Source organism: Pseudomonas atacamensis, assembly GCF_017167965.1.
In the GTDB taxonomy this organism is placed as follows: Bacteria; Pseudomonadota; Gammaproteobacteria; order Pseudomonadales; family Pseudomonadaceae; genus Aquipseudomonas; species Aquipseudomonas atacamensis.
In genome coordinates this window covers 1-54,892 of record NZ_CP070503.1, presented here as the reverse complement: position 1 = coordinate 54,892, position 54,892 = coordinate 1, and the positions used below count along the sequence as shown (strand labels likewise).

Genomic DNA, 54,892 nt, shown 5'->3' with positions numbered 1-54,892 from the left:
AGCTCGGCGAGTTTCACCGGCAAACCGGCCACCAGCGTTTCCGCCAGGCGCGGACGCAATGGCGGCTCGCTGAACACACAGGTCTTGCCTACTTCTTGCAAACGCTTGCGCATCGCCGCGACATGCTGGGCGCCGGGCTGTACTTCGGCGGCCACTGCGAACACGCCCGCGTGCTTCAGGCCGTAAGCGTCTTCGAAATAATCAAAGGCCTCGTGAAAGACGAAGTACGGCTTGCCTTCGACATTGGCCAAGCGCTTCTTCAAACGCTGATCCAGCGCATCCAGACGTGCATCGAAGGCTTTGGCATTGCTCTGATAACGCTGGGCATTGGCCGGGTCGGCGGCGCTGAGGTCGGCAGCCATTTTGTCGGCGATCACCCGCGCATTGACCGGTGACAGCCACAAATGTGCATCCAGCGAGCCGGGGCGATGATCGTGATCATGCTCGTCGGCTTCTTCGGCATGGGAATGGTTGTCCGCGCCGAAATGCCTCAGCTTCAGGCCTGGCAGATCCTGCACCGCGACGCTCGGCAGGCTGCGACCGCCGAGTACGCGCGGCAGGAAACCTTCCATGTCCGGGCCGATCCAGTAGAGCAGATCGACCGACTGCACCTTCCGTACGTCGGATGGGCGCAGGGCGTAATTGTGCGGCGAGGCACCCGGCGGCAGCAGGACCTCGGGAATCGCCACGCCGTCCTGCACGGCAGCGGCAATCAACTGCAACGGTTTGATGCTGGTGAGCACTTTGACCTCGGCCTGAGCCGTACCGATCAGCAGAAAACTGGCAACAAAAGCCACAAAAACAGAAAAAAGTCGGGACACGATGACCACTCAAGGAAGCGAGAACGGGTAACATAATAACGTCTCCAGCAAATCTCGTCGCCGCTCATGCCTATTACCCCGATTGCCAGCCGTCCCCACGACCACTCCCATTGCGTGCACAGCGCTCTGTCCGAGGCCGATACCTTGTGCGCGCAGAAAGGGTTGCGTCTGACCGCCCTGCGCCGCCGTGTGCTGGAACTGGTCTGGCAGAGCCACAAGCCACTGGGTGCCTACGACATCCTTGCGGTGCTCAGCGAGCAGGATGGCCGCCGCGCCGCGCCGCCTACGGTGTACCGCGCACTGGATTTCCTGCTGGAAAACGGCCTGGTCCATCGCATCTCGTCGCTCAACGCCTTCGTTGGCTGCGTGCATCCTGAACACGCGCATCAGGGCCAGTTCCTGATCTGCCGCGAGTGCCACGCCGCGATCGAACTTGAACAAAAAGTAATCAGCGACGCGATCATCAACAGCGCCAAGGACGTCGGTTTCATCGTCGAAGCGCAGACCGTCGAAGTGGTTGGTCTGTGCGCCGGTTGCCAGGGGGCCTGATGAGCAATGCGCTGATCCGTCTGGAACAGGTCGCCGTCACGTTTGCCGGGCAGACCGTGCTGGACAACATCGAGCTGAGCGTCGAGCCGGGGCAGATCGTCACCCTGATCGGCCCCAACGGTGCCGGCAAGACCACGCTGGTACGCGCCGTGCTCGGGCTGTTGAAGCCAAACAGCGGCAGCGTCTGGCGCAAACCGAAACTGCGCGTCGGCTACATGCCGCAGAAGCTGCATGTCGACCCGACCCTGCCGCTGTCAGTGCTGCGCTTCCTGCGCCTGGTGCCTGGCGTCGATCGTTCGCGTGCCTTGGCCGCGTTGAAGGAAGTCGGCGCTGAACACGTAATCGACAGCCCGGTGCAGAGCGTTTCCGGCGGCGAAATGCAGCGCGTGCTGCTGGCTCGGGCACTGCTGCGCGAGCCTGAGCTGCTGGTGCTCGATGAGCCGGTGCAGGGCGTTGACGTGGCCGGGCAGGCCGAGCTGTACAGCCTGATCACCCGGCTGCGCGACCGCCACGGTTGCGGCGTGCTGATGGTGTCCCACGATTTGCATCTGGTGATGAGCACCACCGATCAGGTGGTCTGCCTCAACCGTCACGTCTGCTGCTCCGGGCACCCCGAGCAGGTCAGCGGCGATCCGGCATTCGTCGAGCTGTTCGGCAAGAACGCGCCGAGTCTGGCGATCTATCACCACCATCACGACCACGCCCACGACCTGCACGGTTCGGTGGTCAAAGGCCCGCTCGGCGGGCAACCTCATGTTCATGGAGACGGCTGCAAGCATGGCTGATTTTCTTTTGTATGCCCTGCTTGCAGGTCTGGCCCTGGCGCTGGTGGCCGGGCCGCTCGGCTCGTTTGTGGTGTGGCGGCGCATGGCCTATTTCGGCGATACGCTGTCCCACGCTGCGTTGCTTGGCGTGGCGCTGGGCTTTCTGCTGGACGTCAGCCCGACGGTGGCGGTGACGGTCGGTTGCCTGCTGCTGGCGGTGCTCTTGGTGACGCTGCAACAGCGTCAGCCGCTGGCGTCCGACACGCTGTTGGGAATTCTTGCGCCAAGCACGCTCTCTCTCGGCCTGGTGGTACTAAGCTTCATGCATGAAGTGCGGATCGACCTGATGGCCTATCTGTTCGGCGACTTGCTGGCAATCAGTCCGAGCGACCTGGCGTGGATTCTCGGCGGCACTGCGGCGGTGCTGGTGTTGCTGGTGACGCTGTGGCGGCCGCTGCTGGCGGTCACCGTGCACGAAGAATTGGCGCGGGTCGAAGGCCTGCCGGTTGCGGGTTTGCGCTTGGCGCTGATGCTGTTGATCGCGGTGGTGATCGCCGTGGCGATGAAAATCGTCGGGGTGCTGCTGATCACTTCGCTGCTGATCATCCCTGCGGCTGCGGCACAGCGTCACGCCCGTTCGCCGGAGCAGATGGCGCTGGGCGCGAGCCTGCTGGGCATGCTCGCGGTGTGCGGCGGGCTGGCGTTGTCTTGGTTCAAGGACACCCCGGCGGGGCCGTCGATCGTGGTGACGGCAGCCGCGCTGTTTCTGTTGAGTTTTGTTCTGCCCCGTCGTGGGGTGTAGACTTGGCCGCTTTTTGCGCAATTAGAGAGTCGCAGGAATGAAGCCGTTCGCCTCCCGTTATCTGCTCCTTGTCGCATTTTCAGTGCTGCTGGGCGCCTGCCAAAGCACGCCGCCGGTGGCTGAAGTCCCGGATGCGCGGGCTACGGCCATCGCACAGCTGGAGCAAAGCCTGGCCAGCAGCGAACTGGCCACCGCCGAAGACCAGTTGGCCGCGTTGCAGGCCGCAACCCCCAATGATCAATCCCTTGAGCAATACCAGCGGCAGCTGGCCGAGGCGTACCTGCGCCGCAGCCAGATCGTCCTGCAAAAAGGCGATGTCAACGCTGCAGCCACTGCATTGAGCCGTGCTCGCGCCCTGATGCCCAAGGCGCCGGCGCTGACCGGCGGCGTCAACGGCGCGATCACCGAAGCGCGCAAGGCCGAGCTGGAAAAGGCTGAGGCCGCGCTGCTGGCTGCCGAAGCCAGGCCGAAAGCCAAGGTCATCGACCCGACCGCCGAGAGCACCACAGTTGCGTTGAACATCGGTGATATTCACAAGCTGCAACGACAACTCGATGCGATCGCCGCCGATGTGGTGAATTACGAATGCGCCGTCAGCATTCAGGCGCCGCGCACCGCGGATTATCCGTGGCTGGCGACGTTGCTGAGCAAGCGAGTCAAGAAGCTCGATCCTGATTTTGATTTGCAGATCGACAAGCAGATCTTGCGCACAGTGCCGGCGCAGATGGTTTTAAGCCCGCGCAAGCCATAAAAAGATCGCAGCCTCCGGCAGCTCCTACATGGGATTGAGTACATCCTGTAGGAGCTGCCGAAGGCTGCGATCTTTTGCTTTTACGCTGGAATCGCCTTGGCCTTAGGCTCCCGCGCCCAGACCCGATGCTCGCCGATCGCGGCGAAGAACGGCTTGGTCAACGCACCCACATCCGCCCCCTGCAACAGCCCCGCATCCGCATCGAGCTTCAGCAAGTCCTGCAACTGCTTGGCCTCGCCTTGCAGCGCGATCGCCTTCAGGTGCTTGTAGGCCTCCAGCAGATAATGCAGCGCCACGCCGTCACCGCTCAACGCGGTAATCGACGCCGCGCCACCCGGTACGAACACCGCATCGAACGCGATTGAAGGCATACCTTCCATCGACGCATCCACTGGCAACGCCTTGCCGTCAGCGGTCTTGACTGGCGCCGAGGTCGGGCCAAGCAGTTTCGCGTGGGCGCCTTCGGCTTCCAGCGCTTTCTTCATCGCATCGATGGCCGCAGCATCAACGCCGTTGGCAGCAAGGATTGCCACTTTGCGCGTTTTGATATTACCTGGCAGCAGGTTGGCCTGGCTCAGCGCTGGCGATTGCTCCAGCGAGGTCTTGCGCACTTCGACCGTGCCTTTGGCTGGCGCCGGCAAGCCGAGGTTTTCCGCCACGCGTTTGGCCAGGGTCAGGTCGATATTGGCAAGGATCTCGTTCACTTCACGGGCACGGATGAACTCACGCTCGACCTTGCCCAGCTCGAAGCTGTAGGCAGCGATGATGTGCTCTTTCTCGTGGTCGCTCATGCTGTTGAAGAACAAGCGGGCCTGGGAGAAGTGATCGCTGAACGACTCGCTGCGTTGACGGATCTTCGCTGCGTCGATGCGCTCCGGGTAGCTCTCGAAACCACCGTCCTGTGCCGCCGGCGGGGTTTCTTTCGGCCAGCCGCCGTCGATCGAGTTTGGCTCGTAAGAAGCGCGGCCCTTGTCGATGGTGGTGCGGTGCTGTGCGTCACGCTGGCCGTTGTGGAACGGCGCCACCGGACGGTTGATCGGCAGCTCATGGAAGTTCGGCCCACCGAGTCGGCTGATCTGCGTGTCGGTGTAGGAGAACAGACGACCTTGCAGCAGCGGGTCGTTGGAGAAGTCGATGCCTGGCACGATGTGGCCAGGGCAGAAAGCGACCTGCTCGGTTTCGGCGAAGAAGTTGTCCGGGTTGCGGTTCAGGGTCATTTTGCCCAGCGGCGTAATCGGGACGATTTCTTCGGGGATGATCTTGGTCGGGTCGAGAATGTCGAAATCAAAGTCGTGTTCGTTCTCTTCTTCGACGATCTGCACGCCCAGTTCCCATTCCGGGTAATCGCCCATTTCGATCGCTTCCCACAGGTCGCGACGATGGTAGTCGGTGTCTTTACCGGCGAGCTTCTGCGCCTCGTCCCACACCAGCGAGCAGGTGCCGGCGGTAGGGCGCCAGTGGAATTTGACGAAGCGTGATTTGCCCTCGGCGTTGATCAGGCGGAAGGTGTGTACGCCAAAGCCCTGCATGCTGCGCAGGCTTTTCGGGATCGCCCGGTCGGACATCGCCCAGATGACCATGTGCGCCGATTCCGGCACCAGCGAGACGAAGTCCCAGAACGTGTCGTGAGCCGAGCCGCCGGTCGGGATTTCGTTGTGCGGCTCGGGTTTCACCGCGTGGACGAAGTCCGGGAACTTGATCGCGTCCTGAATGAAGAACACCGGCATGTTGTTGCCGACCAGGTCGAAGTTGCCTTCGTCGGTGAAGAATTTCACCGCAAAGCCACGCACGTCACGCACGGTATCGCCGGAACCCCGTGGCCCCTGCACCGTGGAAAAACGCACGAACACTGGGGTCTTCTTGCCCGGATCCTGTAGGAAACCGGCCTTGGTCAGCGCTGCATGGTTCTCGTAGGTCTGAAAGAAACCGTGCGCGCCGGTACCACGCGCATGGACGATGCGCTCCGGAATCCGCTCATGGTCAAAGTGCGTGATTTTTTCACGCATGATGAAATCTTCCAGCAGCGAAGGCCCGCGCGGCCCGGCTTTGAGGGTGTTCTGGTTGTCGGCGATCTTCACGCCCTGATTGGTGCGCAGTGCCTGACCGGTGGCGTCGGAACGGAATTCTTCCAGGCTGTCGAGCTTGGCGTTGGTGTTGGCGCGATCCGGGGTATCGGTCCCGGCCATTTCGCTTTTATCAGGTGCAGGCTTTTTGATGCTCATCAGACGTAAACTCCTCGTTTGGCCCCGGATGCCTTCCGCAGACCCTTGAGTGATTCCCGGGCACGGCACCCAGGGGTTTCAAGTCGCTTAACTAGTGACTGATGAAGCGCTCGGAGCGTTCCTTTTTTATGACCTTTGATCTTGTTATTGCCAAATTGAAGGTTAATTGCGAAATAAATGCTAAGAACCTCTATACGGACAGGCTAAAATGCGCGCCCGGCTAACCGCTGATCCTTTTCCAACGCGCCCCACAAGGTTCGCTACGTGATCGAGTTTCAAAACGTCCACAAGACTTACCGCGTCGCCGGTAAGGATATTCCCGCGCTGCACCCGACCAGTCTCGCCATCGAGAACGGCCAGGTGTTCGGCCTGATTGGCCATTCCGGTGCGGGCAAAAGTACCCTGCTGCGTCTGATCAATCGCCTGGAAGATTCCAGTGGCGGCAAGATCATCGTCGACGGCGAAGAAGTCACCGCACTGGACGCCAACGGCCTGCGCCGTTTCCGCCAGCAGGTCGGGATGATCTTCCAGCACTTCAACCTGCTCGCCTCCAAGACCGTCGCCGACAACGTGGCCCTGCCGCTGACCCTGGCCGGTGAGCTGTCGAGCAGTGAAATCAATCAACGCGTGGCCGAGCTGCTGGCGCGGGTCGGTCTGTCCGACCACGCGAAAAAGTACCCGGCGCAACTGTCCGGCGGTCAGAAGCAGCGCGTCGGCATTGCCCGTGCGCTGGCGACCAAGCCGAAAATTCTGCTGTGCGACGAGGCCACCAGCGCCCTCGACCCGCAGACCACGGCATCGGTCCTGCAACTGCTGGCCGAAATCAACCGCGAACTGAAACTGACCATCGTCCTGATCACCCACGAGATGGACGTGATCCGGCGCGTCTGCGATCAGGTCGCGGTGATGGACGCTGGCGTGATCGTCGAGCAGGGTCCGGTGGCCGATGTGTTCCTGCATCCGCAGCACCCGACCACCAAGCGTTTCGTCCAGGAAAGCGAGCAGATCGACGAGAGCGAGCAGCGTGACGATTTCGCCCACGTGCCGGGGCGTATCGTGCGTCTGACCTTCCAGGGCGAGGCGACCTACGCGCCGTTGCTCGGCACCGTCGCGCGGGAAACCGGCGTTGACTACAGCATCCTCGCCGGTCGCATCGACCGCATCAAAGACATTCCGTACGGGCAACTGACCCTCGCTGTCACCGGTGGCGACATGGAGGCGGCGTTTGCCCGCTTCACCGCCGCTGACGTTCACATGGAGGTGTTGCGCTAATGGCCGACCTGATGAGTTTCTTCGCCAATATCGACTGGTACGAAATCTGGCTGGCCACCGGCGACACCATGCTGATGCTCGGCGGTTCGCTGCTGTTCACCGTGCTGCTCGGCCTGCCGCTGGGCGTGCTGCTGTTTCTCTGCAGCCCGCGTCAGTTGCTGGAGAACCGTGGCCTCTACGCCGTGCTGTCGCTGGTGGTGAACATTTTGCGTTCGCTGCCGTTTATTATTCTGCTGATTGTGATGATCCCGTTCACCGTACTGATCACCGGCACCTCGCTGGGTGTGGCCGGGGCGATCCCGCCGCTGGTGGTTGGTGCTACGCCGTTCTTCGCGCGTCTGGTGGAAACCGCGCTGCGCGAAGTCGATCGCGGCATCATCGAAGCGACCCAGTCGATGGGCGCGACCACGCGGCAGATCATCATGAACGCCTTGCTGCCGGAAGCCCGTCCGGGCATCTTCGCAGCGATTACGGTGACAGCGATTACACTGGTGTCCTACACGGCGATGGCCGGTGTGGTCGGCGCCGGTGGTCTGGGCGACCTGGCGATCCGTTTCGGCTACCAGCGTTTCCAGACTGACGTGATGATCGTCACCGTGGTGCTGCTGTTGATTCTGGTGCAAGTGCTGCAAATGGTTGGCGACCGCCTGGTCGTGCATTTCTCGCGCAAATAAGCGGTTTTTTAATCAAGAGGCGCGGGCCATTCGCTGGCGGGCGCCCTCACAAGGAGTTAGCTGAATGAAAAAACTGATCGCTGCTTTCGCCGCTGTTGCGGCGTTTTCGGCCCACGCCGAGACCCTGACCGTTGCCGCCACCCCGGTGCCGCACGCGGAAATCCTCGAGTTCGTCAAACCGGCCCTGGCCAAGGAAGGCGTGGATCTGAAGGTCAAGGTCTTCACCGACTACATTCAGCCGAACGTACAGGTCGCTGAAAAGCGTCTGGACGCCAACTTCTTCCAGCACCAGCCGTACCTCGATGAGTTCAACAAGGCCAAGGGCACCAGCCTCGTCGCCGTGACCGGCGTGCACCTGGAGCCGCTGGGTGCTTATTCGAGCAAGCTCAAGGATCTGAAGGACCTGCCCGGTGGTGCCAACGTGGTGATCCCGAACGACGCCACCAACGGCGGCCGTGCGCTGTTGCTGCTGGACAAGGCTGGCGTGATCAAGCTCAAGGATTCGAAAAACATCCTGTCGACCGTCAAAGACATCGCCGAGAATCCGAAAGACCTGAAGATCCGTGAACTGGAAGCCGCGACCATCCCGCGCGTGCTGACTCAGGTTGATCTGGCGCTGATCAACACCAACTACGCGCTGGAAGCCAAGCTTGATCCGTCCAAGGATGCGCTGGTGATCGAAGGCAACGACTCGCCGTACGTGAACATCCTCGTGTCCCGCGCGGACAACAAGGACAGCGACGCGATGAAGAAACTGGCTGCTGCGCTGCACAGCCCGGAAGTGAAGCAGTTCATTACCGAGAAGTACAAAGGCGCGGTGTTGCCGGCGTTCTGATTCAGGTTGCTGCAATGAAAAAGGGGACGCCAATCGCGTCCCCTTTTTTGTGTCTGGTGCCTGGCTTGCGACCTGCCTTGAAGCTTCCCCTCACCCCAGCCCTCTCCCGAGGGAGAGGGGGCCGACCTTCAAGCTTTTCGAGCCTGAGATCGACTCACAATTGCAGGTCGGCGCAATTCGAATAAACACCTCGGTCAGTCCCCTCTCCCTCTGGGAGAGGGTTAGGGTGAGGGGCTTTTCAGCTTTTGAACTGTCACTTGCGCTCAAGCATCGCCGGCAACTGCGCCACCAGCTTGGCATTGTTCAACGGCGCGCGAATAAACCCGCGCTGCGTGCCGTCCGGGCCGATCACCGCAAGGTTGCCGCTGTGGTCCACGGTGTAATTCGGCTTGCTGGTATCGGCGGGAATGAACGGAATGCTCACCGCGTTCGCCACCTTCTGCAGCTCCTCGATAGATGAAGGCGTCAGGCCAATGAACTGCGGATCGAAGTAGCCCAGGTACTGTTTCAACTGCTTCGGCGTATCGCGGTTGGGGTCAACGCTGACCAGCACGATCTGCAATTTATCCACAGCCTCTTTCGGCAATTCACTCTTGATCTGCCGCAGTTGCGCCAGGGTGGTCGGGCAGATGTCCGGGCAGAAGGTATAGCCGAAGAACAACAGACTCCACTTGCCTTTCAACTCGTCGATGGCAACTGGTTTGCCGTCCTGATCGGTCATGGTCACGTCCGGCAGGTTGCGGCTCTGCGGCAGCAGGATAATGCCGGCGTCGATCAGCGCAGTCGGATCGCCCTGGCCTTTGCCGTTCAGCACTTTATTCACGGTAAGCCCGAGGATCAGCGCGATCACGGCGACGAGGATGAAGACGGTTTTCTGGGTTCGGGTCATAGGTTCAACAGTAAGTAGTGGTCTACGAGCAGGGCGATGAACAACAGGAACAAGTAATAAATAGAGTACTTGAAGGTGTTGATCGCCGCGTGCGGCCGAGTGCCACGGTACAGCACCACGGCCCATTGCAGAAACCTTGCGCCCAACACCAGCGCACAGACCAGATACAGCGCGCCGCTCATGTGAATCACGTACGGCAGCAGACTCACTGCCAGCAGCGCGAAGGTGTAGAGGAGAATGTGCACTTTGGTGTAGTGCTCGCCATGGGTCACCGGCAGCATCGGAATGTCGGCCTTGGCGTATTCCTCTTTGCGATGAATCGCCAGCGCCCAGAAGTGCGGCGGGGTCCAGGCGAAGATGATCAGCACCAGCAACAGCGGTTCGGCGCTGACATGGCCGGTGGCGGCGGTCCAGCCCAGCAGCGGCGGCGCGGCACCGGCGAGGCCGCCGATGACGATGTTCTGCGGCGTCGCACGCTTGAGAAAACCGGTGTAGACCACCGCATAACCGAGCAGCGAGGCGAGGGTCAGCCAAGCGGTCAGCTGATTGGTGAACGTCAGCAGCAGCGCCTGGCCGAGCAATGCCAGCACCAGGGCGAAGGTCAGCGCCGCCGCAGGTGAAACCCGGCCTTCGGCCAGTGGCCTTTTGTGCGTGCGCGCCATTACCGCATCGATGCGCCGATCGACCACATGATTGACCGCCGCCGCGCCGCCGGCGCACAAGGCAATGCCCAGATTGCCAAACACCAGCACTGTCCACGGCACGCCGGCGCGGGTAGCGAGGAACATGCCGACCAGCGAGGTGATCAGCATCAGCACCACGACTTTCGGCTTGGTCAGCTCCAGATAATCGCGCCACAGCGCTTGCGCTGCACGCTGGCCGATCAGACTCGCCATGGCGTTTCTCCTTTCAATGCGATGGGCGCGACGACAGGTTTGTGCGCACTCAGGCGCCAGCGCGCCAGCACCGGTTGACTCACCCGCAGCAGGCTGGTGCGGGCGTGGTAATTGACCAGTACCAGCGTCAGCAACAGCGCCGCACCGCCAGCATTATGGGCGACGGCCACCGGCAGCGGCAGATGAAACAGCACGTTGCTGATGCCGAGGGTGATCTGCGCCGCAAGGGCGATCAGCAGCAATCCGGCCAATCGGGTCATGCCTACCGCTTTCAACTGCCACGCCAGACCGAGCAGTACGACCGTCACCAGCAAAGCGCCGATGCGGTGTGTCAGATGAATGGCCGTGCGCGCGTCGCTATCGAGTTGTCCGCCGAGATAATTCGGGCCGATGTGCTGGGTCAGGTGAAAGCCATTGGCGAAGTCCGCCTGCGGCAGCCATTGGCCGTGGCAGGTGGGGAAGTCGATGCAGGCCACCGCTGCGTAGTTGGAACTTACCCAGCCGCCCAAGGCGATCTGGCCTATCACCAGCAGCAGCCCCGCCGTCGCCCAGTATTGCAGGCGCTTGGGTACGGTCAGCGCCGGCAGCACGCCGGACAACCTCAGCGTCAGCAGGAACAGCAGACTCAACGTGGCAAAGCCGCCGAGCAAATGCCCGGTGACCACTTGCGGCCAGAGCTTGAGCGTCACCGTCCACATACCGAACGCCGCTTGGGCGATGACCACCGCCAGCAGAAACAGCGGCAGTTTCACCGGCTGGCCCGGATGGCGCCGGTTGGCCCAGGCGCGCCCGGCCAAAACTGAAATCAGCAAGCCGAGGGTGCCGGCGAAGTAGCGGTGGATCATCTCGTTCCAGCCCTTGTGCGCCTCCACTGGCGCGTCAGGGAAATGCAGTTCGGCATGGGCCAGTTGCGCCTCGCTTTTTGGCACGCTGATAAAGCCGTAGCAGCCTGGCCAGTCCGGGCAGCCGAGGCCGGCGTGGGTCAGGCGCGTATAGGCGCCGAGCAGCACGACAATCAGTGCCAGCAGGGTGGCAAACAGCGCGAGGCGAAATCCAGGTTTGGCCATGACGATGCCCTCATCCGATGTTCGACAGTTTCAGCAGATGCCGCAGGTCGTTAAGCAGATCCTTGCCCTTCACATTCGGCTCGTAACGCAGCACCAGATTGCCGTGCGGGTCGACGATCCACAGCTGCGGCACGGCTTTGTCGCCGGTGGTCCTGGCGAACACCCCGGCATCCAGCGGATAGCGCTGCAACTGCGGATATTCACGGTCGAGTTTTGCGGCGTAATCAGCGCTCAGTGGTTGCGCGGCGGCGAGGGCGTGGCTGGCGCGCCCGGCTTCGCGGCCGAGGCTGATCTGGATCTGCCGCGCCAGATAAACCAGTTGCTGGCAATCGACGGCACAATCCTTCGGCGCTGTGACCAGAATCTGCCAGCGCTGCTCATCGGCCTGCACGCCGAGGTCGGCGCGGGTCTGGCCGTTGCCGATCAGCTCGCCGTGGTAGCTGCGTCCTTCCGGCACCCAGAACTGCAATTTGTACATGCCGGTGGCGAGCAGCATCGGCCCGACCACGCCAAGCACGATCAGCAACAATTGAATGCGCCCGCGCCGGCGGCTGGGAACGGGTTTGGCCTCAGACATGCTGGGTGGATTCATGACGCTTCCCATGGCGTTTCTCCTTTGCGTGGTGCCAGCCGAAATAGAGGTAAAGACCGAGCAGGGCCGTGGCCATGGCGAACCATTGCACGGCGTAGCCGAGGTGTTTTTCCGGGCCCATCGCGACTACCGGCCAATCGGTCTGGTAGCTGGCCGGGCCGGGTTCGGCGCGTAATTCGTAGGCGAAGCCGTCGCGCTCCAGGGTTTGCCACAATTTGCCCGGCTCGACGGCGGTAATGGTTTGCGGCCAGACATGGCTGACCGGATCGGCGTGCAACTGGAACGTTGCGCCGGGGGCGACATAGACCCAGGCGTCGAGCGTCAGCGCCTCGGCCGGTGTCGTGAATTGCGGCGGCACGCGCCGATCGGGCCATGGCAGCCAGCCGCGATTGACCAGCAGCCAGAGGCCGCTGCGTTGGTCCTGAAACGGTTGCAGCAATTCGACGCCGACCTTGCCGCCACGCTGGCGGTTGTCCAGCAACAGGGTGTGGGCCGGATCGAACTGGCCGTGCAGGCGCACGCGGCGGTAAGCCGGGTCGGCGCTGCCAAGCAGTTCACTGCTGGACAGCGGTTCGGCCACGCGACGTTCGGCATAACTGGCCAGCAGCGCGGTTTTCTCCGCGCCCCGGCCCAGTTGCCAGAAGCCCAGCGCAACCATCAGCGGCAGCAACAGCGCCACCACGACAGTGGGAATCACGCCCGGGCGAAAGCGCTTCATGGGCGCGCCATAAAGTCAGTCATCGCGATCGCTATACTCAAGTGCATCGCCTGTCCCCCGGAGTCTTGCCATGTTCAAAGCAGCGATCGTCCTGATGCTGATTGCCACGGTCGTCAGCCTGTTCAGCGGCCTGTTTTTCCTGGTCAAGGACGACAGCAGCTCCAATCGCCTGGTCATCGCCTTGAGTGTTCGGGTGGCACTGGCCGTGGTCACTGTCGGCCTGATGGCCTGGGGTTTCTACAGCGGCCAGTTGGTGTCCCACGTGCCGTGGTAGACGCGAGCGGCAAGCTTCAAGCGGCAAGCTACAAGTTAGAGGCCATCCCGCTTTGACTTGAAGCTTGCCGCTTGAAGCTTGCAGCTGCCGTCAAAGCACATAGACGAAGAAGAACAAGCCGATCCACACCACGTCGACGAAATGCCAATACCAGCTCGCCGCTTCGAAACCGAACTGGTGCTCGTTGTCGAAGTGGCCTTTCATGATGCGCATCAGCATCACGAACAGAATGATGGTGCCGATGGTCACGTGGGCGCCGTGGAACCCGGTAAGCATGAAGAACGTCGCGCCGTAGATGCCCGAGCCGAGGGTCAGGCCCAGCTCTTGGTAGGCGTGGATGTATTCCTCGGCCTGGAAACCGAGGAACGCGACGCCCAGCAGTACGGTGATCGCCAGCCACAGTTTCAGCGCGCCGCGATGGCCTTTCTTCAGCGCATGGTGGGCGATGGTGATGGTCACGCTGGAGCTGACCAGCAGGATCGTGTTGAGCAGCGGCAGGCCCCAAGGGCTGATGACATCCTTGGGCGGTGGGAACAGTTTCGGGTCGGGGTTGTTCAGCAACGGCCAGACATATTCGAAGTTCGGCCAGAGCATTTCCGACAGGCCCTTGCTGCCTTCGCCGGCCAGCCCGGGCGCGGAAACGACGCGGATATAGAAGAGCGCGCCGAAGAAGGCGACGAAAAACATCACCTCGGAAAAGATGAACCAGCTCATGCCCCAGCGGAACGAACGGTCCAGTTGTGGGCTGTACAACCCCGCGCGACTTTCCTTGATCACCGCACCGAACCAGCCGAACAGCATGTACGCCAGCAGCAGGCCGCCGACGAAAAAGATCAGCGGGCCGTGGGAATCCGGGCGTGCGGCCTTGAGATCGTTGAACCAGGTGGCGAGGCCGTAGACGGTGACGAACATCCCGAGCGTGGCGATGATCGGCCATTTGCTCTGGGCCGGGACGTAATAATGCTCATGAGTTGCCATTTATTGTTCTCCTTATCGGCCACGCTCAACCGCCAGTGTTAACAGCCACCGGCGGATGTCGGGCGGTGATATCGAACAGCGTGTAGGACAGCGTCAGGTGCTTCACTTCCTTGGGCATGTCGCGGTCAACGATGAAACGCACCGGCATCTCGATCTGTTCACCGGGTTGCAGCACCTGCTGGGTAAAGCAAAAGCATTCGGTCTTGTGGAAAAACGCCGCCGCGTTGCTCGGCGCGATGCTCGGCACCGCTTGCGCGCTCATCGGTTTGTCGGTGGGATTGCGCGCGATGAAGACCATCTCGTTCACCGCGCCGGGATTGGCGGTCAGCTCGTCGTGTTTCGGGTAAAAGTCCCACGGCATGTCGGCGGTGTTGGTCGAGAGAAACTGCACGCGCACCTGGCGCGAGGTGTCGACCACTTGCTCGCCCGCGTACTGGCCGCCGGTCTTGCCGTTGATGCCGAAGGCTTTGCACATCACGTCATAGATCGGCACCAGGGCGAAACCGAAGACGAACATCGCCACTACCACCAGCAGCAGGCGGGTGACGAGTTTCTTCAGCGAGATCGAGTCAGCCATGATTCATGCCTCCCTCGTGTTCCCTGGTGGCCGGTGAAGCTTTTGTGGTGAGGGGATTCATCCCCGTTGGGCTGCGAAGCGGCCCTGAATCCAGCGCACACGGTCTACCTGATGAATTTCGATTGCAGGTTTTGGGGCTGCTGCGCAGCCCAACGGGGATAAATCCCCTCCCCACAAGGGATCTGTGTACATCCACAGGAGATCTGTGAGCATCCACTGGGGATCTGTGCCTCTGCACACATTGCAAAAAACAGGAGGTGTTCATTTCACTTCCGGCGGCGTGGTGAAGGTGTGATACGGCGCCGGTGACGGCACGCTCCACTCCAGCCCTTCGGCACCGTCCCATGGTTTGGCCGGGGCCGGTTCGCCGCCACGGATGGTTTTGATGACGATGAACAGGAAGAAAATCTGCGTGGCGCCGAACATGAATGCGCCGATCGACGAGACCATGTTGAAGTCGGCGAACTGCAAGTTGTAATCCGGAATCCGTCGCGGCATCCCCGCAAGACCGACGAAGTGCATCGGGAAGAAGGTCAGGTTCATGCCCACGAACGACAGCCAGAAATGCAGCTTGCCGAGGGTTTCGTCGTACATGTGCCCGGTCCACTTCGGCAGCCAGTAATAGGCCGAGGCGAAGATGCCGAAGATCGCCCCGGGCACCAGCACATAGTGGAAGTGCGCGACGACGAAATAGGTGTCCTGGTACTGGAAGTCCGCCGGGGCGATCGCCAGCATCAGCCCGGAAAAACCACCGATCGAGAACAGAATGACGAACGCCACGGCAAACAGCATCGGCGTCTCGAAGGTCATCGAGCCCTGCCACATGGTGCTGGCCCAGTTGAACACTTTCACACCCGTAGGTACGGCGATCAGCATGGTCGCGTACATGAAGAACAACTCGCCCACCAGCGGAATGCCGACCACGAACATGTGGTGCGCCCAGACGATGAACGACAGGAACGCGATACTCGCCGTGGCGTAGACCATCGAGGTGTAGCCGAACAGCGGCTTGCGCGCGAAGGTCGGGATGATCTGGCTGACCGCGCCGAACGCCGGCAGGATCATGATGTACACCTCGGGGTGGCCGAAGAACCAGAACACATGCTGGAACAGCACCGGGTCACCGCCGCCGGCAGCACTGAAGAAACTGGTGCCGAAGTGGATGTCCATGAGCATCATCGTCACGCAGCCGGCGAGCACCGGCATCACTGCGATCAGCAGAAACGCGGTGATCAGCCAGGTCCAGACGAACAGTGGCATTTTCATCAGGGTCATGCCGGGCGCGCGCAGGTTGAGGATGGTCGCGACCACGTTGATCGCGCCCATGATCGAACTGATGCCCATCAAGTGGATGGCGAAGATGAAGAACGTCACGCTCTCCGGTGCGTAGGTGGTGGACAGCGGCGCGTAGAAGGTCCAGCCGAAATTCGGTCCGCCGCCCGGGGTGAACAACGTCGACACCAGCAGCAGAAACGCCGCCGGCAACAGCCAGAAGCTGAAGTTGTTCATCCGTGGCAGGGCCATGTCCGGCGCGCCGACCATCAGCGGAATCATCCAGTTGGCGAGGCCGACGAAGGCCGGCATCACTGCACCGAACACCATGACCAGACCGTGCATGGTGGTCATCTGGTTGAAGAATTCCGGCTGCACGATCTGCAGGCCGGGCTGGAACAGCTCAGCGCGAATGACCATGGCGAACGAGCCGCCGAGCAGGAACATGCAGAAGGCAAACCACAGGTACAGCGTGCCGATGTCCTTGTGGTTGGTGGTCAGCACCCAGCGCATCAGGCCTTTGGCGGGGCCGTGGGCGTGGTCGGCGTGACCGTGGTCATCGATGACAGCGCTCATGGCCGGTCTCCTTCACGAAAGTGGACGGGGCAGGCCGGGGCGCGCTGCCCCGACCGGTTCACTGAATACGCAATTGACCGGCTCATTTGCTTTCCGCCTGTTTCAGCTCCAGCACTTCTTTTGGCGTGACCATGTCGCCCTTGTTGTTGCCCCAGGCGTTACGTTCGTAAGTCACGACCGCTGCGATATCGACTTCCGACAGCTGTTTGCCGAACGCCGCCATGGCGGTGCCGGGTTTGCCGTGGTAGACGATGCTCAGGTGATCCTTGATCGGCCCGGTGGCGATTTTCGAGCCCTTGAGCGCCGGGAACATCGGCGGCAGGCCTTGGCCTTCGGCCTGGTGACAGGCCACGCAAGTGGTGTGGTAAACCTTGTCGCCGCGCTCCTTGAGCTCGTCGAGGGTCCATTCCTTGCTGGTCAGTTCTTTGAGTTGCGCGGCCTCGGCCTTGCGCTCGGCGAGCCATTTTTCGTAGTCGGCCTGTTCCTTGACCTCGACCACGATCGGCATGAAGCCGTGGTCCTTGCCGCACAATTCGGCGCACTGGCCACGGTAGAGGCCAGGCTTGTCGATGCGCGTCCAGGCCTCATTGACGAACCCGGGAATCGCATCGCGCTTGACCGCAAACGCCGGCACCCACCATGAGTGAATGACGTCAGCCGAGGTCACCAGAAAGCGCACCTTGGCGCCGATCGGCAGCACCAGCGGCTTGTCGACTTCGAGCAGGTAGTGCTCGCCCTTGGCTTCTTTGTTGTGAATCTGTTCGGCGGGGGTGGCCAGGTTGCTGAAGAACTCGACGTCCTGGCCCAGGTATTTGTAGTGCCACTTCCACTGATAACCGGTGATCTGGATATCGATGTCCGGCTCGCTGGTGTCGTACATCTTGATCAGCGTCGCGGTGGCGGGGACGGCCATGGCCACCAGGATCAGCAGCGGCACGATGGTCCACATGATCTCAACGCCGGTGCTTTCGTGGAATTTGGCCGCGACCTGGCCGGTAGAGCGGCGGTGCACCATCATCGACCAGAACATGGCGCCGAAGACGATGATCCCGATCACCACACAGATCCAGAAAATGGTCATGTGCAGGTCGAATACTGCGTGACTGATTTCAGTCGCTCCAGGCGCCATATTCACAGTCCATGCCGCGTTGGCCGGGCTGAAAATCGACCACAACAGGAGGCTCATCCAGACATGTGGATGTCGCATCATTGCGGGTTCCCCTTATCGTTCTTGTTATCCCGCCGGCGTATCGCCTGCGGCAAGGGAGCGGCTGCATCAGACTACGAACTTGAATCGCCGGGCCTTGCTGCGGGTGCAGTCGGGCGTCATCAGCTAACTCCATTCATTGGCGAGTATAGACAGCGCCCGGGAATTGCAACCTGAGCGCGTAAATGAGCTGAGACACCCGGCGCTTGCGTTCAAGTGCCCGAATGGAGAAGGATGCAGACGAGTGGTGGCGAATGGATATAACGCAGCTGCATCAAGGATGAAATAATTATGACAAATGCGTCTTAGCGTTTTTCGTAAGCCAGCTAAGTTATGTCTTCCCTATTTCATTGCCTTGTTTCCTGGAGTTTTCATGAACACCGCCGCATTGCGCGAGCAGATCCAAAAAGCCCAACAGCACGAAAAAGACACCGGCCTGCTGACCCGTCAGCTGGAAAGCAAGCTGCCTCACCTGCACCCGGCGATCCAGTTGCCGGAAGCCGACGCCCAGGGCGTGCTGACGCGTTTTGTCGCCGCCTACATCGATGAAGTACCGGACCTGCTGGATGCAGCCAATGAAGTCGCCAGGGAAGCAGGCATCGAATCGCAGATCAAACCGGTGCTGAAAATCGCCGAGCAGTATTTCCTCCAGCCGCCGGCGATCATGGCTGGGCACGTCGGCCTGGACAGCCTGCTCGACGAGGCCTATCTGGCACACCGCTTTGTCGAAGAGGTCAACGACCTGTACATCAAGCACTTCGGCCAGCCATTGATCCCCTTGGACATGACGGTCGCCAACCTGATTGCTCACCAATTGATCGGTGAGGAATTTGCCAACCAACTGGACGAAGCGGTGCATCACGCGATCGACGAGATGCTCAACGAGGAAAGTTTTGCCCTGGAATCGGTAGAAGCCTACCGCGAAAAACTCAGCAGCCCGGACACTGGCGCGGCGTGGAAGCGCTGGCCGTGCATGAGCCGCCGGTTGGGTGTGGGGCTTGAGCTGGATCAGCCTGCTGCCTGAGTCATACACAATCCAATGTAGGAGCTGCCGCAGGCTGCGATCTTTTGATGTTGTTTTTAAAAATCACGATCAAAAGATCGCAGCCTGCGGCAGCTCCTACAGGGGTCGAGTCAACCCGGAGATTTAAGCGGCTGAGCCAATCCCGGTATTGGTCCGAACCCGCCCCTCAAGCCGTCGCTTCAACCCACGCGATTCGATCAACAGCTTCGACCCCTTCGCCGCATTCGCCCGGCCCCATTCCTCAAGCAACTCGAGACACGAATGGTCGATGTAGCTCAGGTTGTTCAGCGGCACATGCACCGTCGTACCGTGGGGAATGCTGCCCAGCACTTGAGTCAGCGCCGGCACTTTGAGGAACGTCGCTGCACCGACCAGACGCAATTCCATCTCGCCGTCCTGCGGCAAATCGATCAGGCTGATCTTCAGGCGCGAAGCCTTGAATGCCAGCTTCAACATGGTCAGGCCGAAGCCGATCAGCACACCGGTGAGCAGGTCAGTGAAGATGATCGCCAACGCTGTAGCGGCGTAGGTGAACATCGGCATCCGCCCGTACCGACCCAGACCACGGAAGGCTTTCAGGTCGACCAGTTTGAAGCCGGTATACACCAGCACGCCCGCCAGGCTCGCCACCGGAATGCTTTGCAGCACGCTCGACAGTAACAGCACGAATGCCAGCAGCCACAGGCCATGGAAAATCGTCGAGTAGCGCGTGGTCGCACCGGCCTGGACGTTGGCCGAACTGCGCACGATCACCCCGGTCATCGGCAGCGCGCCGACCAGACCGCAGAGCATGTTGCCGACACCTTGCGCCGACAGTTCACGGTCGAAGTCCGAACGCACGCCGCTGTGCATGCGGTCCACCGCCGCGGCGGACAACAGGGTTTCGGCACTGGCGATAAACGCCACGGCGAACGCGGCTATCAGCAGCGTCGGGTCGGCCAGATTCATCAGGTCGGCCGGCTTGAGCCAATCGATCGCCTCGGCCAGGTTCGCCGGTACCTCGACGCGCTTGACCTGCAACGCCAGCATCAGGCTCGCCACCGTCGCCAGACCTACACCGAGCAATGCGCCGGGAATGAAGCGCAGCGAATGCGGGCGGAATTTTTCCCACAGCCACATCACCGCAATCGTCGACAAGCCGAGCAGACCCGCCTGCCAGCCGAACGACGGCAAGGCTTGCGCTACGGCCGCCGGGAACGCCGTGAGGTTGTCGAGCCCGGAAGGCTGCGGCTTGGCATCGAGCATCACATGGATTTGCGAGAGCACAATCAACACGCCAATGCCCGCGAGCATGCCGTAGACCACCGCTGGCGCCGTGACCCGAAACCAGCAGCCAAGCTTCAGTCGCCCGGCGACCAGTTGCAGAAATCCGGCGAGCAGCAGGATCGGCCCGAGCATCTCGACGCCATGCTGGCGCACCAGCTCGAAAACCAGCACCGCCAGACCCGCCGCCGGACCGCTGACCTGCAACGGCGAGCCCGCCAGCCAACCGACCACCAGACCGCCGATGATGCCGGTGATCAGGCCCTTGGCCGGCGGCAGCCCTGAGGCAATCGCGATACCCATGCACAGCGGCAGGGCGACCAGAAACACAACCACGGAGGCGAGCAGCTCCCGTGGCAACACAGCTTTCAATTGAGCCGCACGCATGGCGATTCTCCCGAAGTTTTCTTCAGGCGTGGCGAGGCCGGACCGCTGAATCAGCGGCCGGCGTCATACCACACAGATTGTTGGGAAGATTTAGAAGCGCGCTTTGGGCGTCGCCACAGGAATCGGATGGCTGCCGTCGAGAGGCAGGAAACGACCCTGGTCCGCGTCGTAAGCTTTGATTTCGCTGGTTTCGATGTTGTAGACCCAGCCATGGATGAACAGATGACCGTTCGCCATGCGCGAGGCTACCGAAGGATGGGTACGCAAGTGCTGCAGTTGGGCGATGACGTTTTCCTCGGTGAGGATCGGCATGCTGTCTTTTTCGTCGGTGCAGTTGCAGTTGTCGTGCACCATGGTTTTCGCGACTTCAGCGTGGCGCAGCCAGGCTTTGACCGTCGGCATTTTTTCCAGGCTGTCGGGGTTGAGTACCGCGCGCATGGCGCCGCAATCGGAGTGGCCGCAAATGATGATGTGTTGCACGCCCAGCGCCAGTACCGCGTATTCGATCGCGGTGGAGACGCCGCCGTTCATCTGACCGTAGGGCGGCACCACGTTGCCGACGTTACGGGTAACGAACAGATCGCCCGGCGAGCTCTGGGTGATCAGCTCGGGAACGATGCGCGAGTCGGCGCAGGTGATGAACATCGCCTTGGGCGCCTGAGCGGTGGCGAGCTTCTTGAACAATTCTTCCTGCTGCGGAAAAACGTCATGGTGAAAGCGTAAAAAGCCATCAACGATCTGTCGCAGTGCTGCATCGGCGGATTGTGCTTCAGGGCTTTGCGCCGAGGCAGCCAACGACTGTTTATCCTTGTCACTCATGATTCATCCTCTTGTGCGGATTCAGGGAGTCTTCCCCGGTATTCCGGTATGAAGCCAGTGGCTGTTTAAACCATCCGGGTCATCCCGACCCGTCAGTCACTCGATGAACAAGGTAGCCGCCGAAACTTAACTGAAACTGAATCAAACGCTCTAGAACGTGTGTTCCAGGTCACAAAAAACGTGACCGGCGTGTTTCGGCGGAAGGATTCCAACCCGTCAACCCAAAGCCAATTGTCGCTAAATCAACGACATCTGGCGACCCGGCGGACAGAAGGCCGAGCAGTCGAGGTTATAGCCCTCGCGTTTGTTCAGGCCAAGCTTTTTGATGGCCTTGGCAAATCTTTGTGCGAGCAGGTCGGCAAACGGTCCTTCGCCGCGCATCCGCGCACCGAAACGGCTGTCGTAGAGTTCGCCGCCGCGACTCTGGCGGATCAGGCTCAGCACATGGGCGGCACGTTGCGGATAGTGCGCCTGCAACCACTCCTCGAACAGCGGAGCGACTTCCAGCGGCAGGCGCAGCATCATGTAGGCAGCGCTTTGCGCACCGGCAGCGTGGGCCTCGGTGAGCAGGCTTTCGATTTCGCTGTCATTGATCATCGGAATCATCGGCGAACACAGCACGCCGACCGGAATGCCTGCTTCGCGCATCACCCGGATCGCGCGCAGGCGTGCCTTGGGCGCGGCGGCGCGCGGTTCGAGGGTGCGTTTGAGTTCATCGTCCAGTGTGGTCAGGCTGATCATCACCGACACCAGCCGTTGCTGCGCCAACTCCGTGAGCAAATCGAGATCGCGCAGAATCAGTGAACCTTTGGTGACAATGGTCACCGGATGCCGGTAACGCAGCAGCACTTCCAGGGTCTGACGGGTGATTTTGTATTCGCGCTCGATGGGCTGATACGGGTCGGTATTGGAGCCGAGATTGATCGGCGCACATTGATAGCCGGGTTTGCTCAGTTGTTCCTCGAGGACCTGGGCGGCATTGGTCTTGGCAATCAGCCGGGTTTCGAAATCCAGGCCCGGCGACATGTCCCAATAGGCGTGGCTGGGCCGTGCGTAGCAATAGATGCAGCCGTGTTCGCAGCCGCGATAGGGATTTACCGAACGGTCGAAGGGCAGATCCGGCGAGGTGTTGCGGCTGATGATCGATTTGGCCTTCTCGATGATCACTTCGGTGTTTTGCGTCTCTGGCACTTCCTGATACCAGCCATCGTCCTCGGCCACTGAACGACTCGGCGCAAAACGGTTGTGCGGGTTGGTTGCGGTGCCGCGACCGCGAGGTGGCAATGGAGTAGACATGAAAACGCCTCGATACTGTATATACGCACAGTATCGGGGCGATCCTCATCTGGCTAGTGCCTTCGGGCGAGTGGTTAGTTGTGGTTGTTCATGTCCGCTACGTTCGGCGAGGGGGGCAGCATCCAAGGCAATTTCTGATCGTAACCGACGTTCCTACAACTGTGTGCACATACACCCTGTCAGATATGACAGTAGACGTGGTGGCAAGCGCCGTCTTACGTTAAAGCCGGATGACCAATAGTGGCTTGCCAACCGGAATGGATTGAATGTGATGCCAATCAGAATTTTGCTTGAAATTGCAGACATGGAACGCGACGGAAGTCCCGAGGTTGTTTTTTATCATTACGGCGATAACGCCACCGAAATGATGGACTACGACTACGCGCTATTTGCCTCTTCAGCGCAGGCAAACGATCGCTATGACCTCCTTTCCGAAGAGGTTATCGATAGCGACGGGGATGGCGATATCGATAACCATGACAAGAGACTGTACTTGCAGTTGGCGGATGCGTTTGTGCAGTTCAGAGGTCTGAAGTCGACTCGATGAACACCGCTGACTCAACATGCGAGTCATGTCGTGCCAGCGGTCTGTCGACACATTTCGCTCAGTTATGCGAGGTGAGCTGCCCAAGATCGTCACCGGAGGTCTGCTTCATATCCTCCGTACGCAACTCGGCAACATCGGCAGCTTTCACCGGCGCACCCTTGTTGCCCCAGCTGCCACGAATGAAGCTCACCACATCCGCGACTTCCTGATCCGACAGGCGCCAGGCGAAACCGGGCATGGTGAAGGTCGATGGCGCGTTGTGCGTTGCCGGCAAAGTCCCGCCCTTGAGCACGATGTGGATGAGCGAGGTCGGATCGTCGGTTTGCAGCACCGGATTACCCGCCAGCGCCGGGAACACCCGGGTGTAGCCATGGCCATCGGTCCGGTGGCAGGCCGCGCAGTTGTCGATGTACACCGACGCGCCGCGTTGGCTGTCGTCACCGTTCCACAGCGCTTTGGCCACTTTCTCGTCGTACTGATGCGGCTGATCCGCTGGGTCATTGGCCGGCAGTGATTTGAGATAGCGGGCAATCGCGGTGAGGTCGGCGTCGCTCATGTACTGCATGCTGTGGGTGACCACATCGCTCATGCCGCCGAACACTGCGCTGCGATCACTGCGCCCGGTCTTGAGGAACTGCACCATTTGTTCTTCGCTCCAGCTGCCGAGGCCATCCTTGTGATCGCCGCGCAGGCTCTTGGCGATCCAGCCTTCCAGCGGCGCACTGCCGGCGAGGAATTCGCTGCCGTCCGCCGCGCTCAGGGATTTTTCCTGCATGGTCAGCGCACGCGGGGTGTGACAGGCGCCGCAGTGGCCGAGGCCTTCGACCAGGTATGCGCCACGATCGATCACCGGATCGGCCGACGTGGCCTGATAATCCTCGACCTTCGGCGCGAACAGCCAGCGCCAGCCCATCAACGGCCAGCGCATGCTCAACGGCCACGGAATGTCGCTGGCCTTGTTCTCCTGCGCCACCGGTTCGACGCCGTGCATGAAATACGCATACAGCGCTTGCATGTCGGCCTGGTTGACCCGCGCGTAGGACGGATAAGGCATTGCCGGGTACAACGTGCTGCCGTTTTTGGCCACACCGTGGCGCACGGCCTGGTCGAAGTCCTCGAAGCTGTAATCGCCCAGGCCGGTTTTATCCGGGGTGATGTTGGTCGAGTAGATCGTGCCGATCGGCGTCTCCATCGGCAGGCCGCCGGCGAACGGCTTGCCGCCCTTGGCCGTGTGGCAGGCCACGCAGTCACCGGCGCGGGCGAGGTATTCACCTTGCTTGATCAGATTTTGATCAACATCGGCCGCATAAATTGCAGTGCTGCCGAGCAGGGCGAGGGTGGCGATAACGAAAGTTTTCATGGTCATCGCTCCTTAAGCCTGCACCAGCGGGCCGGGGTTTTTCAGGTATTGCTCGCGGATCGCTTTCGCCGACCAGTAGGTCAGCGCCGCCACCAGTCCGGTCGGGTTGTAGCCCAGGCCCTGCGGGAACGCCGAGGCGCCCGGGACGAACACGTTGTGCACGTCCCAGCTCTGCAAATAGCGGTTCAGCGCGCTGGTCTTCGGATCGGTACCCATGATTGCGCCACCGTTGAGGTGGGTGGTCTGGTACGAGGCGGTGTTGAAGTGGTCGCCGACCTGCTTGCCGATCACCGCAATGGCTTTCGGGCCCATGGCTTGGGCGATCTTGCCCATTTTCTCGACCATGAAGCGGTTCATCTTGATGTCGTTTTCCTGCCAGTCGAAGGTCATGCGCAGCAGCGGCAGGCCGTAGGCGTCGCGGTACACCGGATCGAGATCGAGGTAGTTGCCACGGTAGGACTGGTGCGCGCCGTGGGCGTCCATCGACACTTGGTGGGTGTAGTAATCGGCGGTGGCGCGTTTCCACGCGCTGCCCCAGGCCGGAGTGCCCGGCGGGTTGGAAGTACCGGCAATCGGTCGACTGCCGGCCTGGTTGACCCACATCGGCGAGCCGCCGACGAAGCCGTGCGGGCCATGGTCGAAGTTGTCGGCGTTGAAATCGTCCACCGCCACGCCGTTGCCGCCGGCGCCGATGAAGTTGTTGGTGTGGGTGTCCTTGTCGAAGAAGGCCTTGATGGTCGCCATGTTCTGGTAGGCGAAGTTACGCCCGACCACGCCTTCGCCGCTGATCGGGTCGTAGGGTTTGCCGATCCCGGAGAGCAGCATCAGACGCACGTTGTGCAGCTGGAACGCGCCGAGGATCACCAGGTCCGCCGGCTGCTCGATCTCGCGGCCCTGGCCGTCGATGTAGGTGACGCCGGTGGCTTTGGACTTACTGCTGTCGAGGTTGACCCGCAGCACATGAGAGTTGGGCCGCAGCTCGAAATTCGGCAGGGGCTTGAGCGCTGGCAGAATGTTCACGTTCGGCGAAGCCTTGGAATACATGTAGCAGACGTAGCCGCTGCAGAATCCGCAAAAGTTGCACGGCCCCATTTGTGCGCCGTAGGGATTGGTGTATGGCCCAGAGGTATTTGCCGAAGGCAGGTTGTAGGGTTTGTAACCGACTTCTGTAGCCGCTTTGCCGAACAGCTGTGCGGATACGGTGTTCTTCTGCGCTTCAAGCGGGAACGGGTTGGAGCGATCCGCCGCGTATGGGTTGCCGCCCTTGCCCTGGCCGACCAATTGGCCTTTCACGGTCCAGGCTTGGCCGGAGGTGCCGAAGACTTTTTCCGCGAAGTCAAAAAACGGTTCCAGCTCTTCATAGCTGACGCCGAAATCCTGGATGGTCATGTCCTTGGGGATGAAGCTTTTGCCGTAGCGTTCTTCATAGTGGCTGCGCATGCGCAACTCGATCGGGTCGACACGAAAGTGCACGCCCGACCAGTGCAGCCCGGCGCCGCCGACGCCGTTCCCCGGCAGGAACGCGCCCAACTGGCGGTTGGGCAGGGCGATATCGTTGACGCTGTGGCGAATGGTCACCGTCTCTTTGGAGATGTCCTGAAAGAGCTTTTTCCGCACGCTGTAGGTGAGTTCGTCGATCACCTGCGGATAGTTGCCGTCGGGGTAGGTGTCCTGCATCGGCCCGCGCTCCAGCGCCAGCACGTTCAGACCCGCTTCGGTCAGCTCTTTGGCCATGATGGCGCCCGTCCAGCCGAAACCGACGATGACTGCATCAACCTTCTTCAATACCGTTGCCATGCTTACGCCCTCTCGCCGCGAATCGACACTGCCGGGAAGGGGTATTGCTCGTTGCGTTCCACCCAATCCATGAAATCGGCGCGGGCGCCGGGGAAACCGATCATGGTCCAGCCGACCATGCCTTTATTGCCACCGTGGATCGGGTCGCAGAAGAAACCCTCCTTGGTGTTTTGCAGCAGCAGATTGAAGAAAATCTTCGCCGGCACCGCATCGAACTGCGGCTTGCCGGCTTCGAGTTGCTTGAGCAAATCGTCTCGGGTAGCGCTGTCTTGCTCGGCAAATGTTTTACCGTTAAGACCTTTTACCCACTGATCCGTGGCGGCGATGCCGAGGCGATAGATGTCTTTGGGCACCAGTTTGCTTTGCCAGCCCATCTCCGGCGCAGCGTCGGCATTGAACGGGCCTTGCATGTACCACAGGGCACCGGCGGCGTACGGCGTGTTCATCTGGCGGTCGATGTATTCCGGCACGCCGGCTTCAAGCGCACCCGGGCCTTGCGCATCGTTGGGGATCAACTGGGCGACGGCGGCGTTGATGAACGCCCATTCTTCGGCGGTGAAAAAGCTCGGCTGATAATCACCGGCGCCAGCCGCGGCCGGTTTTGCTGCGGCCGGCGCAGGTGTGCTTTCAGGTGCGGCTTGCAGCACGCTGCTGCCCAGGCCGGTACCGGCAAGCGTGACCACCGGAATCAGGGTCAGGGATTTGCGCAAGAACTCACGCCGCGGGTTGTCTCGATCTTGATCAGACATGGGGGCACCTCATCAGGCATAGAAGTCAGCCGCTTCTGCGAGCAGCTCGAGGAATTTTGCGTCGCGATGACGAGGGTCTGTCCCGAAAAAGGGCGCCACGTCTGCAACATCATGTGACAAATGGTAGCAGGCTAAGCATCAAGAAAAACCGTTTTCCTGGAAAAAAGCCCGGCGAAGCGACGATTCACGTTTCTTTGACGACCGGCTCACGGCGCGTTGACCGCTCAAGAGCGAAGCTGCAATTCCTCCCATGAAGATTGCCGAAACGGTCAGCCCAGCATGTCTCGAGTGCGCTTTTTCCCCGCGTTATGTTTTTCGCTTGTTGCCCTGTTGCATGGCATTGCCGCCCGGGCGGCCGACGCCACGGCATCTCGCCCGGCCGAGTGGGCACAGCCGGTTGAGGCGCAGTTCAACCTGTTCCGCATGTCACCGACGCTGTATCGCAGCGCCTTGCCCAGCGTCAGCGCGGTGCCGCTGTTGAACGATCTGCATGTCGTTACCGTAATCAACTTCCTGCCTGATGCTGATAGCGACTGGCTCTCCGCGTCGGGCATCAAGCAAGTGCAGCTGCCGTATCGCACCAACCACGTCGACGACAGCGATGTGCTCAAGGCTCTGCGCGCGATTCAGTCCGCCGAAGCCGACGGCCCGGTGCTCATGCACTGCAAGCACGGTTCTGACCGCACCGGTCTGATGGCGGCGATGTACCGCGTGGTGGTGCAGGGCTGGAGCAAAGAGCAGGCGCTCAAGGAAATGACCGAGGGCGGTTTTGGTGACAGTCAGCATTTCCACGACAGCGTGCGCTACGTGATGCAGGCCGATGTCGATCGGTTGCACGAAGCCCTGATCAATGGCGAATGCAGCACCAGTGCATTCGCCATGTGTTCGATGAAGAGCTGGTTCGACTCGGCGCACGTCCAGCGTTGATCAGCTCAATCGGCTGGCGCAGGAAACAGCGCACTGTCGATCGGTTTACCCAAGAACGCTTGCAGCGCGGCGGGGAGTGACTGTCTGTCTCCCGACAGCAGGTGTTTGCGCAGATCCCGGCCCGTCTGTTCATTGAACAGACCTTCACGTTCGAAGCGTTTGAATGCCTCGCTCGCCAGCACACCCGACCATTTGTAGGCGTAAAGCGAAGCCTCGTAACCGGTGACCAGATAATCGCAGCTGTTGGCGAAGCGGCAGTAGGCTGGAATATGCAGGCCCGGGAATGCGCTTTGCACATCCGCCATCACTTGTTGAACAGTGCGACCGTCGCCGTGACTGCAATGCAGTTCGAAGTCGAACAGCGCGCTCAGCAGCAGCATCGCCGTCTCTCGGCTGCGCTGGATGTCGGTGGTGGAAAACGCGGCGTCGGCCTGCGTTTCCGACAGGCGCTCACCGCTCTGATGATGCGTACCCAGCCAGCGCAGGAATTGCCCGGATAGCGCCCATTTCTCGAACAGCTGCCCGACAAACTCCGCAGCGTCGCGGCTCAGTTGCGAAATGCCGGAAAGATTGTAGTGCGGCGAATGTGTCAGCACGTGATGCAGGCAATGGCCGAATTCGTGCAGCAGCACGCGCAGATCCTGATGTGCCAGCAGATTCAGCCCGTCGGCGGCGGCCGTGTAATTGCATTGAAGCGAGGCTATCGGCAGTGATGGCCGGCCTTCCGCATTGATCCGTCGGTTGCGCAGTACACCTGTCCAGGCGTAGTCGGCGCCAGCGGCGCGGTGGAACGGGTCGATGTAGATGAAGCCGACCGCCCGCTCATGCTCGCTGACTTCGAACAGGCGCACGTTTTCGTTGAAAGTCTCCAGGCGAATATTTTCGCTGATCCTGATGCCGAACATGTGCTCACTGAAGCGGCACAGGCTCTGCAGTATGGCGTCCAGCGGAAAAAACAGGCGCAGGTCCTGCTCCTCGCCGCCCAACTGCTTCAAGCGCAATTGCTCGGCGAGGAAGTCGTGATCCCACGCTTCTATCTGATCAATACCATACTGGCGTGCAGAGGCTTGCAGGTCATCGGTTTCGCGCGCAAGCGCCGCTGCATTGAGAGCGATCTGCTGCTGCAGAAAACGGCGGACCTGGTCAGTATCCACGGCCATGCGGTCGAGCAGTCGCAGCTGAGCGAAGTTGTCGAAACCCAACAGCCGGGCTTTGGCATGACGCGCCGCCAGCAGCTTGTGCAGCACCGGTCCGTTGTCGAAGCGGCCGGCGTATGGCCCCTGATCCGAAGCGCGGGTGCACCAGGCTTTGAAACACTCTTCACGTAAACCGCGGTGCCGCGCCCGCTTCATGACCTGATCGTAAGTGTTCTGATCGAGGGTCAGCCGCCACCCGGACAGGCCGGCCTTGTTGGCATTGGCGGCCAGATGCGCCTGCGTTTCGGCCGACAGTCCTGCCAACAGCGCTGCATCGTCGATGTCCTTGCTCCATGCCGCGTTGACCGATCTGAGATTGCTCATGAAGCGCTTTTCCAGCAGATCGATTTCGCCGTTCAATCGCGTCAGATCCGTGCGCTGCGCACTCGACAATTCGCTGCCGGCCAGGTGGAACCTGCGCAGGATTTTCGCCAGCGAGGCTTTGCGTGCATCACTGAAGCTGGCGGCTATGGAGCTCTGTGCCAATCGTTGATAAACCTGGAGCAACTGTCGATTGCCGGCCTTCGCAGCCTTGTAATGCTGTGCAGCGTGGGTGCTGAGCGCTTCCTGCGCCAACCACTCGGGATCATCGGCATGTCTGACCGAAAGGAATTCGATAATCGCCATGGTTTCATTCAGGCGTGCATCGGCTTCATCAATGGCAATGACCACGTCGTCCCAGTTGGGATGATCGACTTGAGTGGCGATGACGTTTTCGATGATCAGCTGGTTGTCGGCAACGATGCGCTCGACTGCCGGCAGCAGATGTTCGGCGCGTATCGCCGACCAGGGCGGCAACTGCCATTGTTGCAGGAGTGGGTTGGTGTCAGGCATGGCGTCTTCCGTGAGAGAGGGCTGGATTGACCAGCCTAATCACGAAGCGCGGGGCGAGGTGGTAGATAGTTACCGCCACCTGACGACGATCATCGGCAGGTGGCGGTAGTTGTCACTGTTGCTCGTCGGGCTTTTTCTTCAACTTGGGGTTGGGGAAGAACTGCACGGCCTGGACCTTTTTGTCGGCGGCAGGCTTCAGCGCACTGGTATTGACCCGCGTGCCCAGTTCTTTGGGCACCGACAGGCCCTGCTCGTTGAGGGTGTCGGAGTAGCCGCAAGCCACGCATTCGCGGTGCGGCACGCCGTCTTCGTTCCACATCATCAACTTGTCCGGCTCGCTGCACGCCGGGCAGACCGCACCGGCGATAAAGCGCTTCTTGGTGATCACAGGGCCGTCGCTCATGCTGCCGCGTCCTCACTCAGGCCGCTGTGGCGCAACAGCGCGTCGATCGACGGCTCACGGCCACGGAAGTCGACGAACAGCACCATCGGTGCCTGCGAGCCGCCGCGCGCCAGAATCGCCTCGCGGAACGCCCGACCGGTGTCGGCGTTGAGCACGCCGTCTTCCTCGAATTTCGAGAAGGCGTCGGCGGACAGCACTTCAGCCCACTTGTAGCTGTAGTAACCCGCCGCGTAACCACCAGCGAAGATGTGCGCAAAGCTGTTGGGGAAGCGGTTGTAAGCCGGTGGACGCATCACCGACACCTCGTCACGCACGCCCTCGAGCACTTGCGCCACGCTACGGCCATCGCCATGGGTGGCATGCAGTTCGAAGTCGAACAGCGAAAACTCCAGCTGACGCACCATCATCAGGCCGGACTGGAAGTTCTTCGCCGCGAGCATTTTTTCCAGCAGATCCTGCGGCAGTGGCTCGCCGGTCTCGTAGTGGCCGGAAATCAGCGCCAGGCCTTCCGGCTCCCAGCACCAGTTTTCCATGAACTGGCTCGGCAGCTCGACCGCGTCCCAGGCCACGCCGTTGATGCCGGATACGCCAGCGTGTTCGACGCGGGTCAGCAGGTGATGCAGGCCGTGGCCGAACTCGTGGAACAGGGTGGTCACTTCATCATGGGTCAGCAGCGCAGGCTTGCCGCTGTCGGCCGGGGTGAAGTTGCACACCAGATTGGCGACCGGGCTTTGCAGCACTCCGTCGACGGTGCGACGACGGTCGCGGGCGCCATCCATCCACGCGCCGCCACGCTTGTTGGCGCGGGCATACAGGTCGAAGAAGAAGCGGCCGACGTGCTGGCCGTTTTCCTTGATCTCGAACAGGCGGACGTCCGGGTGCCAAGTGTCGAAGCCTTTCTGCTCGGCGATCTCGATGCCGTACAAACGCTGGACGATGGCGAACAGGCCGCTGAGGACTTTGTCGATCGGGAAGTAGGCTCGCAGGGTTTCCTGAGCGACGCTGTAGCGTTGCTCGCGAAGTTTTTCACCGTAGAAACCGCTGTCCCAGCTTTGCAGATCGGCGCAGCCCTGTTCGGCAGCGTAAGCGCGCAGCTGTTGCAGATCCTGCGCGGCGAACGGCTTGCTGCGTTGGGCCAGATCGCGCAGGAAGCTCAGCACCTGATCGCTGGATTCGGCCATTTTCGTCGCCAGACTCAGTTCGGCGAAACTGGCGAAACCCAGCAGTCGGGCCAGTTCCTGACGCAGGGCGAGGATCTCTTCCATCACCGGACCGTTGTCGTTCTGGCCAGCATTCGGGCCTTGATCCGAGGCACGGGTGCAGTAGGCGGCGTAGACTTCTTCGCGCAGCGCACGGTCTTGCGCGTAGGTCATCACCGCGTAATAGCTGGGGAATTCCAGGGTGATCAGCCAGCCGTCGAGGCCTTTGGCCTGGGCTGCGGCAGCCATCTGCGCCTTGGCCGAATCGGTCAGGCCGGCAAGGGCGGCTTCGTCGGTAATGTGCTTGGTCCACGCCTGCGTGGCATCGAGCAACTGGTTGGAGAAGCGGCTTCCGAGCTCGGACAGTTTGCTCTGCACTTCGGCGTAACGTTTCTGCTCGGCTTCCGGCAGATCGATACCCGACAGACGGAAATCGCGCAGGGCGTGTTCCAGAATGGTTTTTTGCGCGACGTCGAAACTGGCAGCTTCCGGACTGTTGGCCAACGCTTCATACGCCTGGAACAGTTCGCGGTTCTGGCCCATTTCGGTGGAGTAGGCGCTCAGGGCCGGCAGGCACGACTCGTAGGCTTCGCGCAATTCGGCGCTGTTGCACACGGCGTTAAGATGGCTGACCGGGCTCCACGCCGCACCGAGACGATCATTGAGTTCGTCCATCGCCAGCACCAGACCGGCCCAGGTCGGGTTCTTGCCCTGGGTCTTGAGGATTTCGGCGATGGCGGCGCGGTTGTCCGCGAGGATGGTTTCGATGGCGGGCAGGACGTGTTCGGCACGGATCGTGGAGAACGGCGGCAGGTCGTAGGACTGCAAAAGAGGGTTGTTCACGCTCACGGTTGGCACCTTGGCTGGAAGAAACATGCGCCCATCTTAATTACAATCGACACTCACCGCAGCTATCGGCGACAGAGAGAGAACTAATCGTGTCCCTTCGCAAATACCAGAATCACACCCCCCGCCTGAGCAACGGCGCATTCGTCGACGGTTCGGCGGTGGTGATCGGCGACGTCGAAATTGGCGCAGACAGCTCGGTCTGGCCGCTGACGGTGATCCGTGGCGACATGCACCGCATCCGCATCGGTGCGCGCACCAGCGTGCAGGATGGCTGCGTGCTGCACATCACCCACGCCGGCCCGTTCAACCCGGACGGTTTTCCATTGCTGATCGGCGATGACGTGACCATCGCCCACAAGGTCATGCTGCACGGCTGCACCGTTGGCAGCCGCGTGTTGATCGGCATGGGCAGCATCGTCATGGACGGTGCCGTGGTCGAGGACGACGTGATCATCGGCGCCGGCAGCCTGGTGCCGCCGGGCAAGCGCCTGCAGAGCGGCTTCCTGTATGTCGGCAGCCCGGTCAAGCAAGTGCGCCCGCTGACCGATAAGGAAAACGCCTTCTTTACGTACAGCGCGGCGAACTACGTCAAGCTCAAGGACCTGCATCTGGCCGAAGGCTACGACCAGCTCTGAATCGCCTTACACCTGCTCGGGAATTTCCATGCATTACCAGACTGTACTGTTCGACCTCGATGGCACCCTGACCGACCCGCGTGAGGGCATCACCCGCTCAATTCAATTTGCCTTGGCCAATCTCGGCATCGACGAACCGGATCTGAGCAAACTGGAACACTTCATCGGCCCGCCGCTGCTGCAAGCGTTCATGCAGTTCTACGACTTCGACGAGGCCAAGGCCTGGGAAGCGGTGAATTTCTATCGCGAGCGCTTCAAGGTCACCGGGCTCTACGAGAATCGGGTGTTCGACGGGGTCACGCCGTTGCTGGAAACCTTGAGCGGGCAGGGGCGGCAGTTGTACATCGCCACCTCCAAACCGTGGGTGTTCGCCCGCGAGATCGCCCGGCACTTCGACTTCGCCCGCCACTTCAAAGTGATCTACGGCAGCGAACTGGATGGCACGCGGACCAACAAGGTTGAGCTGATTGCGCACTTGCTTGAGGAAGAACGCCTGGACCCCGCGCAGACCCTGATGATCGGCGATCGCAAGCACGACCTGATCGGCGCGCGCAGCAATGGCCTGGATGCGGCGGCGGTGGGCTATGGGTTCGGCAGTTTTGAAGAACTGAATGCCGAGGCGCCGGCTTATCACTTTGAAACCTTGGACGAGTTACATCAGGCGTTTTTGCAGCGCTGAGCAGATGGTTATCGCCGGCAAGCCAGCTCCCACAGGATAGCGATTCTTCAGGCTCACCGCTGTCCCTGTGGGAGCTGGCTTGCCAGCGATGAGGCCCGTTCAGCCGCTGGAGGACTCAGGAACTGCCAAGGCCCTCAAAGCCGCCTTACGCTCATCAACCGGCAACCGTCCCAACCGCTCGACCTCGGCATAAAACCTCAACCAATCCTCACCCACCTGCCTGAACACCGCCGCAAACGCCGGCACCCACTGGTCATACAGCCCGAACGGCAACAACCGCGCGTTGTTCAGTGGCGCATTGACCCAGGCGTCATAGCGCTTGTCCCCAGCCCACTGACTGTCGCGCATGACCCGATACTCCCGGCGCAAGCGCTCGAATTCAGCTGCTTTGCGCTCACGCATCTGCTCAACCGACAGCGGCTGCGCATACAGCGTCTCCAGCCGTGAGCGCGTGTCGAGTACCAGACCGATGAACTGGTCACGCTGCTTGAGCCTCGCATCCGACTCCGCCGGCAGCCCGCGGAACGCGCGCCATTGCCGCGTGCCTTCCTGCTCGACGAAGGTGGCGAAAGACTCGTTGAATTCAGTGTCGTCCTTCACATAGAACTTCTGGTGCGCCAGTTCATGAAAGATCAACGTGGCCAGCCGTTCGTCGCCCCAGCCCATCATCGAATTGAGAATCGGGTCATTGAACCAGCCGAGCGTCGAGTACGCCTCGACCCCGCCGATCGACACGTCCATGCCCTGCAAGCGCTGAAGCGCCGCTTCGCCACGGGCGGCGCTCTGGCTGTAGTAGCCGCGATAGGCCACGCAGCCGGCAATCGGGAAGCAGTGATTGTGCGGGGTCAGGGAAAACTCTGCGGTGGCGAACACGTTCCACACCACGAACGGGCGACCGATGTCGGCGTACAGACGATAGCTCTGGTTGTCCGGCAAGTGCAGATGCTCGCTGGCGAACGTGCGGGCCTTTTGTGATTGAGCCAGATGCGCGCGCAATCTGGCATCGCGGCTGGGGTCGGCAATGACTTTTTCGACCGGCTCCCGTGCGCGCAGTAATTGCAGTTGGCCGCTGGCCAACTGGCTGTAATAGCTGACGCTGGTGCAACCGTTGAGCAACAAAAACAACACACCCGGAAACAAAATCGGAAAAACGCGATCAAGTAACCCAAGGCTGGAAAACGGCCTGATCAAAATAAGAAATTCCCCGGAAAGTCTGCCCCAAGACTATCCCGCCTCAAGGAGCACCGCTATGCGCATGTTGATGCTGACAGGAGGCCTGCTGACGCTGGCCGGTTGTGCCGGATTCGGAATGCCCGACCCCGACCCTTCGCAAGCCTGGATCGATCTTGACGCTCGTCAACACGACACGGCGCTGCAAGCCGTACAAGTCGATGCCACACAGGCTGTCGACAAACGTTATTTCGAAGTGCAGCCCGGCAGCCATGAGCTGAAGGTGCGCTATCAATTCCCGGTCGAGGCCACCAACATCGGCCCGACTGCCGAACCGCTGTGGCGCGATTGCCAGTTGAGCGTGAAATTCAAGGACTTCACCGCCGGCCAGCGCTATCAGCTGCAGGCGGGCAGTATCGGCTTCCGGCCTTGGGCCAAGCTTTATGACGAACAGCGCAAGGTTGTCGGTCAGGGCACGCCGGCGGGCTGTCAGAGCAGTTGATCGGCGCTATGCTGGCTATTCGAATCTGCGGATATCCATCATGCGTACCTTGCTGCTGTTGCTCGTTGTCGGTCTAGTCGCCGGTTGTCAGACGCCATTGCCACCGGTTGACCCGCACATGGCCTGGGTCGACTTCTCTACGCCAAGCCCCGGCGGCAAGTTGCTGATGGCCGAGCGTCTCGACAACCAGCGCTTGAACGACGGGCGTTTCTTCCAGGTGACGCCCGGTAGCCATGAGTTGCGGGTGCGTTTCGACTTCGAAGTGTTTGGCGGCGGTGGCAGTCTGCTCACCGGCCCGGTGGAGCGTTTGTGTTATCTGACGATCCGCTATGACCACTTCGAGGCCGGCCAGCGTTATCTCTTGGAAGGCCGCTCGCTGGCGTTTACGCCGAGCGCGCGTTTGTACAATGCCAAGCGCGAGATCGTTGCTGAAGACCGCGAGTTCCACTGCATCATCTAGCGCTTCAGCTGTCGTTTTTCTGGTAGATGATGCGCTTGGTACCGTTCTCGCAAGTGCCGACGATCATGGCTGAGTCGTGCTGCTTCGCCTCTTCCGCCGTGATGATTTCCAGGGTGTACGTTGGGATCGCCTTCGCCTGGATCTTGATCTCGATCTCCTTTCTAAGCTCCTCGCATTTTTTGGGGGCTGCGATAGCGGTCGTGGCCAGTGCACTGCAAAGGATCGCCAAGCCAATACGTTTCATCGATGAAGCTCCTTGAGGCAGCGCGCACGGGTGTGCGCTGAAGCTGCTGTCGATTATTCGACCACATTTCTGCAGAGCGGGTTCTGACTTTGCGCACACCTTGTATTAATTGCCGGCCGCTGAGCAGGTTTCGAGACTGCCTTCGCGAGCAAGCTCGCTCACACACTGGATCTGCGACGTGCACAAATCCCCCGTGGGAGCGAGCCCTGCTCGCGAAGGCGTCAGCCCGGCAAACGCCGAATCAGCTGACCAGCGAAGCCTCAAGCGTGATCTTCGCATTCAGCACCTTGGAAACCGGGCACCCTTCCTTGGCCTTGTTGCTCAACTCCTCAAACTGTTGCTGAGTCGCGCCCGGGATCTTCGCCTTGAGAATCAGTTTCACCGCAGTGATCGCGAAGCCGCCGTCAACCTGATCGAGGGTGACTTCGGCGTTGGTGTCGATGCTGTCTGCCTTCAGGCCGGCATCGCCGAGAATCATCGAAAACGCCATGGAGAAGCAGCCGGCGTGGGCCGCGCCGATCAGTTCTTCCGGGTTGGTGCCTTTGCCGCCTTCAAAGCGCGCCTTGAAGCCGTACGGCGCTTCGCGCAGTACGCCGGTTTCGGTGGAGATCGAGCCGAGACCGGTTTTCAGATCGCCTTCCCAATGCGCCGATGCCTTTTTCACGATAGCCATGTCTGCCTCCTCAAATATGGCGCGGAACGCCGCGCCGTCGCGGTTTTTACTAGCAAGGCTTCTGAGGATAGACGGCGGAACAAAGTTCAGCCTGGCTGAATCGTTGACTTTTTTAGTAGGAAATTTCGTCGCTGCTATTGAATCTCGGGTATATGCCCTCATTCCATAAAACACGCTTATGGATTTGGCAGGTTTTCGTTCGCAAGAAAAACCTGCCTCCCCACCCGGAGATGCAGGTTAATGAAAAAACTGTCCGACGTTAAATTTTCCACCCTCGACCTGGTGCCGGTGCGCGAAAACGGCAGCGCGGGGCAATCGCTGCGCAACTCGCTGGACCTGGCGCAGCATGCCGAGAAATTCGGCTACACGCGCTTCTGGGTCGCCGAACACCACAACATGGACGGCATCGCCAGTTCGGCCACTTCGGTGTTGCTCGGCTATCTGGCCGGAGGCACGTCGACGATCCGCGTCGGTTCCGGCGGGGTGATGCTGCCCAACCATGCGCCGCTAGTGATTGCCGAGCAGTTCGGCACCCTCGAGAGCCTGTACCCTGGACGCATCGACCTGGGTCTGGGCCGCGCGCCCGGCTCTGACCAGATGACCGCCCGCGCCTTGCGCCGTGAGCGCTCGGGCAGCGCTGACGACTTCCCTGAAGACGTTGCCGAATTGATGCGCTACCTCGGCCCGCGCACCCCGGAGCAACGGGTGATCGCCATGCCCGGCACCGGCACCAACGTGCCGATCTGGCTGCTCGGCTCAAGCCTGTTCAGTGCGCAATTGGCGGGTGAGCGCGGCTTGCCTTACGCCTTCGCCTCGCACTTCGCACCGCGCTTCATGCACGAGGCGATCCGCATCTACCGCAATCACTTCAAACCGTCGGCGGTGCTCGACAAGCCGTACGTGATGCTCGGCGTGCCGCTGGTGGCAGCGGATACCGATGAGCAAGCCGATTACCTGGCGACGTCGGTGTACCAGCGCATTCTTGCGTTGATGCGTGGCCAGAGCCTGGTGCAGCGTCCGCCGGTGAAAACCATGGACGGTCTGTGGCTGCCCCATGAACGTGAGGCGGTGGGCGATTTTCTCGGCCTCGCCATGGTCGGCGGCCCGCAGAAGATCCGCGCCAAGCTTGAGGTGTTGATCGAGCAGACCCAGGCGGACGAGCTGATTTTCACCTCGGACCTGTACGAGCATGCCGATCGCGTGCATTCCTACGAGCTGCTGGCCCAAGTCATGAAGGGATAAAGCGCACCCCTGTAGGAGCTGTCGAGTGCAACGAGGCTGCGATCTTTTGATTGTGATTTGAAGTCAAGAACAAAAGATCGCAGCATGCTGCAGCTCCTACCCGGAAAATCATCGTCCACAAAAAAGCCGACGCATCCACGTCGGCTTTTGTATTTCAGGCGCAATCAACCGCGTTTGTAGACGATTTCCTTGCTGCCGCCTTCGCAACTGCCGACGACGTCACCATCAGCCGCCGCACCCTTGTCGACAACTTCCAGCGAATATCCGGAAACGCCTTTGGCGTCGAGCTTCGCGGCGATTTCGGTCTTCAGCTCTTCACATGGCTTGCCGGCTGCAAACGCACCACCCGCAAGGCTCAACAAACCTACTGCCAACAAGAACTTCTTCATCGGTCGCACTCCCTGGTCGGATTGAAAGAGGCGGGCATCGAGTCATCCACCCGATGCGCTCACCTTGTAGCGCTTTGCCATTCCCTATGGCACTCGGCCAGCGCGCAAGTTCAGAAGACTAGCTCAAACTCAGCTGGCGGCAATCTTGAAGCCGACTTTCAGCGTGACCTGAAAGTGCGCTACCTGGCCATTTTCGATATGGCCACGGGTTTCGGTCACTTCAAACCATTCCAGATTGCGCAGGGTCTTGTTCGCCTCGGCCAGTGCATTGTTGATGGCGTCTTCGATGCTGGTAGTGGACGAGCCGACCAGCTCGACTTTCTTGTAGGTGTGATGGTCACTCATGGCGTTCTCCTTGGGTTGGAATGGCGTGTGAAATTGAGCCTAGCAGGCAATTGCACTGATGATTTCGGCGCCGCTGCGCTGCCGAAGTTCAGAATTTCTGCACTTTCTCGAGATGCTGAAGTCCCAACCAACACACGCCACTCATCACCAATGCAGGAGAGCCACCATGGCCAACACCTCTTTACGTAAAGCCTCGTTGCAAAGCATGGAAGCCGAGATCGAGAGTCTGCTCAAATCGTTGGAAAGCTTGAAAGACGATGCTTCGGACGAGTCGCGCAAGACCCTCAAGGCGCTGAAAAGCAACGCCGAAAGTGCGCTGAAACATTCCCGTCATCTGCTCAGCGACGCGTACGAAGAAGTCAAAGTGAAAACCCGCGAGACCGGCATTGCCACTCGTGACTACGCGCAGGAACACCCATGGACCACAGCCGGCGTGGCTGTCGGTGCAATCGGTCTGCTCGCCGCCTACTTTTTGTTCAAGCGCGGTGAGTGATCAGTCTGGGGCAGCTCGTTTTTGAGCCATTGCGCCAGTTGCCGGGCGCGTCCGTCTGCGGCGCGCTTGGGTAGCCACAACGCCAGTTGCGCCGGGGTTTCGCAAAAGCCCCACGGCGCAACCAGGCGACCCGCCTTCAGATCTTCGGTTACCAGCGGCTCCGGCGCGATTGCCACGCCGAGACCTGCAACAGCCGCCTCCAGCAAATAATACAAATGCTCAAAACCTTGCCCGAGCTTCAACGCCTTGGGATTGAGGTGGTTTTGCTGCGCCCAGCTGGGCCAGGCTTGTGGGCGAGAGGTGGTGTGCAGCAAGGGCTCATCAAAAAGATCTGCGGCCACAGCGGTGTGCAGCTTCTGATAACCGCTATACAACGGGCTCATTACGGGGCCGATGCGTTCCGCCGCCAGTTCATAGACCTGCATATCGGCCGGCCACGGTGGTTCGGCGAACAGCAACAACGCATCAAGGCCCGGGCGCCGGGGATCGAGATCGCCTTCACCGGCCGACAGGTGCAAGCGCAGATCAGGCAAATCGGCATTCAGCCGCCCCAGACGCGGAATAAACCAGCGCGCCAGCAGGCTCCCCGAACAACCCAGCACGAACGGCGCATTCGCTGTGCTTTGCGTAAGTTCGGCGCAAACACTGCGCAACCGATCGAACGCCTCAGCGCTGGCATCGCGCAGACGCGCTCCGGCATCTGTGAGTTTCAAGCCGCGGCCGTCCTTGACGAACAGGCTCACCCCTAGATGTTCTTCGAGCACCTTGAGCTGGCGGCTGACCGCGCCGTGGGTGACGTGCAGCTGTTCGGCAGCCTGACTCACACTGTTCAGACGGGCGGTGGCCTCGAAGGCGCGCAAGGCATTCAGCGGGGGAAGGTCATGGCTCATGGTATCTGTGAGTTTTCCTGACAGGTTGTGGCGATCTTATCGGTTTTCAGCCTGGAAAGTCAGGGGTAGAGTGATCGTCATTGTCTTCTGACCGAATTCACCTGGAGCGACCCATGACCCAGACTTCGAACACCTCTCATCTGCGTAACGGCCCTGACGCCAACGGCCTGTTCGGTGCGTTCGGTGGCCGTTATGTAGCGGAAACCCTGATGCCGTTGATCCTCGACCTGGCCCGCGAATATGAAGCGGCCAAGGAAGATCCGGCATTCAAGGAAGAATTGGCCTACTTCCAGCGAGACTACGTCGGACGTCCGAGCCCGCTGTATTTCGCCGAACGCCTGACCGAGTTCTGCGGCGGCGCGAAGATCTACCTCAAGCGTGAAGAGCTGAATCACACCGGCGCGCACAAGATCAACAACTGCATCGGCCAGATCCTGCTGGCGCGGCGCATGGGCAAGAAGCGCATCATCGCCGAAACCGGCGCCGGCATGCACGGCGTGGCCACGGCCACCGTCGCTGCGCGGTTCGGTCTGGACTGCGTGATCTACATGGGCACCACCGACATCGAACGTCAGCAGGCCAACGTCTTCCGCATGAAGCTGCTCGGCGCTGAAGTCATTCCGGTCGTTGCCGGTACAGGCACCCTCAAAGATGCGATGAACGAAGCTCTGCGTGACTGGGTGACCAACGTCGACAACACTTTCTATCTGATCGGTACTGTGGCCGGCCCACACCCTTATCCAGCAATGGTCCGCGACTTCCAGGCCGTCATCGGCAAGGAAACCCGCGATCAACTGCAAGCTCAGGAAGGTCGTCTGCCGGACAGCCTGGTGGCGTGCATCGGTGGCGGTTCCAACGCCATGGGCCTGTTCCACCCGTTCCTCGATGACAAGAGCGTGGAGATCATCGGCGTCGAAGCCGCCGGTTACGGCATCGAAACCGGCAAGCACGCGGCCAGCCTCAACGGCGGGGTGCCGGGCGTGCTGCACGGTAACCGCACGTTCCTGCTGCAGGACGACGATGGCCAGATCATCGACGCCCACTCGATTTCCGCTGGCCTCGATTACCCGGGCATCGGCCCTGAACACGCCTGGTTGCACGACATCGGCCGCGTTCAGTACACCTCCGTGACCGACGACGAAGCCCTTGAAGCGTTCCACAAATGCTGCCGTCTGGAAGGGATCATTCCTGCCCTGGAAAGTGCCCACGCCCTGGCCGAAGTGTTCAAACGCGCACCGAAGCTGCCGAAGGATCACCTGATGGTGGTCAACCTCTCGGGCCGTGGCGACAAGGACATGCAAACCGTGATGCACCATATGCAACAGTCGCAGCAGGAGAAACACTGATGAGCCGCCTGCAAACCCGCTTTGCCGACCTCAAGCAACAGAACCGCGCGGCGCTGGTGACCTTTGTCACTGCCGGTGATCCTGACTACGACACTTCGCTGGCGATCCTCAAAGGCCTGCCTGCCGCAGGTGCCGATGTGATCGAGCTGGGCATGCCGTTCACCGATCCGATGGCCGATGGCCCGGCAATCCAGTTGGCCAACATTCGCGCCCTGGGCGCCAAACAGAATCTGGCGAAAACCCTGCAAATGGTGCGCGAATTCCGTGAAAGCAACAGCGACACGCCGCTGGTGTTGATGGGTTACTTCAACCCGATTCACAAATTCGGCGTCGAGCGTTTCATCGCTGAAGCCAAAGAGGCTGGGGTTGACGGCCTGATCGTGGTCGATATGCCACCAGAGCACAACGAAGAGCTGTGCGACCCGGCGCAGGCTGCCGGGCTGGATTTCATTCGCCTGACCACGCCGACCACCGACGACGCACGTCTGCCGCGTGTGCTCAACGGCAGTTCCGGTTTTGTCTACTACGTGTCGGTGGCCGGTGTCACCGGTGCCGGTGCAGCGACTCTGGAACATGTGGAAGAGGCGGTTGCACGTCTGCGTCGGCATACCGACCTGCCGATCAGCATCGGTTTCGGCATCCGTACACCGGAGCAGGCTGCGGCGATAGCGCGTCTGGCTGACGGTGTGGTGGTGGGCTCGGCGTTGATCGATCACATCGCCAGTGCCGATACGCCTGAGCAGGCCATCGATGGCGTGTTGAGTCTGTGTTCGGCGCTGTCCCAAGGCGTGCGCAAGGCTCGCCTCTAAAGCCGCAGGGGAAAACAAAAAGGCTTCAGAACAGGCGTTCTGAAGCCTTTTTTTGTGCTCAGGGTAATTGCAGTCCGCCCGAAGCCTTGTGCAGTTTGCGCAAATGCTCGCCAATCTGCTTGACGTTGGCCTCGCTGGCGGCAATCTCGGCGGCGCGCTTGGGTTCGAGCAGCTTGCGCACTTCGGTATCGAGATCGCCGGACAGTGCCAGCAGCTTCTTCTGCCGCTGGCTGCTTTCCGCTTCCAGTCGGCCAAACTCGCTCGGCTGCGGTAGTCCGTACCCTTTAGAGTCGAGCAGTTCCGCCGGGCGGCTGAGGAAACCACTGTTGGCGAGGATCTCCTGCAAGGTCGCGTTGGCCTTGTCCATGCCGCCATTTTCCAGCTCGCGGGCGCCGAGGTAACGTTGCTTGACCTCATCCTGCGCCAGTAACAACTGCCGGCGGAAACTGGCCTGCTCAAGCAGCAACAGCGCCGCGCTGGTGCGCAGGTCGGCGCGGTCGAACCATTCGCGGCGTTGTTCAGCGCTGAGTGACAGCCAGTCTTCGACAGTGGTCTGCTTGATCGGCAGCTGCTTCTTCAACACATCGAACATCGCCTGATAACGATCGCGGAACGAGTCGAAGCGGTAACCTAGACGCAGCGCTTCTTTCGGATTGTCGAGCACACTGGTATCGGCCAGACCACGGCCCTTGAGCACTTCCAGCAAGCCGTTGGGCATGATGCTGTCGAGGCCGACCAGTTGGCTGTTATTGCTGCCGCTGCGCAACAGTTTCAAACCCTCTACCGCGCAGTTGTTGGACAGGAAGAAATAGTTGCCGTCGTAGCTCCAGTGCATCTCGGCAGCATGTTCGACGACGCCTTCGATTTCCTCGCGAGACAGGTTCAGCGGCACCGAAGCGAGACTGCGCAGCTCGGTCTTGGTGTATTCGTCGATCACTTGCGCCAGCGGCAACACGAACAGCCGCGACGGGTATTTGCCGACCAGTCCGTCCCAGCTCGACAGCTGTACATCGCCAACGAAGGCGCGATAGGACAGCACCAGGTGTTGATCGAGGTCGAGGCGGCAATCCGGGCCACGCGGGCGACCGGGGGCGCAGATCACCAGGCGCAACATGCTGTGGCCCCAGCGGCTGACCCAGTTCTGATTGGCCTCGGCCAGCAGGTAATCGACCGCGTAGACCCGTTCCGGATCGACTTGCCCCAGAGGCTGCTTAGCGAAGTCATTGCCCGCATTGAGAAAGGCGAAGCTCTTGCTGCAGGTGTCCTGCGCTGGCGGCGCCCAGCCGAAATGTTCCTTGTAGTAGCGATACAGCGCCGGGCGGCGGCAGGCGTAGCTCGGGTCGAGGAGGAAGTACTCCATGTTGACCGCGACGAATTCCTTGGGACTGGAGATCTCGTAAAGATCCGGACTGCGGGCGATCTGGCGGTTGTGTTGTTCACGCTCGCCACGGCGGCCGACGTACTGTTGCCACCCGGCCAGATCGAGCAGGCGCGGGTCATCGCTGATGGTGAAGCGGCGACCGTTCTGCCCGCGACACTCATCGGGAATGCCGATCAGCCCGGCGCTGTTGAAGCGTCGGGTGCAGCGCTGGATCAACGTGCGCTCGGCGCTCGGCCATAAACGCGCGCGGTCGTAGATATGCGTGATTTCGTGCAGCACTGTGGCCAGCAGTTCCTGGCGCACAGTGCCGTGAGGACGATTGGTTTTCTCTTTCGCCGCGCTGCCATCGGTGAGGCTGGCGAGCAGCTTGCGGTTCAGATCGAGCTCGGAAACCAGCGTCGCCTGCCCGTAAGCGTTGGCAGGCATGTCGTCGGTCCAGCCGACGTCGATGCGCCGATCCAGCCGCTCGATGAAGCTCGGCGGCAGTTTCGCCATCGCCTCATCGATCAGCGCCTGACTGGCCTGTTGTTGAGCCGGGCTCAGACCCTCGGTCTTGAGCCGCAATTGCAGGCCGGCGTGGGCGCTGTTGCCAAGCAGCAACAACGCCCCGGCCAGCAGCCAGGCGCCAACGGACTTCACAGTGCGAGAATGGCTTCGGCGAGTACCTGATCACTGGCGTCGCGCGCTTCCGGCACGCGAGTGCGCAAGGTGTTGAGGGCGGCTTCGAGGTGCGCGCCACGGATGTCACCGTTGCTGGCGACGAAACTGGCGGCGTCGTCGTGGGCTTCGCGGATGATTTTCGAATCGCGAATCGACGTGGTGGTATCGGAAGTGAAATCGATGCTGCGCTGGGAGGCACGAACGATGATGTTACTGGTGGCTACCAGGGTGTGCGCCTGGGCCACATCGGCCAACACAAACAGGCCAAGGGCGGCAGCAATCAGCGGGCTACGCATGGAACGACTCCGGAAGGACAAGGATAACTATTGGACGAGAATTGCCTCTGCCAGTTCAAGGTCGCTGGCATGAAGTTTCGGCCGGGTTTTGCGCAGGTAATGCAGCGCGGACTCCAGCCGTGCGCCTCGCCATTCACCGTCACTGGCAACAAAGGCGGCCGCATCATCATGGGCGGCGAGCAGCAGTTTACGGTCGAACGGCGCAGAAGACACCATGCTGGTCGCGTAACCGCTGACAACCGTGCCTTGGGTCGATGCATTGAAAGCATCGAAGGCATTGGCAGACATCGCCCAGCAGGCGCTGAACAAGGCAGAAGAGATGAGCAGGTTTGGAAGAAAGCGCATGGGACTCGACAACTGTTAACGAGCCTGAAGGCTAGCGCAAATGCCCGGGCCAGAGCCAGCGTTGAAACATCGGGACACGGCTGGCGTGTCCCGCAATACCGCAAACGATCAGAGGGTCAGAATGGCCTGAGCCAATTGGGCATCGGTGGCATTGAGTTGGGGCGCCTGATGGCGGATGTGATCGAGCGCGCTTTCCAGCTTCACTCCACGGATATCGCCTTCGCTGGCCACGAAGCTGGCGGCATCGTCGCGGGCGGCGAGGACGATCTTGTCGTCACGGAACGAGGAGGTCACATCGGAAGTGGCGTCGGAAGTGGCTTTCAGCGCGCCGATGATCGAGTCGGTGGTGACGATGAAGCTGGTAGCGCTGGCGTTGGCAGCCACGGCCAGCAGGGCGGCGGCACTGAGCAGACGAAGACGGGTCATGATGGAACTCCTTTGGATACACCGTAGTGAGAGGTGGCTCGGTATCTGAGGAGTCAGACGCCTGTTGCGCAACGTTCGCCACGTTCTGCATGGATATTAGGCTGCCAGATGCGGTTCGCCCAGTGGTGGCCAGTGATACTTCAAAGGTTCTGGATAGCTGTACCGGTATATTCGAGTATTTCGTAAATTGTACCTGTACTCGTTCATATATGCGGTTTAGAGCATTCAAGGCCTCTGAAACGACAAAACCCGTCGTGGTTGCCCACGACGGGTTCTGCTTGTGCAATTCGGGTTGCTGGCGGTGGGTCTGACGACCAGAGCCAGCGACGCTGCTTAGCGCCAGAACGGCTTGCTCAGCTCTTCGTAGCGTTGCGCTTCGCTGATACCGGCGTCAGCCAGCAGACGCGAATCCAGACGGGCCAGTTGGTGGCGGCTGGAGATGCGGCGCTGCCACAACATCAGGTTGGCAATAACGCGCAGAGGCAGGGAAGCCTGGGTGTTTACAGCTTTGTCTTCGAAGAACAGTTCGGAACTGAGTGTACGTTCCATGGTTGACATCCTTCCGCTTGTGGCGGGATCAGGTAGTGGTTTGACTGGTGCCCATGATCCTCTCGTTTGGATAGTCTCTGTAGATACAGTTCATTTGTATTGTGAGTGAGCAGTTAACTGTTTATGGATGGTGTACGGGTCGAAATTGGGCAAACTGTACCTGTCCGCACTTGATTGGTGCATTTACGCTCGTATCAGGGGATTGGGTAGGGCTTTGCTGTAGGAAAAGACCGGTACAGCAGTACAGTTTTCGACGATTCTTCTACTAGCGAAGATCCATCGACGCAAAACTGTGTTTGCGTCGATGGATATCTGTGTGAATCACACAGCCAGCATGCGCCCGGTTTCTTCCAGGTTCATATGCCAGCTCAGGGCTTCGCGCAGAATGTGCGGGGTATGACCGCCGATTGCACAGGCAGCGCTGAAGTAGTCATTCAGTGCCTGGCGAAAGTCCGGATGCACGCAGTTGTCGATGATCACTCGTGCACGCTCCCGTGGCGCCAAGCCACGCAGGTCGGCGAGGCCGACTTCGGTCACCAGGATGTCGACGTCATGCTCGGTATGGTCGACGTGGCTGACCATCGGCACCACGCTGGAAATCGCGCCACCCTTGGCGATCGACTTGGTCACGAATACCGCCAGATGCGCATTGCGCGCGAAGTCGCCGGAGCCGCCGATGCCGTTCATCATCCGCGTGCCGCAGACATGGGTGGAGTTGACGTTGCCGTAGATATCGAACTCCAGCGCGGTGTTGATGCCGATGATGCCCAGACGGCGCACCACTTCCGGGTGATTGGAGATCTCCTGCGGCCGCAGAATCAGTTTGTCCTTGTACTTCTCCAGGTTGCCGAACACGTCGCTGTTGCGCCGCTCGGACAGGGTGATCGAACTGCCCGAGGCGAAGCTCAGCTTGCCGGCATCGATCAGGTCGAAAGTCGAATCCTGGAGCACTTCCGAGTACATGGTGAGGTCTTCGAACGGCGAGTCGATCAAGCCGCACATCACCGCGTTGGCGATGTTGCCAATTCCGGCTTGCAGCGGGCCGAGCTTGTTGGTCATGCGGCCGGCCGCAACTTCCTGCTTGAAGAAGGTGATCAGGTGTTCGGCGATAGCGTTGGTATCAACGTCCGGTACCGACACTGTGGACGGCGAGTCCGACTGCTGAGTGATGACAATCGCAACGATCTTCTCCGGCGGAATCGGAATTGCCGTGCTGCCGATGCGATCGTCGACTTTCACCAGCGGGATTGGCGTGCGCGTCGGGCGGTACGTCGGGATATAGATGTCGTGCAGGCCTTCGAGGTTGGCGTTGTGGGCCAGGTTGATCTCGACGATCACTTGTTTGGCGAAAATCGCGAAGCTGGCCGAGTTGCCCACCGAAGTGGTCGGCACGATATGGCCTTGTTCGGTGATGGCGACTGCCTCAATGACGGCAATGTCCGGCAGCTTCAACTGTTGGTTGCGCAGTTGCTCTACGGTTTCCGAGAGATGCTGGTCGATGAACATCACTTCGCCGGCGTTGATTGCCTTGCGCAACGTGCTGTCGACCTGAAACGGCATGCGCCGCGACAGCACGCCGGCCTCGGTCAGTTGCTTGTCGAGGTCGTTGCCCAGACTGGCGCCGGTCATCAGGCTGATCTTCAGCGGCGTGACCTTGGCGCGCTCGGCCAGTGCGTGGGGAACGGCCTTGGCTTCGCCGGCGCGGGTGAAACCGCTCATGCCGACGGTCATGCCGTCCTCAATCAGAGCAGCGGCGTCGGCAGCGCTCATCACTTTGTCCAACAACGAAGGCAGGCGAATACGGTCACGGTACATGGATTATTATCTCGGGCAACGAGTAGCAGGATGCGCAGTCTAGTGAATTTGGCCGGCGCCTGTCCCGCTACCAAGGTCGCAAACGAGGCCTCTATTTCGCGGGTTTGCAGTAAAACACCGTTACCGGATCTGCAACAACGAGGCAAATTGTCCAGCGTCTGGCGCAACCAAAAACGCCCCGACAGGTCGGGGCGTTCGCTATTGCAGCGGTGAATTACTCGACCGCTTTGACCATGTCTTCGATGACTTTCTTCGCATCGCCGAAGACCATCATGGTCTTGTCCAGATAGAACAGTTCGTTGTCCAGGCCGGCGTAGCCGCTGGCCATCGAGCGCTTGTTGACGATGATGGTCTTGGCCTTGAACGCTTCGAGAATCGGCATACCGGCAATCGGTGACTTCGGATCGTTCTTCGCGGCCGGGTTGACCACGTCGTTTGCGCCGAGCACCAGCACCACGTCGGCCTGACCGAACTCGGAGTTGATGTCTTCCATCTCGAACACCTGGTCGTAAGGCACTTCGGCCTCGGCGAGCAGGACGTTCATGTGCCCAGGCATGCGACCGGCCACCGGGTGAATCGCATACTTCACGGTCACGCCGCGATGGGTCAGCTTCTCGGTCAGTTCCTTCAGTGCGTGTTGTGCACGGGCCACTGCCAGACCGTAGCCCGGGACGATGATCACGGTGTCGGCGTTGGTCAGCAGGAAGGTTGCGTCATCAGCCGAACCGGATTTCACCGGGCGAGCTTCCTGCGCACCGGCAGGGCCTGCATCTGCCGTATTGCCGAAACCGCCGAGCAGTACATTAAAGAAGGAGCGATTCATCGCCTTGCACATGATGTACGAGAGAATCGCACCGCTCGAACCCACCAGCGAGCCGGCAATGATCAGCATCGAGTTGTTCAGCGAGAAACCAATGCCCGCCGCCGCCCAGCCGGAATAGCTGTTGAGCATCGACACCACCACCGGCATGTCGGCGCCGCCGATCGGGATGATGATCAGCACGCCCATCACGAACGCCAGTGCCAGCATCAGCGCGAACGCCATGAGGTTGCCGGTGAACATGAAGGTCAGGCCGAGAACCAGCGTAGCCAGACCCAGAACCGCATTGAGCTTGTGCTGACCGGCGAACTGTACCGGTGCGCCCTGGAACAGACGGAACTTGTATTTGCCTGAGAGCTTGCCGAAGGCGATCACCGAACCCGAGAAGGTGATCGCACCGATCGCAGCACCGAGGAACAGCTCCAGACGGTTGCCCGCCGGAATCGCATCGCCCAGTTGTTTAACGATACCCAGCGATTGCGGCTCGACCACCGCCGCGATGGCAATAAACACCGCCGCGAGGCCGATCATGCTGTGCATGAACGCTACCAGTTCCGGCATCTTGGTCATTTCAACGCGCTTGGCCATGATCGAGCCGGCGGTACCGCCGACCAGCAAGCCAACGATCACATAACCGATGCCAGCCGTGGCCAGTTCAGCGCCCAACTTATAGATGAGGCCGACCGTGGTGATGATTGCCAGCGCCATGCCGAGCATGCCGAACAGGTTGCCGCGCCGCGAAGTGGTCGGGTGCGACAGGCCTTTGAGGGCCTGGATAAAGCAGATCGACGCGATCAGGTAGAGCGTCGTGACGAGATTCATGCTCATTACTTCGGCGCCTCTTCTTTTGCTTTCGGGGCTTTCTTCTTGAACATTTCAAGCATGCGGCGGGTGACCAGGAAGCCACCAAACACATTGACTGCCGCCAGTGCCACGGCCAGCGTGCCCATGGTTTTGCCCAGCGGCGTGACGGTCAGCGCAGCAGCGAGCATGGCGCCGACGATCACGATCGCGGAAATGGCATTGGTCACCGCCATCAACGGCGTGTGCAGCGCAGGCGTAACGTTCCAGACCACGTGGTAACCGACATAAATCGCCAGCACGAAGATGATCAGGTTGTAGATACCGGGGGAGATAAGCTCTTCCATCGTCTGAATCCCTGCTTAGGCGTTTTTGCGGATGACTTGGCCGTCGCGGCACATCAGGCACGCGGCGACGATGTCGTCTTCGAGGTTGACGTCGAACTGGCCTTCCTTGGTGAATACCAGCTTGAGGAAGTCCAGCAGGTTGCGTGCGTACAGCGCCGAAGCATCGGCTGCGACTTCACCGGCGAGGTTGGTCGGGCCAACGATGGTCACACCGTTTTCCACAACGACCTGATCGGCCACGGTCAGCGGGCAATTGCCACCCTGAGCGGCGGCGAGGTCGATGACCACCGAGCCCGGCTTCATCTGTGCCACGGTCTCGGCGCTGAGCAGCGTCGGCGCCTTGCGGCCCGGAATCAGCGCAGTGGTGATGACGATATCGGCCTGCTTGGCGCGCTCATGCACAGCCTGAGCCTGGCGCTGCATCCAGCTCGCCGGCATCGGCCGCGCGTAACCGCCGACACCGACGGCACATTCGCGCTCTTCATCGGTCTCGTAAGGCACGTCGACGAACTTCGCGCCGAGGGATTCGATCTGTTCCTTCACCGCCGGACGCACGTCGGACGCTTCGATCACCGCGCCCAGACGCTTCGCCGTGGCAATCGCCTGCAAACCGGCCACGCCCGCGCCGAGAATCAGCACGCGCGCCGCTTTCACGGTACCCGCAGCAGTCATCAGCATCGGCATGAAGCGTGGGTAATAGTGAGCCGCGAGCAACACCGCTTTGTAGCCGGCGATATTCGCCTGCGACGACAGCACATCAAGACTCTGCGCCCGCGAGGTACGCGGCGCCGCTTCGAGGGCGAATGCGGTAATGCCGCATTCGGCCATCTTCGCGATGGTCTCGTTGTTGAATGGGTTAAGCATGCCCACCAGCACCGCACCGCGCTTGATCAGCGTCAGTTCGGCATCGCTTGGCGCGACCACTTTGAGAATCAGCTCGGCGCCAAACGCGTCATTGGCGCTGCCAATATTCGCGCCGGCCGCTTCATAGGCACTGTCGACGACACTGGCTTTGACGCCAGCGCCGCTTTGCACAGTGACCTTATGGCCTTGGCTGATCAGCTTCTTGATGGTTTCCGGGGTTGCGGCAACCCGTGTTTCACCGGTCTGGGTTTCGAGAGGAACACCAATGTGCACGTCAAATCTCCTGCGTGATCTTATTGAGTAAACCCATGCACTACGGATGGTGCGACTGGGGCGGCCGATCAGCACGATCCCGCCGAATCAGGGCGGGGCGCGGCATTTTGCAGGCGAACTTTATGCCCTTCAAGGGATTATGACGGGTGACGGAAAATTAACTACAAGTCATGCCGTGACCGAATGTCGCAGATGGCCAGTTGAACTCCTTGCAGGCCTTGCCCTGCACGGATTCTGGCTGAATTTGAAAAAAATTCGCATCGGTGGCGTGAATAGGCAGTAATGAGTCGCCATTAGAGGCTCAAAGCCACGTGTTTTGCAGCTTGTGGGACGTCTGTACGACTTTCGGATACAGTCTGCGCAAAAGCGACAAATAGTTATATCTGTAGGGCTTTGGTTTTTCTGACTACGGGGTTAAGTATTGCACAGAGCCTTTATTCTTCTAGGCTGTAGCTCTGCGCTTGATTTACCAGCCAGTCGCGAAATGCCTTCAGCGATGCCGATTCGACCTTTCGCTCCGGAATCATCAGGTAATAGGCCTTGATGCTGGAGAGCGCTTGAGGGTTGGCAACCACCAGACGTTTCTCTGCCAGCTCGCGCTGGATCAGAAACGGCGGAATCAGCGCGACGCCCATGTCGTGCATGGCTGCCTGGGCAAGCATGGAGAATAGCTCGTAGCGCGGACCTGTCATGTCGCGAGGGATATTCAGTTGCTGCGAGTTGAACCATTGGCGCCAGGCGTAAGGTCGGGTGGTCTGCTGAAGCAGCGGTAGCTCGGCGATGGCTTGCGCTGTCAGCTGCGTGTGATCGCCGAGTAGGGCGGGGCTGCATACCGGCATCGGATTCTCGCCCATCAACCTGTGGGATTCGGTACCCGACCAATCGGCATCACCGAAGTAGATCGCGGCATCGAATTCGGTATCGGCAAACAGGAAAGGCCGGGTGCGGTTGGTCAGGTTGACGGTTACTTCCGGGTGCTTGAGCTGGAAATCCTTGAGCCGTGGCAGTAGCCATTGCGTGCCGAAGGTCGGGACGACAGCGAGCTCGATGACATTGGTGCCCTGCTGGCCCATTACCGAGAGGGTGTCGCGCTCCACCGCATCGAGCTGAGTCGCCACCCGACGACTGTAGGAAAGGCCCGCCTCGGTCAATTTCACTCCACGTCGCGAGCGTCGGAACAGTTCCACGCTGAGGAAGTCTTCCAGGCTGGCGATCTGTCGGCAAATGGCGCCTTGGGTGAGCGACAGTTCTTCAGCAGCACGGGTAAAGCTCTCATGGCGGGCGGCCGCTTCGAAACTGATCAGGGCGGCGGTGCTGGGGATCTTCCTGCGCATGTACGTCAACCTCACTAATGCGCCGCATAAAAGGCAATTCGCGACGTTTCGGAGTGAGAAATTAGCACAACAGGATGCGAAATCCTCGTTTGCCGCGATGGCGAACCGCGCCTAGGATCAATGCCACGTTAATTCACCCGATTGCGAGGGCACACTCATGGGCGGTAAAGCTAGCTTCAACTGGATCGATCCCCTGCTGCTGGATCAACAGCTCACCGAAGAAGAGCGGATGATCCGCGACACCGCCGCCCAGTTCGCCCAACAGAGTCTGGCGCCGCGTGTGCTCGAAGCTTTCCGTCATGAGAAGACCGACCCGGCAATCTTCCGCGAGATGGGTGAAGTCGGCCTGCTCGGCGCCACCATTCCAGAACAATACGGTGGCAGCGGTCTGAATTACGTCAGTTATGGCTTGATCGCGCGTGAAGTCGAGCGAGTCGACTCTGGCTATCGCTCGATGATGAGTGTGCAGTCCTCGCTGGTGATGGTGCCGATCAACGAATTCGGTACCGAGGCACAGAAACAGAAGTATCTGCCGAAGCTGGCTTCCGGCGAATGGATCGGTTGCTTTGGTCTGACCGAGCCGAACCACGGTTCCGATCCGGGCGCGATGATTAGCCGGGCGCGTAAGGTCGATGGCGGCTACAGCCTGACCGGTGCGAAAATGTGGATCACCAACAGCCCGATCGCTGACGTCTTCGTGGTCTGGGCCAAGGACGATGCCGGCGATATCCGTGGCTTCGTTCTGGAGAAAGGCTGGAAAGGTCTGAGCGCTCCGGCGATTCACGGCAAGGTCGGCCTGCGCGCTTCGATCACCGGTGAGATCGTCATGGACAACGTGTTCGTGCCGGAAGAGAACATTTTCCCGGATGTCCGTGGCCTGAAAGGCCCGTTCACCTGCCTCAACTCCGCACGCTATGGCATTTCCTGGGGTGCGCTGGGCGCCGCCGAATTCTGCTGGCACACCGCGCGCCAATACACTCTGGATCGTCAGCAGTTCGGTCGTCCGCTGGCCGCAACTCAGCTGGTACAGAAGAAGCTCGCCGACATGCAGACCGAGATCACTCTGGCGCTGCAAGGCTGCTTGCGACTGGGCCGGATGAAGGACGAAGGCACGGCCGCCGTTGAAATCACTTCAATCATGAAGCGTAACTCCTGCGGCAAGTCGCTGGATATTGCGCGAATGGCGCGGGACATGCTCGGTGGCAATGGCATCTCCGATGAGTTCGGTGTCGCTCGTCATCTAGTCAATCTGGAAGTGGTGAATACCTATGAAGGTACCCATGACGTTCACGCGCTGATCCTCGGGCGTGCACAAACCGGTCTGCAGGCGTTCTATTAATAGGAGGGCGGACCATGGGCGCGCTGTCGCATCTGCGGGTACTGGATTTATCGCGAGTGCTGGCCGGGCCTTGGGCCGGGCAAATCCTCGCCGACCTTGGCGCCGAAGTGATCAAGGTCGAGCGCCCGGGCAATGGTGATGATACCCGCGCCTGGGGTCCGCCCTTCCTTAAAGACGCTTACGGCGAGAACACGTCGGAAGCGGCTTATTACCTCTCGGCAAACCGCAACAAGCAATCGGTGACCATCGACTTCACCCGCCCTGAAGGGCAGAAGCTGGTGCGCGACCTGGCGGCGAAGTCGGACATTCTGATTGAGAATTTCAAAGTAGGTGGTCTGGCGGCCTATGGTCTGGACTATGAGTCGCTGAGGGCTCTCAACCCGAATCTGATCTACTGCTCAATCACCGGCTTCGGCCAGACCGGCCCGTACGCGAAGCGCGCAGGGTATGACTTCATGATCCAGGGGCTTGGCGGCTTGATGAGCCTGACCGGCCGGCCTGAAGGAGATGAGGGCGCCGGTCCGGTGAAAGTCGGCGTCGCGCTCACGGATATTCTTACTGGGCTGTATTCAACGGTGGCGATCCTCGCGGCGTTGGCTCATCGCGATCACGACGGTGGCGGCCAGCACATCGATATGGCGTTGCTGGATGTGCAGGTCGCGTGTCTGGCGAACCAGGCGATGAACTACCTGACCACCGGCAGTGCGCCAAAGCGTCTGGGCAATGCACATCCCAACATCGTGCCTTATCAGGACTTTCCTACGGCGGATGGCGACTTCATCCTCACCGTGGGCAATGACGGGCAGTTTCGCAAGTTCGCCGAAGTCGCGGGGCAACCGCAGTGGGCGGATGATCCGCGCTTCTCGACCAACAAGCTGCGGGTAGCGAACCGCGCGGTGCTGATCCCGTTGATCCGCCAAGCTACGGTCTTCAAGACCACGGCCGAGTGGGTTGCACAACTGGAGCTGGCGGGTGTGCCTTGTGGGCCGATCAATGATCTGTCGCAGGTGTTTGAAGATCCGCAAGTGAAGGCGCGCGGTCTGGCGATCGAACTGCCTCATGCATTGGCGGGGATGGTGCCCCAGGTGGCCAGCCCGATTCGATTGTCGGAGACGCCCGTTGAATATCGTCATGCGCCTCCTTTATTAGGTGAGCACACATTAGAGGTTCTGCAACGGGTGCTGGGTCTGGGGGCAGGCGCGGTGGCTACGTTGAAGGAGGAAGGTGTCCTTTAAGTCTTCTTCTATATAAAAGAAGCTCTTTCTCATCTGATTGGGTGTTTTTTAACCAATACGCAAGTTATTGAAAGAAAAGCGAAATTAACGGTTGACGGCAGATTCCAGAGGTCTATAATTCGCCCCACTTCCGGCGCAGTCGAA

Annotated in this window: 57 protein-coding genes (1 of these 57 cut by a window edge); 21 read left to right on the top strand and 36 right to left on the bottom strand. The window is 60.5% G+C overall.

Annotated features, from left to right (window positions below; genetic code table 11):
* Positions 1-821 carry the 5' portion of a zinc ABC transporter substrate-binding protein ZnuA gene (locus tag JWU58_RS00285; RefSeq protein ID WP_081489867.1) on the bottom strand. Its footprint begins 100 nt before the window's first position, so the window shows 821 of its 921 coding nt (coding positions 1-821); it begins with the start codon at positions 819-821; its stop codon lies beyond the left edge, outside the window.
* Positions 822-887: 66 nt separating this feature from the next.
* Between JWU58_RS00285 and JWU58_RS00280 the strand changes: the two genes are divergently transcribed.
* The 4 genes from JWU58_RS00280 to JWU58_RS00265 are packed head-to-tail and all read left to right on the top strand — an operon-like array spanning position 888 to position 3,687.
* The gene (locus JWU58_RS00280; protein ID WP_122612889.1) at positions 888-1,370 is read left to right on the top strand and encodes a Fur family transcriptional regulator; all 483 of its coding nucleotides are present in this window, start codon (positions 888-890) and stop codon (positions 1,368-1,370) included.
* Positions 1,370-2,155 carry a zinc ABC transporter ATP-binding protein ZnuC gene (gene znuC / locus JWU58_RS00275; RefSeq protein ID WP_024014991.1) on the top strand — a complete coding sequence of 262 codons (786 nt, stop codon included), beginning with the start codon at positions 1,370-1,372 and terminating at the stop codon, positions 2,153-2,155. Before JWU58_RS00280 ends, znuC begins: the two co-directional genes overlap by 1 nt.
* On the top strand, positions 2,148-2,936 hold the full coding sequence (gene znuB / locus JWU58_RS00270; RefSeq protein WP_016772340.1) for a zinc ABC transporter permease subunit ZnuB: 789 nt from the start codon (positions 2,148-2,150) through the stop codon (positions 2,934-2,936). Before znuC ends, znuB begins: the two co-directional genes overlap by 8 nt.
* Positions 2,937-2,973: 37 nt before the next feature.
* Positions 2,974-3,687, top strand: coding sequence for a PA5502 family lipoprotein (locus JWU58_RS00265; protein ID WP_024014992.1), 714 nt, complete (start codon positions 2,974-2,976; stop codon positions 3,685-3,687).
* Positions 3,688-3,767: 80 nt separating this feature from the next.
* On the opposite strand, the gene katE is transcribed toward JWU58_RS00265, so the two are convergent.
* Entirely contained in the window at positions 3,768-5,909 is a 2,142-nt protein-coding gene (gene katE, locus JWU58_RS00260; protein WP_206421304.1) for a catalase HPII, read from the bottom strand.
* A gap of 264 nt (positions 5,910-6,173) precedes the next feature.
* Between katE and JWU58_RS00255 the strand changes: the two genes are divergently transcribed.
* From JWU58_RS00255 to JWU58_RS00245, 3 genes are all read left to right on the top strand, one after another.
* Positions 6,174-7,181: a methionine ABC transporter ATP-binding protein gene (locus tag JWU58_RS00255; RefSeq protein WP_016772338.1), complete on the top strand. Its 1,008-nt coding sequence runs from the start codon at positions 6,174-6,176 to the stop codon at positions 7,179-7,181.
* Positions 7,181-7,855: a methionine ABC transporter permease gene (locus JWU58_RS00250; RefSeq protein WP_016772337.1), complete on the top strand. Its 675-nt coding sequence runs from the start codon at positions 7,181-7,183 to the stop codon at positions 7,853-7,855. Before JWU58_RS00255 ends, JWU58_RS00250 begins: the two co-directional genes overlap by 1 nt.
* A 64-nt stretch (positions 7,856-7,919) precedes the next feature.
* Positions 7,920-8,690 carry a MetQ/NlpA family ABC transporter substrate-binding protein gene (locus tag JWU58_RS00245; protein WP_016772336.1) on the top strand — a complete coding sequence of 257 codons (771 nt, stop codon included), beginning with the start codon at positions 7,920-7,922 and terminating at the stop codon, positions 8,688-8,690.
* 253 nt (positions 8,691-8,943) lie between these two features.
* Here JWU58_RS00245 and JWU58_RS00240 read toward each other — a convergent pair whose 3' ends face one another.
* The 5 genes from JWU58_RS00240 to JWU58_RS00220 are packed head-to-tail and all read right to left on the bottom strand — an operon-like array spanning position 8,944 to position 12,852.
* Complete coding sequence (locus JWU58_RS00240; protein WP_076564836.1) at positions 8,944-9,579, bottom strand: SCO family protein; 636 nt, start codon at positions 9,577-9,579, stop codon at positions 8,944-8,946.
* Positions 9,576-10,475: a heme o synthase gene (gene cyoE / locus JWU58_RS00235; RefSeq protein ID WP_122612891.1), complete on the bottom strand. Its 900-nt coding sequence runs from the start codon at positions 10,473-10,475 to the stop codon at positions 9,576-9,578. Before cyoE ends, JWU58_RS00240 begins: the two co-directional genes overlap by 4 nt.
* The gene (locus JWU58_RS00230; protein ID WP_137214556.1) at positions 10,463-11,542 is read right to left on the bottom strand and encodes a COX15/CtaA family protein; all 1,080 of its coding nucleotides are present in this window, start codon (positions 11,540-11,542) and stop codon (positions 10,463-10,465) included. The genes cyoE and JWU58_RS00230 overlap by 13 nt, the downstream gene beginning before the upstream one ends.
* Before the next feature lie 10 nt (positions 11,543-11,552).
* Complete coding sequence (locus JWU58_RS00225; protein ID WP_038861173.1) at positions 11,553-12,146, bottom strand: hypothetical protein; 594 nt, start codon at positions 12,144-12,146, stop codon at positions 11,553-11,555.
* Entirely contained in the window at positions 12,112-12,852 is a 741-nt protein-coding gene (locus JWU58_RS00220; RefSeq protein ID WP_110599623.1) for an SURF1 family protein, read from the bottom strand. The genes JWU58_RS00225 and JWU58_RS00220 overlap by 35 nt, the downstream gene beginning before the upstream one ends.
* Positions 12,853-12,922: 70 nt before the next feature.
* On the opposite strand from JWU58_RS00220, the gene JWU58_RS00215 reads away from it, so the two are divergent.
* Positions 12,923-13,126 carry a twin transmembrane helix small protein gene (locus JWU58_RS00215; protein WP_024015001.1) on the top strand — a complete coding sequence of 68 codons (204 nt, stop codon included), beginning with the start codon at positions 12,923-12,925 and terminating at the stop codon, positions 13,124-13,126.
* Positions 13,127-13,216: 90 nt separating this feature from the next.
* On the opposite strand, the gene JWU58_RS00210 is transcribed toward JWU58_RS00215, so the two are convergent.
* The 4 genes from JWU58_RS00210 to coxB all read right to left on the bottom strand — a co-directional run bounded on the left by JWU58_RS00210 (position 13,217) and on the right by coxB (position 17,739).
* Positions 13,217-14,104 (bottom strand): cytochrome c oxidase subunit 3, encoded by an 888-nt coding sequence (locus tag JWU58_RS00210; protein ID WP_024015002.1) that lies wholly within the window; start codon positions 14,102-14,104, stop codon positions 13,217-13,219.
* 25 nt (positions 14,105-14,129) lie between these two features.
* Positions 14,130-14,681, bottom strand: a complete 552-nt coding sequence (locus tag JWU58_RS00205; protein ID WP_016772328.1) for a cytochrome c oxidase assembly protein — start codon at positions 14,679-14,681, stop codon at positions 14,130-14,132.
* Positions 14,682-14,942: 261 nt separating this feature from the next.
* Positions 14,943-16,529 carry a cytochrome c oxidase subunit I gene (gene ctaD / locus JWU58_RS00200; RefSeq protein ID WP_042609004.1) on the bottom strand — a complete coding sequence of 529 codons (1,587 nt, stop codon included), beginning with the start codon at positions 16,527-16,529 and terminating at the stop codon, positions 14,943-14,945.
* A gap of 82 nt (positions 16,530-16,611) precedes the next feature.
* Positions 16,612-17,739: a cytochrome c oxidase subunit II gene (gene coxB, locus JWU58_RS00195; RefSeq protein WP_206421303.1), complete on the bottom strand. Its 1,128-nt coding sequence runs from the start codon at positions 17,737-17,739 to the stop codon at positions 16,612-16,614.
* A 370-nt stretch (positions 17,740-18,109) separates the two neighbouring features.
* Between coxB and JWU58_RS00190 the strand changes: the two genes are divergently transcribed.
* The gene (locus tag JWU58_RS00190) at positions 18,110-18,760 is read left to right on the top strand and encodes a hypothetical protein (protein WP_024015006.1); all 651 of its coding nucleotides are present in this window, start codon (positions 18,110-18,112) and stop codon (positions 18,758-18,760) included.
* A gap of 123 nt (positions 18,761-18,883) precedes the next feature.
* Here JWU58_RS00190 and JWU58_RS00185 read toward each other — a convergent pair whose 3' ends face one another.
* The 3 genes from JWU58_RS00185 to JWU58_RS00175 all read right to left on the bottom strand — a co-directional run bounded on the left by JWU58_RS00185 (position 18,884) and on the right by JWU58_RS00175 (position 22,525).
* The gene (locus tag JWU58_RS00185; protein WP_122612893.1) at positions 18,884-20,410 is read right to left on the bottom strand and encodes a SulP family inorganic anion transporter; all 1,527 of its coding nucleotides are present in this window, start codon (positions 20,408-20,410) and stop codon (positions 18,884-18,886) included.
* A gap of 90 nt (positions 20,411-20,500) precedes the next feature.
* The gene (locus JWU58_RS00180; protein WP_016772323.1) at positions 20,501-21,229 is read right to left on the bottom strand and encodes a carbonic anhydrase; all 729 of its coding nucleotides are present in this window, start codon (positions 21,227-21,229) and stop codon (positions 20,501-20,503) included.
* 237 nt (positions 21,230-21,466) lie between these two features.
* Complete coding sequence (locus JWU58_RS00175) at positions 21,467-22,525, bottom strand: PA0069 family radical SAM protein (protein WP_206421302.1); 1,059 nt, start codon at positions 22,523-22,525, stop codon at positions 21,467-21,469.
* 271 nt (positions 22,526-22,796) lie between these two features.
* On the opposite strand from JWU58_RS00175, the gene JWU58_RS00170 reads away from it, so the two are divergent.
* Positions 22,797-23,072 (top strand): hypothetical protein, encoded by a 276-nt coding sequence (locus JWU58_RS00170; RefSeq protein ID WP_110644694.1) that lies wholly within the window; start codon positions 22,797-22,799, stop codon positions 23,070-23,072.
* Positions 23,073-23,130: 58 nt separating this feature from the next.
* On the opposite strand, the gene JWU58_RS00165 is transcribed toward JWU58_RS00170, so the two are convergent.
* Genes JWU58_RS00165 through JWU58_RS00155 form a run of 3 tightly spaced genes read right to left on the bottom strand, consistent with a single transcriptional unit; the run spans position 23,131 to position 26,978 of the window.
* Entirely contained in the window at positions 23,131-24,432 is a 1,302-nt protein-coding gene (locus JWU58_RS00165; RefSeq protein WP_206421301.1) for a c-type cytochrome, read from the bottom strand.
* Between the two features lie 12 nt (positions 24,433-24,444).
* Positions 24,445-26,229 (bottom strand): GMC family oxidoreductase, encoded by a 1,785-nt coding sequence (locus JWU58_RS00160; RefSeq protein WP_130888816.1) that lies wholly within the window; start codon positions 26,227-26,229, stop codon positions 24,445-24,447.
* A gap of 2 nt (positions 26,230-26,231) precedes the next feature.
* Positions 26,232-26,978: a gluconate 2-dehydrogenase subunit 3 family protein gene (locus JWU58_RS00155; protein ID WP_206421300.1), complete on the bottom strand. Its 747-nt coding sequence runs from the start codon at positions 26,976-26,978 to the stop codon at positions 26,232-26,234.
* Positions 26,979-27,257: 279 nt separating this feature from the next.
* On the opposite strand from JWU58_RS00155, the gene JWU58_RS00150 reads away from it, so the two are divergent.
* Positions 27,258-27,905 carry a phosphatase domain-containing protein gene (locus tag JWU58_RS00150; RefSeq protein ID WP_206421299.1) on the top strand — a complete coding sequence of 216 codons (648 nt, stop codon included), beginning with the start codon at positions 27,258-27,260 and terminating at the stop codon, positions 27,903-27,905.
* Positions 27,906-27,910: 5 nt separating this feature from the next.
* On the opposite strand, the gene JWU58_RS00145 is transcribed toward JWU58_RS00150, so the two are convergent.
* From JWU58_RS00145 to prlC, 3 genes are all read right to left on the bottom strand, one after another.
* On the bottom strand, positions 27,911-29,935 hold the full coding sequence (locus tag JWU58_RS00145; protein ID WP_206421298.1) for a M3 family metallopeptidase: 2,025 nt from the start codon (positions 29,933-29,935) through the stop codon (positions 27,911-27,913).
* A 112-nt stretch (positions 29,936-30,047) separates the two neighbouring features.
* Positions 30,048-30,338 carry a YheV family putative zinc ribbon protein gene (locus JWU58_RS00140; protein ID WP_016772316.1) on the bottom strand — a complete coding sequence of 97 codons (291 nt, stop codon included), beginning with the start codon at positions 30,336-30,338 and terminating at the stop codon, positions 30,048-30,050.
* Positions 30,335-32,413, bottom strand: coding sequence for an oligopeptidase A (prlC, locus tag JWU58_RS00135; protein ID WP_206421297.1), 2,079 nt, complete (start codon positions 32,411-32,413; stop codon positions 30,335-30,337). Before prlC ends, JWU58_RS00140 begins: the two co-directional genes overlap by 4 nt.
* A gap of 62 nt (positions 32,414-32,475) precedes the next feature.
* Here prlC and JWU58_RS00130 point away from each other — a divergent pair, with 62 nt between their 5' ends.
* Entirely contained in the window at positions 32,476-33,021 is a 546-nt protein-coding gene (locus tag JWU58_RS00130; RefSeq protein WP_016772314.1) for a gamma carbonic anhydrase family protein, read from the top strand.
* Between the two features lie 28 nt (positions 33,022-33,049).
* Positions 33,050-33,700 carry an HAD family hydrolase gene (locus JWU58_RS00125; protein ID WP_024015022.1) on the top strand — a complete coding sequence of 217 codons (651 nt, stop codon included), beginning with the start codon at positions 33,050-33,052 and terminating at the stop codon, positions 33,698-33,700.
* 99 nt (positions 33,701-33,799) lie between these two features.
* Here the strand turns inward: JWU58_RS00125 and JWU58_RS00120 are convergent, their stop codons facing one another.
* A complete protein-coding gene (locus tag JWU58_RS00120; protein WP_206421296.1) occupies positions 33,800-34,891 on the bottom strand; it encodes an aminopeptidase in 1,092 nt (363 codons plus the stop codon).
* A 58-nt stretch (positions 34,892-34,949) separates the two neighbouring features.
* Here JWU58_RS00120 and JWU58_RS00115 point away from each other — a divergent pair, with 58 nt between their 5' ends.
* A complete protein-coding gene (locus tag JWU58_RS00115) occupies positions 34,950-35,372 on the top strand; it encodes a PA0061/PA0062 family lipoprotein (protein ID WP_206421295.1) in 423 nt (140 codons plus the stop codon).
* A 40-nt stretch (positions 35,373-35,412) separates the two neighbouring features.
* Positions 35,413-35,832 (top strand): PA0061/PA0062 family lipoprotein, encoded by a 420-nt coding sequence (locus JWU58_RS00110; protein WP_125917046.1) that lies wholly within the window; start codon positions 35,413-35,415, stop codon positions 35,830-35,832.
* 4 nt (positions 35,833-35,836) lie between these two features.
* On the opposite strand, the gene JWU58_RS00105 is transcribed toward JWU58_RS00110, so the two are convergent.
* Both JWU58_RS00105 and JWU58_RS00100 read right to left on the bottom strand, forming a co-directional pair.
* Positions 35,837-36,076, bottom strand: coding sequence for a DUF1161 domain-containing protein (locus tag JWU58_RS00105; protein WP_206421294.1), 240 nt, complete (start codon positions 36,074-36,076; stop codon positions 35,837-35,839).
* Between the two features lie 241 nt (positions 36,077-36,317).
* Entirely contained in the window at positions 36,318-36,749 is a 432-nt protein-coding gene (locus tag JWU58_RS00100) for an OsmC family protein (RefSeq protein WP_016772308.1), read from the bottom strand.
* Positions 36,750-36,989: 240 nt separating this feature from the next.
* Here JWU58_RS00100 and JWU58_RS00095 point away from each other — a divergent pair, with 240 nt between their 5' ends.
* Positions 36,990-37,991, top strand: a complete 1,002-nt coding sequence (locus JWU58_RS00095; RefSeq protein ID WP_024015025.1) for an LLM class flavin-dependent oxidoreductase — start codon at positions 36,990-36,992, stop codon at positions 37,989-37,991.
* 164 nt (positions 37,992-38,155) lie between these two features.
* Here JWU58_RS00095 and JWU58_RS00090 read toward each other — a convergent pair whose 3' ends face one another.
* Both JWU58_RS00090 and JWU58_RS00085 read right to left on the bottom strand, forming a co-directional pair.
* Positions 38,156-38,380 carry a DUF1161 domain-containing protein gene (locus JWU58_RS00090; RefSeq protein ID WP_206421293.1) on the bottom strand — a complete coding sequence of 75 codons (225 nt, stop codon included), beginning with the start codon at positions 38,378-38,380 and terminating at the stop codon, positions 38,156-38,158.
* Positions 38,381-38,509: 129 nt separating this feature from the next.
* The gene (locus JWU58_RS00085) at positions 38,510-38,725 is read right to left on the bottom strand and encodes a dodecin (protein ID WP_016772305.1); all 216 of its coding nucleotides are present in this window, start codon (positions 38,723-38,725) and stop codon (positions 38,510-38,512) included.
* Positions 38,726-38,891: 166 nt separating this feature from the next.
* Between JWU58_RS00085 and JWU58_RS00080 the strand changes: the two genes are divergently transcribed.
* Positions 38,892-39,218 carry an ElaB/YgaM/YqjD family protein gene (locus JWU58_RS00080; RefSeq protein WP_039757078.1) on the top strand — a complete coding sequence of 109 codons (327 nt, stop codon included), beginning with the start codon at positions 38,892-38,894 and terminating at the stop codon, positions 39,216-39,218.
* Here JWU58_RS00080 and JWU58_RS00075 read toward each other — a convergent pair.
* The gene (locus JWU58_RS00075; RefSeq protein ID WP_206421292.1) at positions 39,191-40,108 is read right to left on the bottom strand and encodes a LysR family transcriptional regulator; all 918 of its coding nucleotides are present in this window, start codon (positions 40,106-40,108) and stop codon (positions 39,191-39,193) included. The genes JWU58_RS00080 and JWU58_RS00075 overlap by 28 nt on opposite strands.
* Positions 40,109-40,221: 113 nt before the next feature.
* On the opposite strand from JWU58_RS00075, the gene trpB reads away from it, so the two are divergent.
* Positions 40,222-41,454: a tryptophan synthase subunit beta gene (gene trpB / locus JWU58_RS00070; protein ID WP_206421291.1), complete on the top strand. Its 1,233-nt coding sequence runs from the start codon at positions 40,222-40,224 to the stop codon at positions 41,452-41,454.
* Positions 41,454-42,263, top strand: a complete 810-nt coding sequence (trpA, locus tag JWU58_RS00065) for a tryptophan synthase subunit alpha (protein ID WP_110599601.1) — start codon at positions 41,454-41,456, stop codon at positions 42,261-42,263. Before trpB ends, trpA begins: the two co-directional genes overlap by 1 nt.
* Positions 42,264-42,321: 58 nt before the next feature.
* On the opposite strand, the gene JWU58_RS00060 is transcribed toward trpA, so the two are convergent.
* The 10 genes from JWU58_RS00060 to JWU58_RS00015 all read right to left on the bottom strand — a co-directional run bounded on the left by JWU58_RS00060 (position 42,322) and on the right by JWU58_RS00015 (position 52,174).
* Positions 42,322-44,283 (bottom strand): DUF7844 domain-containing protein, encoded by a 1,962-nt coding sequence (locus JWU58_RS00060; RefSeq protein WP_130903249.1) that lies wholly within the window; start codon positions 44,281-44,283, stop codon positions 42,322-42,324.
* On the bottom strand, positions 44,280-44,600 hold the full coding sequence (locus JWU58_RS00055) for a DUF2388 domain-containing protein (RefSeq protein ID WP_041476450.1): 321 nt from the start codon (positions 44,598-44,600) through the stop codon (positions 44,280-44,282). Before JWU58_RS00055 ends, JWU58_RS00060 begins: the two co-directional genes overlap by 4 nt.
* A gap of 27 nt (positions 44,601-44,627) precedes the next feature.
* Positions 44,628-44,945 carry a DUF2388 domain-containing protein gene (locus tag JWU58_RS00050; protein WP_024015031.1) on the bottom strand — a complete coding sequence of 106 codons (318 nt, stop codon included), beginning with the start codon at positions 44,943-44,945 and terminating at the stop codon, positions 44,628-44,630.
* Between the two features lie 108 nt (positions 44,946-45,053).
* Positions 45,054-45,371, bottom strand: a complete 318-nt coding sequence (locus JWU58_RS00045; RefSeq protein WP_206421290.1) for a DUF2388 domain-containing protein — start codon at positions 45,369-45,371, stop codon at positions 45,054-45,056.
* A gap of 333 nt (positions 45,372-45,704) precedes the next feature.
* Positions 45,705-45,920, bottom strand: coding sequence for a DUF1127 domain-containing protein (locus tag JWU58_RS00040; RefSeq protein ID WP_007911656.1), 216 nt, complete (start codon positions 45,918-45,920; stop codon positions 45,705-45,707).
* 321 nt (positions 45,921-46,241) lie between these two features.
* On the bottom strand, positions 46,242-47,735 hold the full coding sequence (locus tag JWU58_RS00035) for an acetyl-CoA hydrolase/transferase family protein (protein ID WP_071173986.1): 1,494 nt from the start codon (positions 47,733-47,735) through the stop codon (positions 46,242-46,244).
* Between the two features lie 214 nt (positions 47,736-47,949).
* Entirely contained in the window at positions 47,950-49,383 is a 1,434-nt protein-coding gene (locus tag JWU58_RS00030; RefSeq protein ID WP_206421289.1) for an NAD(P)(+) transhydrogenase (Re/Si-specific) subunit beta, read from the bottom strand.
* Positions 49,383-49,703, bottom strand: coding sequence for an NAD(P) transhydrogenase subunit alpha part 2 (locus JWU58_RS00025; protein WP_003220416.1), 321 nt, complete (start codon positions 49,701-49,703; stop codon positions 49,383-49,385). The genes JWU58_RS00030 and JWU58_RS00025 overlap by 1 nt, the downstream gene beginning before the upstream one ends.
* Before the next feature lie 15 nt (positions 49,704-49,718).
* Positions 49,719-50,840 (bottom strand): Re/Si-specific NAD(P)(+) transhydrogenase subunit alpha, encoded by a 1,122-nt coding sequence (locus JWU58_RS00020; protein WP_206421288.1) that lies wholly within the window; start codon positions 50,838-50,840, stop codon positions 49,719-49,721.
* 434 nt (positions 50,841-51,274) lie between these two features.
* The gene (locus JWU58_RS00015; protein ID WP_206421287.1) at positions 51,275-52,174 is read right to left on the bottom strand and encodes a LysR family transcriptional regulator; all 900 of its coding nucleotides are present in this window, start codon (positions 52,172-52,174) and stop codon (positions 51,275-51,277) included.
* A 157-nt stretch (positions 52,175-52,331) separates the two neighbouring features.
* Here JWU58_RS00015 and JWU58_RS00010 point away from each other — a divergent pair, with 157 nt between their 5' ends.
* Complete coding sequence (locus tag JWU58_RS00010; RefSeq protein ID WP_024015035.1) at positions 52,332-53,513, top strand: acyl-CoA dehydrogenase; 1,182 nt, start codon at positions 52,332-52,334, stop codon at positions 53,511-53,513.
* Positions 53,514-53,527: 14 nt separating this feature from the next.
* Positions 53,528-54,748, top strand: a complete 1,221-nt coding sequence (locus JWU58_RS00005) for a CaiB/BaiF CoA transferase family protein (protein ID WP_206421286.1) — start codon at positions 53,528-53,530, stop codon at positions 54,746-54,748.
* Positions 54,749-54,892 lie beyond the last annotated feature (144 nt).

Excerpts from the sequence above, each read along its gene's own strand:
- JWU58_RS00280 (WP_122612889.1), top strand. The coding sequence starts at position 888 with ATGCCTATTACCCCGATTGCCAGCCGTCCCCACGACCACTCCCATTGC.
- znuC (WP_024014991.1), top strand. The coding sequence starts at position 1,370 with ATGAGCAATGCGCTGATCCGTCTGGAACAGGTCGCCGTCACGTTTGCC.
- znuB (WP_016772340.1), top strand. The coding sequence starts at position 2,148 with ATGGCTGATTTTCTTTTGTATGCCCTGCTTGCAGGTCTGGCCCTGGCG.
- JWU58_RS00265 (WP_024014992.1), top strand. The coding sequence starts at position 2,974 with ATGAAGCCGTTCGCCTCCCGTTATCTGCTCCTTGTCGCATTTTCAGTG.
- katE (WP_206421304.1), bottom strand. The coding sequence starts at position 5,909 with ATGAGCATCAAAAAGCCTGCACCTGATAAAAGCGAAATGGCCGGGACC.
- JWU58_RS00250 (WP_016772337.1), top strand. The coding sequence starts at position 7,181 with ATGGCCGACCTGATGAGTTTCTTCGCCAATATCGACTGGTACGAAATC.
- JWU58_RS00245 (WP_016772336.1), top strand. The coding sequence starts at position 7,920 with ATGAAAAAACTGATCGCTGCTTTCGCCGCTGTTGCGGCGTTTTCGGCC.
- JWU58_RS00240 (WP_076564836.1), bottom strand. The coding sequence starts at position 9,579 with ATGACCCGAACCCAGAAAACCGTCTTCATCCTCGTCGCCGTGATCGCG.
- cyoE (WP_122612891.1), bottom strand. The coding sequence starts at position 10,475 with ATGGCGAGTCTGATCGGCCAGCGTGCAGCGCAAGCGCTGTGGCGCGAT.
- JWU58_RS00230 (WP_137214556.1), bottom strand. The coding sequence starts at position 11,542 with ATGGCCAAACCTGGATTTCGCCTCGCGCTGTTTGCCACCCTGCTGGCA.
- JWU58_RS00225 (WP_038861173.1), bottom strand. The coding sequence starts at position 12,146 with ATGGGAAGCGTCATGAATCCACCCAGCATGTCTGAGGCCAAACCCGTT.
- JWU58_RS00220 (WP_110599623.1), bottom strand. The coding sequence starts at position 12,852 with ATGAAGCGCTTTCGCCCGGGCGTGATTCCCACTGTCGTGGTGGCGCTG.
- JWU58_RS00215 (WP_024015001.1), top strand. The coding sequence starts at position 12,923 with ATGTTCAAAGCAGCGATCGTCCTGATGCTGATTGCCACGGTCGTCAGC.
- JWU58_RS00210 (WP_024015002.1), bottom strand. The coding sequence starts at position 14,104 with ATGGCAACTCATGAGCATTATTACGTCCCGGCCCAGAGCAAATGGCCG.
- JWU58_RS00205 (WP_016772328.1), bottom strand. The coding sequence starts at position 14,681 with ATGGCTGACTCGATCTCGCTGAAGAAACTCGTCACCCGCCTGCTGCTG.
- ctaD (WP_042609004.1), bottom strand. The coding sequence starts at position 16,529 with ATGAGCGCTGTCATCGATGACCACGGTCACGCCGACCACGCCCACGGC.
- coxB (WP_206421303.1), bottom strand. The coding sequence starts at position 17,739 with ATGATGCGACATCCACATGTCTGGATGAGCCTCCTGTTGTGGTCGATT.
- JWU58_RS00190 (WP_024015006.1), top strand. The coding sequence starts at position 18,110 with ATGAACACCGCCGCATTGCGCGAGCAGATCCAAAAAGCCCAACAGCAC.
- JWU58_RS00185 (WP_122612893.1), bottom strand. The coding sequence starts at position 20,410 with ATGCGTGCGGCTCAATTGAAAGCTGTGTTGCCACGGGAGCTGCTCGCC.
- JWU58_RS00180 (WP_016772323.1), bottom strand. The coding sequence starts at position 21,229 with ATGAGTGACAAGGATAAACAGTCGTTGGCTGCCTCGGCGCAAAGCCCT.
- JWU58_RS00175 (WP_206421302.1), bottom strand. The coding sequence starts at position 22,525 with ATGTCTACTCCATTGCCACCTCGCGGTCGCGGCACCGCAACCAACCCG.
- JWU58_RS00170 (WP_110644694.1), top strand. The coding sequence starts at position 22,797 with ATGCCAATCAGAATTTTGCTTGAAATTGCAGACATGGAACGCGACGGA.
- JWU58_RS00165 (WP_206421301.1), bottom strand. The coding sequence starts at position 24,432 with ATGAAAACTTTCGTTATCGCCACCCTCGCCCTGCTCGGCAGCACTGCA.
- JWU58_RS00160 (WP_130888816.1), bottom strand. The coding sequence starts at position 26,229 with ATGGCAACGGTATTGAAGAAGGTTGATGCAGTCATCGTCGGTTTCGGC.
- JWU58_RS00155 (WP_206421300.1), bottom strand. The coding sequence starts at position 26,978 with ATGTCTGATCAAGATCGAGACAACCCGCGGCGTGAGTTCTTGCGCAAA.
- JWU58_RS00150 (WP_206421299.1), top strand. The coding sequence starts at position 27,258 with ATGTCTCGAGTGCGCTTTTTCCCCGCGTTATGTTTTTCGCTTGTTGCC.
- JWU58_RS00145 (WP_206421298.1), bottom strand. The coding sequence starts at position 29,935 with ATGCCTGACACCAACCCACTCCTGCAACAATGGCAGTTGCCGCCCTGG.
- JWU58_RS00140 (WP_016772316.1), bottom strand. The coding sequence starts at position 30,338 with ATGAGCGACGGCCCTGTGATCACCAAGAAGCGCTTTATCGCCGGTGCG.
- prlC (WP_206421297.1), bottom strand. The coding sequence starts at position 32,413 with ATGTTTCTTCCAGCCAAGGTGCCAACCGTGAGCGTGAACAACCCTCTT.
- JWU58_RS00125 (WP_024015022.1), top strand. The coding sequence starts at position 33,050 with ATGCATTACCAGACTGTACTGTTCGACCTCGATGGCACCCTGACCGAC.
- JWU58_RS00115 (WP_206421295.1), top strand. The coding sequence starts at position 34,950 with ATGCGCATGTTGATGCTGACAGGAGGCCTGCTGACGCTGGCCGGTTGT.
- JWU58_RS00110 (WP_125917046.1), top strand. The coding sequence starts at position 35,413 with ATGCGTACCTTGCTGCTGTTGCTCGTTGTCGGTCTAGTCGCCGGTTGT.
- JWU58_RS00105 (WP_206421294.1), bottom strand. The coding sequence starts at position 36,076 with ATGAAACGTATTGGCTTGGCGATCCTTTGCAGTGCACTGGCCACGACC.
- JWU58_RS00100 (WP_016772308.1), bottom strand. The coding sequence starts at position 36,749 with ATGGCTATCGTGAAAAAGGCATCGGCGCATTGGGAAGGCGATCTGAAA.
- JWU58_RS00095 (WP_024015025.1), top strand. The coding sequence starts at position 36,990 with ATGAAAAAACTGTCCGACGTTAAATTTTCCACCCTCGACCTGGTGCCG.
- JWU58_RS00090 (WP_206421293.1), bottom strand. The coding sequence starts at position 38,380 with ATGAAGAAGTTCTTGTTGGCAGTAGGTTTGTTGAGCCTTGCGGGTGGT.
- JWU58_RS00085 (WP_016772305.1), bottom strand. The coding sequence starts at position 38,725 with ATGAGTGACCATCACACCTACAAGAAAGTCGAGCTGGTCGGCTCGTCC.
- JWU58_RS00080 (WP_039757078.1), top strand. The coding sequence starts at position 38,892 with ATGGCCAACACCTCTTTACGTAAAGCCTCGTTGCAAAGCATGGAAGCC.
- JWU58_RS00075 (WP_206421292.1), bottom strand. The coding sequence starts at position 40,108 with ATGAGCCATGACCTTCCCCCGCTGAATGCCTTGCGCGCCTTCGAGGCC.
- trpB (WP_206421291.1), top strand. The coding sequence starts at position 40,222 with ATGACCCAGACTTCGAACACCTCTCATCTGCGTAACGGCCCTGACGCC.
- trpA (WP_110599601.1), top strand. The coding sequence starts at position 41,454 with ATGAGCCGCCTGCAAACCCGCTTTGCCGACCTCAAGCAACAGAACCGC.
- JWU58_RS00055 (WP_041476450.1), bottom strand. The coding sequence starts at position 44,600 with ATGCGTAGCCCGCTGATTGCTGCCGCCCTTGGCCTGTTTGTGTTGGCC.
- JWU58_RS00050 (WP_024015031.1), bottom strand. The coding sequence starts at position 44,945 with ATGCGCTTTCTTCCAAACCTGCTCATCTCTTCTGCCTTGTTCAGCGCC.
- JWU58_RS00045 (WP_206421290.1), bottom strand. The coding sequence starts at position 45,371 with ATGACCCGTCTTCGTCTGCTCAGTGCCGCCGCCCTGCTGGCCGTGGCT.
- JWU58_RS00040 (WP_007911656.1), bottom strand. The coding sequence starts at position 45,920 with ATGGAACGTACACTCAGTTCCGAACTGTTCTTCGAAGACAAAGCTGTA.
- JWU58_RS00035 (WP_071173986.1), bottom strand. The coding sequence starts at position 47,735 with ATGTACCGTGACCGTATTCGCCTGCCTTCGTTGTTGGACAAAGTGATG.
- JWU58_RS00030 (WP_206421289.1), bottom strand. The coding sequence starts at position 49,383 with ATGAGCATGAATCTCGTCACGACGCTCTACCTGATCGCGTCGATCTGC.
- JWU58_RS00025 (WP_003220416.1), bottom strand. The coding sequence starts at position 49,703 with ATGGAAGAGCTTATCTCCCCCGGTATCTACAACCTGATCATCTTCGTG.
- JWU58_RS00015 (WP_206421287.1), bottom strand. The coding sequence starts at position 52,174 with ATGCGCAGGAAGATCCCCAGCACCGCCGCCCTGATCAGTTTCGAAGCG.
- JWU58_RS00010 (WP_024015035.1), top strand. The coding sequence starts at position 52,332 with ATGGGCGGTAAAGCTAGCTTCAACTGGATCGATCCCCTGCTGCTGGAT.
- JWU58_RS00005 (WP_206421286.1), top strand. The coding sequence starts at position 53,528 with ATGGGCGCGCTGTCGCATCTGCGGGTACTGGATTTATCGCGAGTGCTG.